A 54,582-nucleotide genomic window follows, 5' to 3' on the forward strand; every position below is an offset into this window, starting at 1 on the left:
GCCCCGCGACGACTCCACGAAGAACCACGGGCGGAACGAGCCCTCGACGGGCGGGCGGAGGAACAGTTGCCCCTCCAAGAGCATCGCTGCCTGCTGGAGGTAGACGGCCTCGTCGTGGTTCGTGGAGTGGTACGGGAAGACGGTGACCGAGAGCGCGTACGCCGCGACTGCGGCGACGACCGCCAGCGCCGCGGACGCGAAGTACGGGCTGGCGCGGACGCGAGCGACGAGTCGGCGCGTGCGCGCTCGGTTCATCCCTGCTTGGGGTACCACGCCAGCGAGTGGTCGGCGACGAGGTCTACGGTGACTGGTTCGCCCACGGTCATGTCCTCTGCGTGGTTGTGCAGGCAGCGCACGACGTCGCCGTTGTCCAGTTCGACGTGGTAGATGAACGACGGGCCGGTGTACTGGCGACGGACGATGGTACCGTTGGCGTTGGCCTCGTTGTCGGGGACGGCGCGGAGGTCGTCCGGCCGCACGAGCACGTCCACCATCGCGCCCGCGTAGCCGTCCGCCAGCCCCTTCAACAGGGTGCGGTCGTAGCTCCCGATGGACGTGTCCACGGTGTCGCTGCCGACGCGCGCGGAGAGGAACCCCGCCTGCCCGAGGAACGACGCGACGAACCGCGACTCGGGGTGCTCGAACACCGCCTCGGGGTCGCCGACCTGTTCGAGGCGGCCGTCGTTGAGCACGGCGACGCGGTCCGAGATGGAGAGCGCTTCCTCCTGGTCGTGCGTGACGGAGACGGCGGTGACGCCGGCCTCCTTGAGGATGCGCCGGACCTCCTCGCGCATCTCCACGCGCAGGCGGACGTCCAGATTCGAGAACGGCTCGTCCAGCAGGAGGATGTCGGGCTCGGGCGCGAGGCTGCGCGCGAGCGCCACGCGCTGCTGCTGGCCGCCCGAGAGCTGGTCGGGCGAGCGGTCGCCCATCCCCGGCATGTCCACGAGGTCGAGGAGTTCGTCGACGCGCTCGTCGGCGGCGTCGCCGTCGCGGTCGGTGAGCCCGAACGCGACGTTCTCCCGCACTGAGAGGTGCGGGAACAGCGCGAAGTCCTGGAAGACGATGCCGACGCCGCGGGACTGGGCTTCCACGAACGTCGACGGCCCGGCGACCTCCTCGTCCGCCAGCGAGATGACGCCGTCGCTGGGGCGTTCGAGGCCCGCGAGCATGCGTAGCGTCGTCGTCTTCCCGCAGCCCGACGGCCCCAGCAGCGTGAGGAGTTCGCCGTCGCGGACAGACAACGAGAGGTCCGTGACTGCGGTTTCGGAGCCGTACTCCTTGGTCACGCCGTCGAGTTCGAGGACCGCGTCGGCGGCGTCGGTCGGTCCGTCTCTGTCGGGTTCGACCGCCGCGTCCGTCGTGAGTTCGCTGTCAGCCATTGTATCGTTCCTGAGCGAGGATGACGACCATCGAGAGCGCGGACACGCCCACGAGCACGAGCGCGGGAATCGCGGCCGCGCCGTACGAGCCGGCCCCTCTGACGAGCCAGATGTACGAGACGAGGGTTTCAAAGCCTATCGGACTCAGCATCAGCGTCGCCGGCAGCTCCTTCATCGTCGTGAGGAAGACCAGCGCCGCGCCGGCGGCGACGCCGGGCGCGATGAGCGGCAGCGTCACGTTCCGGAACGCGCCCGTCGGCGACCGGCCGAGCGTGCGCGCGGCCTCCGTGAGCTTCGGGTCCACCTGGAGGACCGACGACCGCACGGTGCCGACCGCCTGCGGGAGGAAGCGCACGACGTACGCGAACACGAGCAGCGGCACGGTCTTGTACAGCGACTGGGCGAACTCCGTGGAGAGGTACAGCAGCGCGAGCGCGACGACGACGCCGGGAATCGCGTAGCCGACGTACGTCAGGCGGTCGGTGAGCGTGGAGAACAGCGACGTCGAGCGCGCGGCGTACCCGGCGACGGGCAGCGCCAGCAGGGACGCGGCGAGCGCGGCGGCGGCCGCGACCCTCAGGGAGTTCCACGCGACCACGGGTTCGAACTCGAAGACCGCTTGGCCGGCCTGCTCGAACCACCACGCGAGCACGCCAAGCGGCACGCCCAGCGCGAGGGTGGCGACGCTCGCGCAGAACGCCAGCGCCGGCCACTTCCACGCGCCGAGCGTGATTTGGCCGGGCTGGCGGGAGCCCCGGGAGACGTAGGAGGCGTCGCCCTCGCCGATGCGGGCTTCGAGCGCGAGGACGACCGCGACCACCGCCAGCAGCTGCATCGAGAGCAGCGCGGGGTAGCCCTCGGGGACGCCGAGGCTGCGCTGGGCGACGTAAATCTGCTGGGTGAACACCTCGTAGCGCATGATGGAGGGCGTCCCGAAGTCCGAGAGCGCGTACAGCGCGGCCAGCAGCGCGCCCGCCGTCACCCCGGGCAGAATCTGGGGGACGGTGACGCGCTTGAACGCCTCCCAGCGGGAGTGGTTGAGCGTGCGCGCGGCTTCGACGAGCGTGCCGTCGAACGACAGCAGCGCGGCCCGCGTCGTGAGGAAGACGTACGGGTACGTGAACAGAATCAACACGAGCGCGGTGCCGTGGAGGCCGTAGATGGCGGGGATGCGTTCGACGCCCAGCGGCGCGAGCGCGTCCGCGAGGTCGCCCTGCGGGCCGAACGCGGAGACGAACGTGAACGCGCCGATGTAGCTGGGGACGACCAGCGGGAGCGCGGCGACGACCGTCCAGAAGCGCCGCCCGGGGAGGTCCGTCTGGACGGTGAGCACGGCCAGCGGCACGCCGACGAGCACGCAGCCCAGCGTCACCCAGAACACGAGCACGAGGCTGTTGACGAGCACGTCGAGGCTGCCGGTCTCCGTGAGGAGGCCGACGAGGTGGCCGAACCCGTAGTTCGACGCGCGCACGAGCAGGCCGAGAAGCGGCAGCGAGACGAACGCCGCGACGGCGCCCGCCAGCACGGCGAGCGAGAGCCCCGGCTCGTCGTCGCCGCCGACGGCGGTTCGGAGGCGTGCGAGGCGCTCGCGGGCTGCCATCTACGAGAGGATGCCGACGTCTTCGAGGAGTTCGATGGTGGGCTGGACGTCCGACAGCGACTGGAGGTCGATGTCCGGCGGCGACAGCTCGTCGATGGTCGGGAGCGGGCCGACCGGCTCGACGCCTTCTATCATCGGGAACGCGAACCCGCGGGTGGCGAGGAACTCCTGTGCTTCCGCGGAGAGCAGGTGGCGGACGAACAGCTCCGCGAGGTCGGGGTCGCCGGCGCCGTCGAGGACGCTGGCGCCCGCGGTGTTGACGAGCGCGCCGGCGTCGTTCTCGGTGAACGCGAGGTCGAGGGGGGCGTCGGGGTCGCTCGCGAACACGAGGATGGGGTAGTAGTGGTTCGTGAGGCCGAGGCCGACCTCCCCGTTCGTGATGCCCTGCGAGACGGTGGCGTACTCGCTGTCGTAGCGCGCGGGGTTCTGGTCGAGCATGTTGTTCAGCCACTCGCGCGTGCCGTCGTCGCCGCGGAGCTGGCGCATCGCGGTGACGAACCCGTGGAACGCGCCGTACGTGGGCGCCCAGCCGAGCGAGCCGGTGAACTGGTCGTCGGTCGCAATCCCGTCAACGCTGGTGGGAATCTCGGAGGCGCTGAACTGGTTGGTGTTGTAGGGGACCGCGCGCGAGCGGCCGGCGACGCCCGCCCACTGGTCGGTGACGAAGCGGTCGTCGGCGACCATCGAGGTGGCGTCGCTGGAGAGGTCGAGGGTGGCGTCGTTGTCCGCGACGTACGCCAGCGAGCCGGCGTCGACCGACCAGAAGACGTCCGCCTGCGTGGTGCCGCTCTCGTGCTCGTCGACGATGACGTTCGCGAGCTGGGAGGACGGCTGGGTCTGCGCGGACGCCTCGAAGTCGTCGTAGTACTGGTTGAGGAGGTCGATGAGCGTGGTGTAGCGGCCGCCCTCGCCGCCGCCGAGGTAGATGGAGAGTTCGCCCTCGAGGTCGGGGAGGTCTTCGATGGACGTGCCGCCGGGCGCGGGCCGGTCGGAGACGATTTCGCCGGAGCCGCGGAAGTCCGCGAGCGTCGGTCGGTCGTCGCTGCTGCTCCCGTCTCCGCCGAGAATGCTCGTACAGCCGGCGAGTGCGGTCGTGGAGGCTGCGCCTGCCGCCGCGAGGAACCGGCGGCGCGTCTTGTCGCGTGGCTCTCTCATGTCTCGAATTAGGTTGGCCTAAAACTCTTATAATTACCGATTCCGTTACCCGAGTCGCGGTCAGTCGTCGGCGACCGCGGCCGCGCGCTGCTCGGCCAGCTCCGCACAGCAGTCCACCCAGTCCAGCAGGTACTCCCCGCACTCCGCGAGGAACGCGCCGTTGTTGTACTCCTCGTAGTCGCCCTCTACGAGGCGCTCGCCGACTGCACGGGCGACTGCCTCGTAGGAGTCCTCGTCGGGCTCGACAGCCGCGACCTCCTTCCAGAAGTGCTCGTTGAGTTCGAGGCCCGCGACCTCGTTGGCGAGGTCGTCGAACGTCGAGCGCGGCGCCTTGTTGTGCTCGCACAGCGGCGCGCCGTTGTAGATTTCGCCACCCACCACGTCGGCCGCGCGCTTCAGGAGGACGCCGCTCCAGATGTCGTCGAAGCGCCCGACCTCCCACGCGTTGTCGTCCATCGGGAACTGGTAGAACGCGGGCACGACCTCGCGGCGGAACGCGAGGTTCATCGAGCACACCGTGAGGTAGTTGTCTTCGGCGGCCACGAAGTCGCGGTCGAAGTCCTCGAAGCCCGTGCGCGTCTGGGCCTGTCCCTGCAGGTCGCCGTCCATCAGGATGCGCACCGCGTCGAGGTCCGGGACGTTCGTCCAGAGGCCCTGCGAGGCGACCACGTGGTCGGTTTCCGTGGTGTCCGTCTCGACGTCCTCGTCCATCGCGGCGTAGGGGTATCCCCGCGGGTAGAGGTCCGAGTCGGACTGGTAGAGGACGTTCACCCACTGCTCGTCCGAGGACACTTCCTCGACTTCCCCCTCGTGGGCGAGGTTGTCGAGGTGCGTGCCGAAGAAGTCCCACTCGTCGTGAGGGAGCGTGTCGTCGTCGATGAACACGCCGTACTCGAAGTCGTTCGCCCACAGGTACAGCAGGCCGAACGACGTCTGGGCGTGGCTGGCGGCCGGAATCAGGTGGCTGTACTCCTCTAAGCCCTGCTCGTCGAACCACGCGTCGCGGTCGTCGCCGTCGAAGACGGCGCCGGCGACGCCCTCCTCGTCGAGCATCTCGCGCATTCCGTCGGTGTCACAGAAGTCCTCGGTGACGAGGACGACGAACAGGCGGTCCAGGTCGAAGCCGTGGTCGCGAGCGTTCTGGAAGTACGCGCGCATGCACTCGTACTCTCGAATCGTGGGCACGACCACGCAGACGTCTCGTGTCATCCGTTGCACGGCCTTATTTAGGCCACCCTAAAGTGTGTGTCGATGTTTAGGTCGTCCTAATCCGTCAGGTGAGGCCGGCGACCGACTGCTGGAGGCGCACCGTCGGCGGCACCAGCAGGCCGCCCAACAGCACGAGGAACACGTAGAAGACGCCGTCGGCGACCGCGGCCGGCGCCACCAGCGCCAGCGCGTCGGCGACCGCGGCCGGCGCCACCAGCGCCAGCGCGTCGGCGACCGCGACGCCGGTCGCGCACACCAACACCAGCAGGAGGTGGCGGCGCAGCGTGTCGAGCACCGTGCCGTGGGCCAGCGTCTCCAGTCGCTCGCTGAACGCCACGCCGTACGCCGCGAACCCCACCGCGCCCGCGGCCTTCACGCCCGCCGCGACCGCCGGCTGGTCGATGAGCATCACGACCAGCCACTCGGCGGCGATGACGGCGACGAACCCGAACTCCAGCCGGCGCACCCGGTCGAGCGAGACGGCGCGCTCGTCGGGCGACGGCGCGAGCGCGCTGTTGAAGTACACCTCCCGGAGCGCGAACGTCAGGAACGCGATGGCGACCAAAAGCGAGACGTCCGCGAACGCGCGCACCACGCTGGCGTCCCGAACGGTCAACACGAGCCCGAGCGCGCCGAACGCCGCGAACGCCAGCCCGAGATAGGTGAGGTAGCCCCAGAAGTCGTCGTACCCCTCCAGCCGGTCGAACGCGTAGTTCTGGACCGCGTAGTACGTGAACGCCAGCCCGGCGACGACGACGATGCCGTAGCCCGCGAACGCGACCGCCGACAGCGTCTCCGCGGCGGTCATCGGCTCACCCCGTCGAGGTCGGCGGCGAAGTCGTCGAGCGCGCGCTGGAAGTCCAGCACGGTCGCGAACCGCGCGCGCTTCTCCGGCGCCAGCGCCCGCGCGAACAGGTCGTCGGCGCTCGCCGGGAGCGCGGGGTTGCGCTCGGACGCCGGAATCCGGTCGTCGCCGCTGCCCGGCGGCTCACCGGTCAGCAGGAAGTACGTCAGCGCGCCCAGCCCGTAGACGTCAGTCGCCTGGTCGAAGCGGCCGTACGTCTCCGGGTCGCGGTGCTCGGGCGCCGCGAACGCCCCCGGAATCGGCGGCGTGCGGCGCGCGCTCGCGGCGTGCGCGAACCCCCAGTCGCCGAGCAGCGGCGCGTCCCACGTCCGCGGCCCCGTCGCCACGAACCGCACCGCGCCCGGGTGGAGGCCGCCGTGGACGACGCCCCGCGAGTGCGCGTGACTGACCGCGCGCGTGAGGGCGCTGGCGTTCCAGACGGCCTCCGCGAGCGTCGGCGGCGCGCCGCGGCCGTCGAGCGCGTCGCCGTCGTCGTACCGGGTCGCCAGCCAGCGCACACCGTGCCCGAGCACGGCGACCACGTGGTCGTGGTCGTCCACGCCCGCCCACTGCTCGACCGCCTCGGCGAACGCCGACGCGACCGCGCTCTCGTCGGCGCGCAGCCGCCGCACCGTCGCCAGCCCGTGTTCGAGCACGTCCTCGTCGACGTCCGCGCGGTAGTCCGTCGTGAGCACGCCCTCGCGGAGTTTCAGGTTCGGCGACACGTCTTCCTCTTCGAGTGTCACGTCCGGCGGGTCCGGTATCTCATCGGGCTGACCGGCCTCCGGTCGCTCGTCCCCTCGGTCGTCCTCGTGGACGGGCGCGTTCTGCCCGAACGAGACGTGAATCGGCCGCGAGCGGTCGTCGTCGCCGCCCGTCTCGACCACGGAGACGCCCTCCGGGAACAGGTCCGCGTACGCCGGGTGCGCGCGCACGACCACCGGGTAGCCGGCGTCCTCCGCGCGCTCCGCGACCGCCGCCGTCACCTCCTCGACAGCCTCCTCGGCGTACCGCCGGACGAGCGCGTTCTCCGAGCGCGTGAGCCGCGCAATCGCCGACAGGCCCGCCGAGGCCCGCGCGGGATAGGCCTTCGTGACGCCCGCGACCGCGACCACGCCGTTCTGCTGGACGAGCGGGTCGTCGGCCGCCGTCAGCGACACCAGCTCCGAGAACTGCACGGAGAGAGCGTCCGGCTGGCACTCGGCGAGCTCCGCGAGCACCCACGTCGCGCCCCGCCGCACCCACACGTCGTCGTCCCCGGCGGCGTCGCGGACGTCGTCGAGGACGGCGCGAACCGCCGTCGGCTCGGTGGTGGCGGCCTCCACGAGCCGCCACGCGGCGCCCGCGCGCTCGTCAGCGTCGTCGCTGTGGAGGCGCTCGGCGAGCGCGTCGACGCCGTCGGCGTCCACGGACTGCCGGAGCGACGCGATTCGCTCCTCGTCGACCGAGTCGTCGGTGTGGCGTTCCATGCGCCTGATAACGACTCGTTTTCGCCGGCGCTCGCATTGAACCTTCGGCTTTCCCCGGTGGTTTTGCCGCCCCGGGGCGTCTCGGTCGGTATGGTGGACATCCGGAACCGGCCCGCGCTCGCGGACTCGCCCGCCCGCGAGGCGGCGCTGGCGTGCGTCGAGGCCGGCATCGACGCCGCGCGTCCCGCTCGCGTCGTCGCCGACGAAGTCGCAGTCGAGGGCGACGCGCTCCGGGTCGCGGACGCGACGTACGACCTCGCTGACTTCGAGCGCGTCGTCGTCTCAGGCGGCGGGAACGCGGCGGCGCACGTCGCTCGCGCGCTCGCCGACGCGCTGGGGAGCCGGCTCGACGGCGGTGTCGTCGTCACTGACGACCCTGTGGACGTGCCGGGCGTCGAGGTGCTCCCCAGCGACCACCCAGTCCCCTCCGAGCGCGGCGTCGAATCGACGCGCCGACTGCTGGACGCCGCCCGCGGCTACGACGCGGACACGCTCGTTCTCGCGGTGATTACCGGCGGCGGAAGCGCCGTGCTACCCGCGCCCGCCGACGACCTCTCCCTGTCCGACCTGCAGGCGACGACGGAGGCGCTGTTGCGCTCGGGCGCGCCGATTGGCGACGTGAACGCCGTCCGCAAGCACTGCTCGGCGCTGAAGGGCGGGCAGTTAGCGCGAGCGCTCGTGCCGGCGACCGTCGCGACGCTCGTGTTCAGCGACGTCGTCGGCAACGACCTCGACGTCGTCGCCAGCGGCCCGACGGTACCCGACACCTCGACGTACGGCGACGCGCTCGCGGTCCTCGACGACTACGACGTTGAGGTGCCCGCCGCAGTCCGCGACCGGCTCGAACGCGGCGCGCGCGGCGACCACCCCGAGACACCCGGCGAGGGCGACCCCGCCTTCGAGAACGTCGAAACGCACGTGCTCGCGGACGGCTCGACGGCGCTGGACGCGGCCCGGGAGGCCGCCCGAGAGCGCGGCTACGAACCCCTGTTCCTGTCGTCGTGCATCGAGGGCGAAGCCCGCGAGGTCGGCGGCGTTCACGCCGCGGTCGCGACCGAAGCCGCGAACGCGGGCGACCCCGTCGAACCGCCCGCAGTGGTCCTCTCCGGCGGCGAACTCACGGTGACGGTCACGGGCGACGGCGAGGGCGGCCCGAATCAGGAGTGTGCGCTCGCGGCCGCCCACCGCCTCCCGGACGGTTCGGCGTTCGCGTGCGTAGACACTGACGGTATCGACGGCGCCAGCGAGCACGCCGGCGCACTCGTCGACAGCGAGACGGTCGCCGACCCTGCCGACGCCCGCGCGGCGCTCCGCGAGAACGACGCCGGCGGCTACCTCGCCGGCCGAGACGCGCTGCTGCGGACCGGACCGACGGGAACGAACGTCAACGACCTGCGGGTGCTGGTCGTGCCGGAGTGACCTACTGGTCGGCCAGCCACGACAGCGCGTCGTCCTCGCTGGCGAAAATGCGGTACTCGAAGCCGGGGTCGATGGCGTTCAACTGCTCCTCGATGCGCTCGTTGTCCATCTTCGCGATGGCGGAGTCGGCGTAGACGCCGGCGCCCGCGCGGATGCCGTTCTCGATGAGGTTCGGCACCCACGTCTCCGCGAGCCACCGCTTGTCCTCGTCGTCGTGTGCGGCAATCGCTTCGGCGTTCACGACGTACCGCTCGGCGCCGCGTTCGAGCGCGACGTCGGCCCACTCGCGGGCGATGTCGCGGAGGTTCTCCCCGGAGACGTGCGCCTCGTAGGTGAAGACCGGGATGCCGTGTTCGTCGTCGACCGCTACGGTGTGTTCGTCGGTCTGCTGTAACGTTTGCATCGACACTCAGAGACGCGAAAATCGGTCACTTGAAAGTTGGCCTGCAGTTATCGCTCGCGATACCGTCGCCGCCTACAGCCAGCGGGAGAACACGGACTCGTCGGTGTCACGGTGAACGGTCAGGACGGGGCCGGACTCGCCGTCCCGCTCGACGTCGTCGGTCGTCGAACCGAACAGGAACCGCCGGAGCCGCCCTTTCTCGGGCGCGCCGAGCACCGTCACGTCGTGGTAGCCGGCGTGTTCGATGATTTCCTCGGCGGGCCCGGCGGCCTCGACGACGTGGTGGTCGACTTCGACGTCGTCGCCCAGTCGGTGTTCGTAGGCGTCCAACAGCGCGTCCGCGTCCCCGCGCTCCGCCTCGCCGGCGTCCTCGCCGACGACGTGGAACAGCTCTATCCAGCAGCCGGCGGCGCGCGCAATCGCCTCCGCGATGCGGGTCGCCAGCCCCGAGTGCGGGCCCTTCGCCACCGGCACGAGAATGCTGGACGGCGACTCGAAGGCGTCCATGCGCGTCCCGACGACGTTGTGACAGCCCGCGGCGACGGTCTGCTCGTCGCGGCCCCGCGAGAAGAACCCGCGCTCCTCGCGGTCGACGACGGTCGCCGTTATCGAGTGCGAGTCCACGAACGAGTCCAAGACTCCGCTGGAGTACTCGGTCTCGAACTGCGTCACCGGCACCGAGAACTCCTCGCGCAGCTCCAGCTCCAGTTCCGCCTCGTGGCGCAGCTCGTCGGCGTCGGCGGACGCCTCGCCGTCGGTGGCGTGGAGGATGTACAGTTCGCCGTCGCTCCCGAACGTGATGCTCGCGCCGAGGCGACTGGTCTCCGCGCGGTTCGCCGCCTCGCAGAACGGGACGAGCACGCGCTGCTCCTCGGACGGCCAGTCGACGCCGTCGTGGTCGAGGACCTGCGGCCACGGCCGGTCGTCGGAGTTGATGCTCATTGCCCGCCCGTTCGACCGAGAGCGTAATAAAGTGTCCCGTCCGCGCCCTCAACTCTACATACATTCGTCCAGTTGAAAGTGACTTAATGATATAGAAATTCAGAATTATCGACTAGCTGTGAACGTATATATTGTATTAACGCGATTTAGTTTCAGAGAGAGAAGAAACATATGTCCGGGCGTGGAACGGGGAGACGATGGACGACAGCTCTCTCGAACCCCGCGAGGACGCGGGTCGGTTCCAGTACCTCTTCGAGCACGTGCAGGACGCCGTCGTGGAGTTCGAACTGCGCGACGAGGAGCCAATCGTCGCGACGGTCAACGACGCCTTCTGCGAGACGTTCGGCGTGGACCGCGGCGAGGTCGTGGGCGCGTCGCTGAACGACCTCATCGTGCCCAGCGACCGGATGACCGAGAGCGACCGCTTCGACCAGCGCACCGCCGCGGGCAAGTCCAACTACGCCATCGTGGACCGCCACACCGAGGACGGCCTCAAGACGCTGCTGTACCGCGGCATCCCCTACGACGGCGGCGACCGCGGGTTCGCGCTGTACACCGACCTCACGGACGAGATTCGTCAGGAGCGCGAACTCGCCGTGCTCAACCGCGTGCTCCGGTACAACCTCTCGGAGGAGGTGGACGCGCTGCTGGACGCCACCGAGGACCTCGCTGCGTCCGCCGAGGACCCCGAGGTGGGCGACGCCGCGCGGGAGATTCGGGAGCACGCGCTCGCGCTGGAGCGCACCAGCGAGGAGGCGCGGGACGTCGAGCGCGTGCTAGACGCCGACCCCGAGTTGGAGCCGACCGACCTCGGAGACGTGGTGGCGTCGGCGCTCGACGACGTGCCGCTGGCGGACTACGCGGACGTGACCGTGGACGTGGCGGCCGCGCCGCCGGTCACCTCGGGCGGCCACCTCGACCGCGCGGTCGCCGCGCTCGTGGACAACGCGATTCGCTACGCGGACGCCCAGACGCCGTCGGTGCGCGTCACCGCGGAACGGGTGGACGGCATGGTCGCGCTGTCCGTGGCCGATGAGGGGCCGGGGCTCCCGGACGACGAACGCCGGCTCCTCACCGGGGACGTCGAGCCGACGCCGCTGGACCACGGCAGCGGGCTCGGCCTCTGGCTGGTGCGGTGGATAACCACGGCGTACGACGGCGCGGTCACGTACGAGGAGCGCGACGACGGCGGCGCAGTCACCCTCGAACTCCGCGCCGCGCCCGACCACTGACCGGCGCCGAGCGCGCGGCGGTCCCAACGTGAAAGCGTAAAGACCCCGCTCCGAGACGGACACGACATGGACCGCGTAGCAATCATCGGTGCGTCGATGACGACGTTCGGCGACCGCGACGCGTGGGTGCGGGAGTTGCTGGCGGAGGCCAGCGACGCCGCCCTGCGGGACGCGGGCGTCGAGGGCGACGACCTCGACCACCTCTACGTCTCGAACATGGCCAGCGGCGAGTTCGAGGGACAGACCGGCGTCCCGAACGCGCTCGCCCACGACCTCGGTGCGCTCGGCGCGTACACCCAGCGCGTCGACCAGACGAGCGCCTCGGGGGGCGCGGGCATCTACGCCGCGTGGCAGTCGGTCGCCTCCGGTGCCAGCGAGATGACGCTGCTCGTCGGCGGCGAGAAGATGACCCACAAGACGACGGGCGAGGCGACCGACGTCATCGCCAGCCTCACGCACCCCGTGGAGTACAAGCACGGCGTCACGCTCCCGAGTTTCGCGGGCCTCACCGCGCGCAAGTACCTCGACGAGTACGACGCGCCCCGCGAGAGCCTCGGGAAGGTCGCCGTGAAGAACCACCGCAACGGCGTGGACAACCCCCACGCGCAGTTCCGCAAGGAAGTCGACTTAGAGACGGTCCTCGACAGTCCAATCGTTGCGGACCCGCTCCGGCTGTACGACTTCTGCCCGATTACGGACGGGAGCGCCGCGCTCCTGTTCTGCCCGGAGTCGGTCGCCGAGGAGTACGCCGACGACTACGTCGTCGTCTCCGGCATCGGCGGCGCGACCGACACCCACGTCGTCCACGAGCGCGACGACCCGACGACGATGCAGGGGGTCGTCGAGTCCTCGGAAATCGCCTACGAGATGGCCGACCGCGGCCCCGAGGACGTGGACTTCGCGGAGCTCCACGACATGTTCACGATTCTGGAGTTCCTCCAGAGCGAGGACCTCGGCTTCTTCGAGAAGGGCGAGGGCTGGAAGGCCGTCGAGGAGGGCGTCACCGAACGCGACGGCGACCTCCCCATCAACACCTCGGGGGGACTCAAGTCGAAGGGCCACCCGCTCGGCGCGAGCGGCGTCGCACAGGCGTACGAACTGTACGTGCAGTTGCTCGGCGAGGCGGGCGACCGACAGGTCGAGGGAGACGTCGGTCTCGCCTGCAACGTCGGCGGGTTCGGCAACTGCGTGACCACCACCATCCTCGAACAGCCATGAGCTTCGACGCACACCGCTGCCCGAACGGCCACGTCACGTACCCCGGGCACACGCGCTGCCCGGAGTGCGGTGAGGAACAGACCGAGACCATCGACCTCGCCGAGCGCACCGGCACCGTCGTCACGTGGACGACCTCCACGGCGACGCCCCCGGGCGTCCGCGAGCCCAACCACCTCGCAATCGTCGAGTTCGAGGTCGACGGCGAGAGCGTGCGCGCGCTCGGCCAACTCACGACCGCCGACGGCGTCGAAATCGGTACGGCTGTCGAGCCGGTCTACGAGGACGAGCTGCGCGACCCCGAGGCGGGCATCCGCGAGCCCGCGAGCCACGAGTGGGACGGCTACCGGTTCGAACCGGCTTAGCTCCCGCCGGGCGTCAGGTCACTGACGGTGGACCCGAGCTTCTCGATGCCGCCGTCGAGGAACGACCGCACCGACCCCAGTATCTCGCTCACGAAGTCCGGCACGGGCGCCGGGAGGTCCGTCGGCGGCCCGGCCTGCGCGACGTTCGCGAGGTCGATGCCGAGCGCCGTGACCGCGTCGAGTAGTTCCATCATTGCACTCGTTCCAGAGGACGCCACGCATAAGGAGGGTGCAGTCGCTGTCGCCTGTCTCCCTCGATTTCGGCCCAATTAGCGCCGATTAACGGCGAGCTACGGCGAGACTCCCTCGCGCTCGTGCCGGAGCCCGCAAAATGCAGTGGCGCGCGGTTAGAACGCGCGGTGGTACTGGACCGGGACGTCCACAGCGTCCTCGCGGCCGAGTTCCTGCGCGGCGTGCAGCGGGAAGTAGGGGTCGCGGAGGAACTCCCGGCCGACGATGGCGACGTCCGCGCGGTCGTTGCGGATGACGGCGTCGGCCTGCTCGGCGGAGGTGATGCCGCCGACGGTGCCGACCTTCACGTCGGTGTCGCGGTTCTCCCGAATCTGCTCGGCGAACCGGAGCTGGTAGTTCGGGCCGACCCACTCGATGTCCTGAGCGGGGTCGATGCCGCCGGAGGAGACGTCGATGAGGTCCGCGCCGACCTCGTAGAGGTCGTCGGCGAGCCGGGCGGACTGCTCGACGTCCCAGGAGTCGCGGTCGTCGAGCCAGTCGGTCGCGGAGATGCGCACGAAGACGGCGTTGTCCTCGCCCATCTCCTCGCGGACGGCCTCCGTGACCTCGCGGACGATGCGGGTGCGGTTCTCGAAGCTCCCGCCGTACTCGTCGTCGCGGTCGTTCGTCACGGGGGAGAGGAACTCGTGAAGGAGGTAGCCGTGGGCGGCGTGGACTTCCGCGATTTCGAAGCCGGCCTCGCGGGAGCGCCGAGCGGCCTCGCGGAACGACTCGATGACCTCGTCGATGCCCTCGGAGTCGAGGGCTTCGGTCGCGGGCGGCTCCTGCTCGTAGGGCCACGGCTCGTCGGAGGGGCCGACGACCGTCCAGCCGCCGTCCTCGGGGTGGACGGGCTCGCTGCCCTCCCACGGCCGGGACTTGGAAGCCTTCCGGCCGGCGTGCGCGAGCTGGATGCCGGGCGTCGCGCCCTGCTGTTTCACGAAGTCCACGACCGGCTCGATGGCGTCCCGGTGCTCGTCGCTCCAGATACCGAGGTCCTCGGGCGTGATGCGGCCGCGGGGCTCGACGGCGGTGGCTTCGGTCATCACGATGCCGGCCCCGCCGACGGCGCGCGACCCGAGGTGGACGCGGTGCCAGTCGGTCGCGAGGCCGTCGCGGTCCTCGACGGAGTACTGGCACATCGGGGACACGACGAACCGGTTCCGGGCGGTCACGTCTCGCAGTTCCAGCGGCGAGAACACGTCGTCTGTCATCGCGGGAACGTAGCGTCGCCGGGGGTTTATCCGCGGTGGACGAGGGGGTGCTTGCCGGCTTCGCGCGACCGCGGATTTTATCGCCGGCAGAACACCCAAAATATTTATCGGTTCAGTCGGCGTCCGTACACGTACAATGTCAGACGGTTCCACGGCGCGTGGGTGGGTCGACGATCCGGCCACCTTCGCGGCGGCCCTCGACGACCTCAAGTCCACGGGGTGTCTCCTCCTCGTCCTCGAAGCCGGCGGCAGCGACGCGGGCGGCGACGGCTGTCGGCGGCTCCTCGGCGACGACGGCGGGGAGCGAAAGCGCCTGCTCGTTCGCAGCGAGAACGAGACGCAGACGACCAGCTCCGCGCCGAGCCGCGACGACCCCGACGAGCGCACCGTCGTCTATCGGTCGCCCGCTCGCGACCCGGCCGCCGCGTCCCCGCCGGAGCCGTCGCTGCCCGCGACGACGACTGCCCCCGACGCGGACGCGCTCGGCGACGCCGTCGAGGAGCAAGCCGACGCGCTCGCGCCGCTGGGCGGCTACGAGCCCGGCCAGCTCCGGGTCTGCATGGACGCGCTCGGCACGCTCCTGGAGGACGACGACCTCCTCAGCGTGCTCGAGTTCACGAAGACGCTCGGCGCGGTCGCCCGCGAGCGCGACGGCATCGCGCACGTCCACGTCGGCCAGCACGTCCCCGGCATCGCGGTCGAGGGACTGCTCGGGCAGTTCGACGCCGTCGTCGAAGTCACCGGCGACGACGACCCGCGGCAGCGCTGGCACCTCCCCGACGAGTCGCTGTCCACGCGCTGGCTGGAACTCTAAGCCTCGTCGTCTCCGTCCAGTTCCATTCCCTCGGATTCCGGCGAGTAGTACTCGTCGTCTTCCTCTCCGTCGTCGTCCTCACTGGCGACCTCGATTTCGGCTTCGACCTCGATGGAGACGCCCGGGGCGTCCAACTCGGCTTCGAACGCCTCCTCGTCGCCGGCCTCGACTTCCAGTTCGGTCGAATCGACCTCGACTTCGACTTCCGTGTCGACGTACGTATCAGACATACTCGCAGCCACACCGCGACGACTGGTAAACGGTGCGGCCGGTTGCGCCGCTCGTGGCCGTGAAAATACGGCGGGAAAAGGCGCCGTTAGAACGTCTCGTAGTGGAGGACTTCCTCGACGTCGCGGCGCGGCAGGCGCTCGGGCTCGTCGCCGCCGCTCGGGCCGACCGCGATGAGGACGACCGGAATCGCGTCCTCGGGGAGGTCCACGAACTCGGCGGCGGCCTCGAAGTCGAAGCCGGTCATCGGCGTCGCGGTGAGGTCGCGGGCGTGCGCGGACAGCAGGATGTTCTCCGCCGCGAGGGAGGCGTTGCGAATCGCGTAGTCGCGACCCGCGCGCTCGGACTCGTAGCCGGCGACGGTCTGCTCTTTCATCGCGTCGCCGGTCTCGGCGTCGACGCGGCCGGCCTCGACCCACTCGTCGAAGACGCGGTCGGCGGTCTTCGGCGTGGTGTGGCCGGCGACGAGAATCGCGGTGCCGGCCTCCGCGATGTGCTCTTGGCCGTTGGCAATCTCGACGAGTTCGTCGAGGCGGTCGTCGTCGCGGACGGCGACGAACTCCCACGGCTGGAGGTTGAACGACGAGGGCGCGAGCGTCGCGTCCTCGACGATGGCTTCCAGCGTCTCCTCGTCGATGTCCTCACTGGCGTCGAAGTTGTGTCCCGAGCGGCGGCTTCGCAGGACCTCGATGGCGGCGTCCGTTCGCGACTGCTGGCTGGCTTCTGACATACAGTTACGGTACGTTACCCCCACGTAGGGGGTTGGCGGTCCCAGCGCGTTCCGCCGATTGGCGTGCGTGAGCGACCGGCACGCCGGCCGCGACCATCGACATCACTATCCCGCTCGGTTGACTATCCGTTCACCGATGGCGGACGCTCACCCGTTCAGCGGCGAGCCGGCGACCACGCGGGAGGCGATAATGCAGGCGACGTTCCACGCGCTCCGCGAGCACGGCTACGCGGGGCTGACGATTCAGCGCATCGGCGACCACTTCGAGAAGAGCAAGTCGCTCTTGTACCACCACTACGACAGCAAGGACGAGCTCCTGCTGGACTTCCTGGAGTTCATGCTCGCGGAGTTCGAGCAGGCCGCGCCCGACGACGACCTGCCGCCCCGAGAGCACCTCGACGCGATTCTCGACCACGCGCTCGCCGCGAAGCTCCCCGACGACCAGCGGGAGTTCACGGAGGCGATGGTGGAGCTGCGCGCGCAGGCGGCTCACGACGACCGCTACCGCGACCACTTCACGCGCAGCGACGAGACGTTCCGCGAGGAGGTCGCGAGCATCGTCCGCGACGGGGTCAACGCGGGCGTGTTCCGCGACGTCGACCCCGACGACGTGGCATCGTTCCTGTTGACGCTCGTCAACGGCGCGATGAACCAGCGAGTGACCGCCGAGGAGACGCAGACGGGGGACGTCCGCGAGGAAGTCGAGGCCTACGTCCAGTCGCGGCTGCTCGCCGACGAGTAGCGCGTTCGCAAGCGGCGCGCAGAACGGCACCCCGAGCGGCGCCGGTCGGCCCGAGAGTTTTCCGCGTCCCGGCTGAAGGTGACGGCGATGAGTTTCGACCCGGAGCGCGTCACGACAGTCACGTTCGACTCGTACAGCACGCTCGTGGACGTGGACGCCGCCGAGCGCGCGCTCGCCGACCGCGTCGCCGACCCCGAACCAGTCTCCCGGCTGTGGCGCTCGCGGTCGCTCGCGTACACGTTCGTCGCCAACCAAGTCGACGCCTACCAGCCGTTCTACGAGATGAACCGCGACGCCCTCCAGTACGCCTTAGACGCGTACGGCGCCGACGTCACCACCGCGGAGCGCGACGAGATTCTCGCGGTCTACCACGAACTCGACGTCTTCGACGACGTGCGTAGCGGCCTCGAAGCGCTGACCGAGGCGGGCTACGACTGCTACGTCGTCTCGAACGGCAACCCCGAGATGCTGGATTCGATGGTCGAACACGCCGCCATCGGCGACCTCATCGAGGACACGGTGAGCGCCGACGAGGTGGAGACGTTCAAGCCCGCCGCCGAACTGTACCGCCACGCCGCCGCCCGGACCGGGACGCCTATCGACGAAATCGTCCACGTCACGGCGGGCTGGTTCGACGTGCTCGGCGCGAGCCACGCGGGGATGCAGGCCGCGTGGGTGGACCGGAAGGACTCGCCGTGGGAGCCGTTCGCGGGCGACCCCGACCTCACGATTTCGGACTTCCACGACCTCGTGGCGGCGCTGTCGGCCTGACCGGCCGGCGCGTGGTATCCGCCTCAACCCCGAGTTATTTGTCCCCACACGACACACTCCGGGACGATTAGATGACGACCGACGAGACGAGCGCCGAGCCGCAGGTGGTCGGCGACGCGCTCGACCGAATCCAGTCCGCCGCGACCGTCCTCGGCGTCCCCGCGGAGACGACCGAGACCGCGGTCGCGGTGTTCCGACGGCACCGCGACCAGCGCGCCGCCCACGCCCACAACGTCGCGACGACCGCCGCGGCGTGCCTCTACGTCGCGTGCAAGGTCGAGCGCGTCCCGCGCACCGTCGACGAGTTCGTGGACGCGACCGAAGCCGATCGCACGCAGCTCCTGCGGCGCGCGAAGGCCGTGACCAGCGAACTCGGCATCGACCTCTCGGGGTTCGCGGACGCCTCCCAGTACGTCGACCGGTACGCCGACGAACTCGCGCTCCCCGAGGGCGTCGCGGACCGCGCCCGCGAAATCGTCGACCACTGCGAGGACGCCGGCATCGCGGGCGGGAAGTCCCCGAGCGGGTGGGCGGCGGCCGCCATCTACAACGCCTGCGTCGAGGCCGACATGGACGTCCGACAGGACACGCTCACGGAGCTGGCGGACGTCACGCACGTCACCATCCGGAACCGCTACAAGGAACAGCGCGAGGTGCTGCGCGAGCGGAACCCGCCGCCCGCGACCGCGGCGGCCGCCATCGACTGGTACCGCGAGTACCTGCCCGCCTCGGAGTACGTCGCTGACACCGCCCGGGAGTTGCTCGCGACGGCGGCCGACTACCACCCGGTGGACGACGAGGCGGCCGCGTGGGCCGCCGCCTCGCTGCGCGTCGCCGGGGAGCGCGCGGGCGCCCCCATCGGCATGAAGGCGCTGAAGACGCCCGCCGGCTGTTCTTCCTCGGACATCCACGAGCGCGCCAGCGACCTCGAATCGCTGTAGCCGGCTACTCGTCGCCGAAAACGCCGACGAACTCGCGTTGCTCCGCCAGTATCTCCGGGTCGAGGTCCGCGACGAGCGCACGCTCGTCGCGGTTGAGTGCGGCGCTGACGGCGCCGTCCGGCCGCACGACCGCGGACTTGCCGGCGTAGTCGACGCCGCGGGCGTCCGGGAGGTCGCGCCGTCCGGTGCGCCCACAGCCCACGACCCAGCGCACGCCGTCGAGAGCGCGGGCGCGCAGGAGGAGCCGCCAGTTCTCGCTGTGCGGACCCGGCCACGCGCCGACGACGAACAGCGCATCGACGCGCTCGCGGGCGAACTCGGCGCTGACGTCCACGAAGTTGAGGTCGTAGCAGGTGACGATGCCGGTCTTCCCGACGGGTGTCTCCACGGAGACCGCTTTGTCGCCGGCCGTGAGCACGTCGGCTTCGCCGCCCCAGAGGTTCCGTTTCCGGTAGAACGTGCGGTCGCCGTCGGGCGTGACGTAGGCGACGGTGTTGTAGTAGTCGTCGCCCGCGTCCTCGACGAAGCCCGCGAGCACGCGCACGTCGTAGTCCGCGGCGGAGGCGGCGAGGCGGTCGAGGGCGTCGCCGTCACGGGCGAGCGCGGCGTCGCGGATTCGCTCGTCGCCGACAAAGCCGGTGAGCGCGTACTCGGGGAACAGCGCGACGTCCACGCGGTCGTCGAGCGCGGCGAGGCGCTCCCCGACGGTGGCGAGGTTGGCGGGCGGGTCGAGGTCCGCGAGGTCGGTCTGACAGGCGGCGACGGTCGGTGTCGGCACGCCGCGGAGTCGGCGCGCAGCGGGCAAAAAGCCGACGGACACCGTTAATACGAATTTGAGTAAAGTCTTTACCCGGGGCGTGCCAACCTCGGTGTATGGAACGAGAGGCCATCCGTCGCCGGGAGCAGCTGTACGTGGGCGGCGAGTGGGTCACAGGGCCGGACACCTTCCCCGTCACCGACCTCGCCGACGGCGGCACGTTCGCCGAAGTCGCGGCGGCCGACGAGGGCGCCGCCGACGACGCGCTCGCCGCCGCCGAGGAAGCGAAGGCGACGCTCCGGGACACCACGATTCCGCAGCGCTGCGAGTGGCTGCAGGCCATCGCGGACGGCCTGCGCGACCGCAAGACCGAACTCGCGGAGGTCATCGTCCGCGAGGCCGGCAAGCCCATCTCCTCGGCGCGCGGCGAGGTCGACTCCGCCGCCGAGCGCTTCGAGCGCGCGAAAGAGGAGATTCGCCACCTCAAGGGCGAGTACCGCGAGGGCACCACGAGCGGCCACGAGGGCTGGGAGGCCATCGTGAAGCACGAGCCGGTCGGCGCGGTGCTGTGTATCACGCCGTACAACTACCCGCTGGCGACGACGGCGCTGCAGGTCGCGCCCGCGCTCGCCGCCGGGAACGCTGTCGTCGTCAAGCCCGCAAGCAAGACGCCGGTCAGCGCCGCCATCCTCGCGGAAATCGTGGACGAGGCCGACCTCCCCGACGGCGCGTTCAACTTCGTCCCCGGGAAGGCCAGCGCCATCGGCGACACGCTCGCCGGCGACGACCGCGTGAACGCCATCGCGATGACCGGCTCGTCGGGCGCCGGCAAGCACGTCGCCTACGAGTCCGGGATGGTGAACCTCCACATGGAACTCGGCGGGAACGCGCCCGCCGTCGTCTTCGAGGACGCTGACCTCGACGAGGCCGCCGCGGCGGCCGCGAAGGGGTCGCTGAAGTACGCCGGCCAGCGGTGTTCGGCCGTCTCGCGCGTGCTCGCTCACGAGTCCGTCCACGACGACCTCGTCGAGCGCATCGACGCCGGGATGGACGACTGGGTGCAGGGCGACCTCTTCGACGAGGACACCGACCTCGGCCCGCTCATCAGCGAGGAACAGGCCGACTGGGTGGAGGAACTGGTCGAGGACGCCGTCGAGCGCGGCGCGACCGTCGTCCGCGGCGGCGACCGCCACGAGCAGGCCGAGGGCGTCCACGTCTTCGAGCCGACGCTGCTCGCGGACGTCCCGCAGGACGCCCGCATCATCGACGAGGAGCAGTTCGGTCCGGTGTGCGCGGTGACGACGTTCGAGGACGACGACGAAGCCCTCGACGTCGCGAACCGCTCGGACCTCGCACTGGACGCGTGCGTGTTCACCAGCGACTACGACCGCGCGATGCGGATGGCCGAGTACATCGACGCGGGCGCGGTCCGCATCAACGGCGCGCCCTCGCACGGCCTCGGCGACATCCCGTTCGGCGGGAACGAGGACTCGGGCATCGGTCGCGAGGGCCTCGATTCGACCATCCACGAGTTCGTCCGCAAGAAGTCGATTATTCTGTAGTCCGGCGGGTCACCGCCGCGACCACCGCTCCCGCGAGCACGAGTCCGCCGGCGACGCCGAACGCGCCGACGTAACTGAGTTCTGTCGCGAGCAGACCGCCGACGACGCTGCCGACCGCAGTGCCGAGACCGCCCAGCGCCGTGTACGCGCCCAGCGCGTCCCCGCGGACCGCGGGCGGCGCGAGCCGCGCGACGATGGTCGTACCGGTGACGGCGACGACCGCCCACGTCAGACCGACCGCGACGAACAGCACGACCAGCCCCGGGAGCGCGAGCGCACCGAGTACGGCCGCGAACGCGACCGCGGGGAAGAGGAGGACGCGCGCGGCGAGCGCGGTTGTCTGGACGGCTTCGGCGCTGCGGACCGCGGCGAGCGCGCCGACGCGCTCGTAGGCGACCGCGGAGGCCGCGCTGGAGACGAGGAACAGCGCGAACACGCTCCCCGAGGAGAGCCCGAGGTCCGTGGCGAGATAGGAGGGGAGCGGGCCGAAGAACACCGCGAACCCCGTGAAGAACAGCGTCGCGGCCGCGAGGTAGCCCGAGAGCCCGGGCGTCAGCCGGGCGGCGAGCGCGCGCGGGTGGAGCCGGCGCAGCGCCCAGAACGACCGCACGCCGGAGAACGGCGCGAGGCGCGCGGCCCGACCCGCGCCGCGCTGGAGGCTCTCGATGGAGACGGTCGCCCGCCCGAAGCGGGCCGTCGAGACGTCCGGCCGGCCGGGGAGCCAGCGCCACGCGAGCGCGGTAGCGAGCGCACACGCGACCGCGGAGGCGTAGAAGAACCACCGCTGGGCGGTGACTGCGGCGACGTACCGGCCGGCGACGGCGGTCCACGCGGCGCCGGCGAGCAGGCCGGCGAGCCAGCCGTAGCCCTGCCACGCGTTCAGCACGCCGATGCGGCGGTCCCACTCCGGGTCGGGGTGGCCGGAGACGACCAGCAGCGCGAGCACGGGCGCGGCCGCGGCGACGGCGAACTGGAGCGCGGCGTTCGCGGCGACGACCGCGGGCAGCGACTCGGCGAGCGGGAGCGCGACGAACGAGACTGCCGAGAGCCCGAGGCTCACGAGGAGGAACGGCCGGTAGCGGCCGGTGCGGGTGGCGAGTCGGCCCCACGCGAGCGCGCCGGGGATGCCGGCGAACGCGGCGGTCGCGGCGACGACGGCGACGACGAACGCGTCCGCGCCGAGCGCGATGGCGTACAGCGGCACGAGCACGGACGACGCGCCGACGGCGGCGTAGCCGACGCTCCACGCGACCAGCCAGCGGTCCCCGATGTCGAACACGCCCGAACCGTCGCGGGGCGGGGACAAATCGCTTACGCGACCAGCAGCGGGAGCATCGCGACGACGCCGACGACCAGCCCGGCGAGCAGTTCGCGGCGGCCGCCGTTCGGGAGGCGGCGGCCGACCTCGCGGGCCTCGGGGAGGAACTCGGTGAGAACGAGGTAGACCATCGCGCCGCCCGCGAACCCGTAGCCGGCGGGCAGGAGGGTGCGCGCGAACTGCACGAACACGAACGCTATCACCGCGCCGATGGGCTGGGGGATGCTCGTGAAGACGGCGACGCCGACGAGCTGCCAGCGGCGCGCGCCGTGCTCGTGGAGCGGAATCGACACCGCCAGCCCCTCCGGGACGTTGTGGATGGAGATGGCGATGGTCATGAACACCGCGAGCAGCGGCACCGAGAACCCCAAGATCGGGTAGCCGCCCTCCAGCCCCATGTCCGCGAAGGAGACGCCGACGGCGACGCCCTCGGGGAACGAGTGGACGGTGAGCACGCCCGCGATGAGCACCAGCTTCTCGAAGTCCGCTTGCGCGATGTCCCGGGGCTCGAACTCGTGGTCGTCGATGAGCCGGCGGGCGGCGACGACCAGCGCGACGCCGACGAGCGCGCCCGCGCCGACCTCCAGCGGCGTGCCGTAGTTGAGGCCCTCGCGGAACAGCCCGAAGCCGGACGCGGAGAGCATGATGCCGGAGGCCAGCCCCCAGAGGCCGACGCGCCAGCGGTCGTCGACGTCGTCCACGAAGAAGAACGGGAGCGCGCCCAGTCCCGTGGCGAGGTCCGTCAGCAGGCCCGCGAAGAAGACGAACGCGAGCGCACCCGTCAGTTCCATGTCCGAGGCTACGAACGTCCGCGGAATAGTCTTTACCGTTCCAGAAAGAAAAATTTGGGAAACCTAAAACCGTCCGAGTGAAGGGGATTCGGTTTCACCCACGGCGCATGGACGAGCAAGCCCGCGTTGCCGCGTTCCTCGACGACAACGACATGCGCGCCCCGCCCGCCAACCGCGTGCTCGACCTCGCCAGCGAGGTCGGCGAACTCGCGAAGAACGTCAACGAGTCCACCGACTACGGCGCCGGCGCGGGCGCCGACGTGGAACGCGACGAACTCGGCGACGCCCTGTTCTGCCTGCTCGCGCTCGCCGACGAACTCGACTACGACGCCGGCGCCGCCCTCGACGAGGCGCTGGCGAAGTACGAGGACCGGCTCGCCGAGTCGGGCTCTGCGGGCTCGGGCGAGTAGGGTTCTCGTCTGGCGGGAGCCGCGGACGCTTTTATCCCCCTGCCAGCCGTCGGTTCACACGAAGATGGAAGACGACGCAAGCGGGCTGTTCGCGCCCGACCGTGTCGCCGTCGTCGGTGCGACCGACAGGGAGGGAGCCGTCGGTCGCGCCATCGTGACGAACCTCGCTGACTTCGACGGGGACGTCGTCGCCGTCAACCCCGGCCGCGAGGAAGTGCTGGGCTACGACTGCTATCCGGACCTCCAGACCGCGCCCGACGCCGACCTCGCGGTCGTCGTCGTCCCGCCGTCGGTGGTGGTCGACGCCGTCCGCGACGCGGGCGAAGCGGGCGTCCGGAACGTCGTGGTCATCACGGCAGGGTTCAGCGAGACCGGCAGCGAGGGCGCCGACCGCGAGCGCGAGCTCGCGGCGGTCGCCGACGACTACGACCTCAACCTCGTCGGGCCGAACAGCCTCGGCGTGCTCTCCACGCCGTCGGGACTGAACGCGACGTTCGGCCCGTCGAACGCGCTCCCCGGCTCGCTGTCGTTCATGAGTCAGTCGGGCGCGTTCATCACGGCCGTGCTGGACTGGGCGAACGACCAGGGAATCGGCTTCAAGGACGTCGTCAGCCTCGGGAACAAGGCCGTCATGGACGAGACGGACTTCCTCCGGCAGTGGCACGACGACCCCGAGACGAACGTCGTGCTCGGCTACCTCGAAGGCATCGAGGACGGCCGCGAGTTCATCGACACCGCCCGCGAGGTCACCGAGGACACGCCCGCGGTCGTCGTGAAGTCCGGCCGCACGGAGGCCGGCGCGCAGGCCGCATCCTCCCACACGGGCACCATCGCGGGCAGCGAGGCCGCCTACGAGGCGGGCTTCGAGCAGGCGGGCGTCGTCCGCGCGGAGAACGTCCAGGAGCTGTTCGACTTCGCGCGCGCCCTCGACGGCCTCCCGCTGCCGGACTCGGAGGAGGTCGCGGTCGTCACGAACGCCGGCGGCCCCGGCGTGATGGCGACGGACGCTGTCGGCGACGCCCGGCTCTCGATGGCGTCGTTCGGCGACGACACCATCGACGCGCTCTCGGAGATGCTGCCCGCGGAGGGGAACGTCTACAACCCCGTGGACGTGCTCGGGGACGCCGGCGTCGAGCGATTCGCCGACGCGCTCGACACCGTCCTCGGCTCCGAGGAGATCGGCTGCGCGGTGGTCGTCGCCGCGCCGACCGCCGTCCTCGACTTCGAGGAGCTCGCGGAGGTGCTCGCGGAGCGGCAGGCCGAACACGGCAAGCCCGTGGTCGCGTGCCTGATGGGCGGCGAGCGCACCGAGCGCGCGGCGGACGCGCTCTCGGCGGCGGGCATCCCGAACTACTTCGACCCGGCGCGGGCGGTGGACAGCCTCGACGCGCTCGCCGTCCAGCGCGCCGTCGAGGCCCGCGAGTACGAGGAGCCCGCCGAGTTCGACGTGGACCGCGAGCGCGCCCGCGAGATTCTGACGGACGCCGCCGATCGGGGCTCCCGCCGGCTCGGCGTCGAGGCGATGGACCTGCTGGACGCCTACGGCATCCCCACGCCGGAGGGCGAAGTCGTGGACGACCCCGCGGACGCAGTCTGGGTCGCCAACGACATCGACGGCGACGTCGTGATGAAAATCGTCAGCCCGGACATCCTCCACAAGTCCGACATCGGCGGCGTGAAGGTCGGCGTCCCCGACGACGAGGTCCGGGACGCCTACGAGGACCTCGTGACGCGCGCGAAGAACTACCAGCCCGACGCCACCATCCTCGGCGTCCAGGTGCAGGAGATGGTGGACACCGACGCGGGCACGGAGACGATTCTCGGCGTGAACCGCGACCCCCAGTTCGGGCCGCTCGTGCTGTTCGGGCTGGGCGGCATCTTCGTCGAAGTGCTTGAGGACACGAGCGTCCGCGTCGCGCCCGTCTCCGGGCGCGAGGCCGACGAGATGATAGACGACCTCGACTCCGCGCCGCTGCTTCGCGGCGCGCGCGGCCGCGAGCCGGCCGACGAGGAAGCGATTACGGACGCCGTCCAGCGGCTCAGCCAGCTGGTCACGGACTTCCCCGCGATACTGGAGTTGGACGTGAACCCGCTGTTGGCGACCGCCGACGGCGTGCAGGCACTGGACGTGCGGCTCACCATCGACCCCGAACAGCTATGAACACGCTACTGGTCACATCGACGGAAGCAGGCACCGGCAAGACCGCGGTCGCGCTCGCACTGGCGCGGCTGGCGACCGAACGCGGCGCGGACGTCGGCTACATGAAGCCCAAGGGCACCCGGCTGGAGAGCAACGTCGGGAAGACGCTGGACGCCGACCCGATGCTCGCCCGGGAGCTGCTCGGGCTCGACGCCGAGATGCACGAACTCGAACCGGTCGTCTACTCGCCGACGTTCGTCGAGGGCGCGATTCGCGGCCGCGAGGACCCCGCGGAACTCCGGTCGCGCGTGCAGGAGGCCTTCGACGGGCTCGCCGAGGACAAGGACCTGATGGTCGTAGAGGGCGCCGACGACCTCGCGACCGGCGGCATCGTCGACCTCACGGACCCCGAGGTCGCGGAGCTACTGGACGCAGAGGTCGTCGTGCTCTCGAAGTACGGCGAACCCAGTGACGTCGACGACGTCCTCGCGGCCGCCGACAACCTCGGCGACCGGTGTACGGGCGTCGTCTTCAACGCCGTACAGGACGCCGTCTACGACGACGTGGAGACCGACGTCGCGCCGTTCCTCGACGGCCGCGACGTGCCCGTGCTCGGCGTGCTCCCGCAAGACGCCGACCTCGCCGGCGTCACGGTTGCGGACCTCGCGACGGAACTCGGCGCGGACGTGCTCACCGAGAACGGCGCGGGGACCGGCGAGCGCGTCGAGCGGTTCCTCGTCGGCGCGATGAGTGGCGAGGCCGCGCTGAGTCACTTCCGGCGCACGAAAGACGCCGCGGTCATCACGGGCGGCGACCGCGCGGACGTCCAGACCGCCGCCCTCGACGCGCCCGGCGTGACGTGTCTCGTGCTCACCGGCGGCCACCGGCCCTCGGGCGCGGTACTCGGGAAAGCAGCCGAGAACGACGTCCCCGTCCTCTCGGTGCAGTCGGACACGCTGACGACCGTCGAGCGCGCCGAAGAACTAGTGCGGGGCGGGCGCGTCCGCGACGAGCGCACCGTCGACCGGATGCAGGAACTGCTCTACGACCACGCGGACGTCGACGCGCTCCTAGACTAGGGCGTCCGGGTCCACCCAGACGACGAAGCGGTCGTCGCGGCGGACGACGCCACGGGTCGTCTCGGAGGCAGCGGAGTCGTCGATTTCGTCGGAATCGACTGACTCGACCTCGTGGACGTCGTCGACCAGCAGCCCCGTGCTCTCGTGCTCGGAGAGGACGACAATGCGGCTGCCGTCCGGCGACCCCTTGATTCCAAGCCGGACGCGCGGGTCCACGACGGTCGTCGTCTCCCCGCGGAGGTCGACGACGCCGACCACGTTCGCGTCGGCGTTCGGAATCGGCGTGACGTCCTCGGTGGCGTCCACGATTTCGTCGACGTGCGCGATGTCGATGCAGTAGCGGTCCTCGCCGAGCGAGAACTCCAGCACGTCCGTCTCCGATGTCATAGCGGCGAATCTGGGGCCGACCGAATTAAGCGTTGGGTCTACGTCGCGATACCTATCAGATGGTTGTCTTCTCCGGCGTCCGTCCGGCGGATTCGGCCGCTGGACTGACGCGCCGACGACGACACTCTTTTTTCCCTCCGAACTCATCATCAGTTCGATGGACCCGGTGGACGTGTTGCGGGTACTCGGCAACAAGTACAACGCCGAGATTCTCGAAGCCACCCACTCCCCGAAGTCGGCCCAAGAGCTCAGCGAGGAGCTCGACATCCCGATTGCGACGAGCTACCGGCGCATCGAGGAGCTCAACGAACACGACCTCCTCAAGCTCGAGGGCAAAGAGCTCTCCGACGAGGGGCGCCGCACCAAGGTCTACCGCCGGCAAGTCGACGAGATATCCGTGAAGTTCGGCGTCGACGAGACCGAAATCGAGACCAAGGAGCGCACCGAAGCGAAGAACGCGCTCGTGGACGTGTGGAGCGACCTCCGCTCCGAGCAGTGACGGTGTGATTCTCCGAGATAATAATCGCGGGGACATCTTTATACGGAGTCTGGGGGACGTGCGTACGAGCCACGCGACCATGCGCCCCATCGAAGCAATCTACCTCGTCTTCAGCGCGACCCTCGCCGCCGCCGGCCTCAGCATGGTGGCGTTCGCGGTTCGCGCGTACCTCGACACCGGCCGACACTCCATGATGCACCTCTCGGCCGGCTTCGCGCTGGTCGTCACCGCCGCCATCGGCACGACCGTCGTGGCGTTCGTCACCGACTTCGAGCACACCCGGACGCTGCTGACGGCGAACTACGTGCTCACGACCGGGGGGTACCTCTTCGTCATGTACAGCATCGTCACGCCCCAGCAGTGACGGCGGCTACGAGAACTTCGACTTCACGCGGTCGTACAGTTTCACGCGGCGCTTCGACGTCTCCTCGTCGGCATCCAGCCCGGCTTCCTCGATGAGGTCTTCGAGCGGAATCTCGTAGACCGGCCCGTCGTCGTCGGGCTCGGCGGCCTCCTCGGTCTTGCCCGTATCGGGGTCCACCCACTCGAAGCCCGACGACTCCGGCTCCGTCGATTCCATGCCGACGCTGTCCGCGAGCTTCGCGGCGAGGCGGTCGTACGCGCGCGCCGCCGGGCTCTCCGGCTTCAACGAGACGACCGGCGTGCCCTTCCGCACCGCGAGCTTCACTGCGTCGTCGTGGGGGACGCTGGCGGTCACCGCGTCGGTCGTCCCGAGCGCCGCCGCGATGCCCTCGACGTCGTCGAAGCCGCCGTCGCCTGTGCGCGTGAACACCGCGCCGACGACCGGCTTGTCGAGTTTCCCGACGAGCTTGCCGGTCTTCGTCGCGTCCGTCAGCGAGTTCAGCTCCGCGGTCGTCACGAGCAACACGCCGTCCGCGACGCTCATCGCCATCGCGATGTCGTAACTCAGCCCCGCGCCCGCGTCCAGCAACACGACGTCGTTGTCCTCGCGGAGGTACTCGACGACCCGGTGGAGGGACTTGGCGTCCGCTCGCGCGAACTGGTCTAAGTCCGTCGAACCGGGGATGAGCGTGAGGCCGTTCGTCTCGTAGGTGGCGTCGGCGGGCGACGCCTCACCGCCGAGCACGTCGTGCAGCGTCACGTCCGGGTCGACGCCGAGCAGGCCGGCGAGATTCGCCATCCCGAGGTCGACGTCCACGACGGCCACGTCGAAGCCGTCGTCGGCGAGCGCCACGCCGAGGTTCGCCGTGGTCGTCGACTTCCCGACGCCACCCTTCCCGCTGGCGACGGCGAACACGTACCCGTCGCCTCCGGCCTCGTTCATCGTGGGAGAGATAGCGGACTACGATACATAAGTGTGGCTCCCCGCTACACCGACAGCAGCGACTCGACGAGCCGAAGCGTCATCGAGCCGATGATTGAGGAGATCCACGTCAACACCACGAAGTGGATGTACGCGTTCACCTTGTGGCCGCCGTCGACGACGCGAATCATCAGCGACGACAACACCGCGTTCACCAGAACGGTCACGACCAGCAGGTACTCGATGAGCTGGATGTCGTACATCGCCGTGTTGATGAGGTCGTCGACCGGCACCGCGGAGTTCGAGAAGTCGAGTCCCAGCCCGGAGATGACGTCGACGATGCCGAGCCCGATGAAGAACGCGAACGTCGCCGCCGCCGTGATGCCGTACAGCACGCCGACCATCGTCGACGCCGCCTGATTGCGGCGCTGGCGGAGCTGCTGGACCTCGCCCATGTTCCCGGAGATGAGGTCACCGAGGTGTTTGGGGTCGCCCCCCATCTGGCGGCCGATGAGGTACATCTCGCTGAACTTCTGAATCAGGTACGAGTGGGCGTCGGCGGTGAAGTACCGCCACGCCTTCTCCGCGTTCAGCCGGAGGTTCAGCCGCTTGTAGAGGTCGTCGATGAGCTCGGTGAGCGCGCCGAAGTTCTTGTTCCGCAGCGTCTCCAGCACGCGCGTGGTCGTCGTCTGCCGGGCCGTCTCGCTGGCGCCCAGCGCGCGGATGAAGTTCGTGAACGCGTCGTCGCGGTCCTTCACGCGCTTCTCCTCGGCGCGCGCGACCAGCCCCGGAATGATGAGCGGGGTCGTCGGCACCGCCGCGTACATCGGGAGCGGTACGCTGTGGGGGTCGATGCGCGTCCACCCGAGGAACACCGCCAGCGTCGCGCCGACCAACAGCACCGACAGCCCGACGCCGAACCCGGTCGCGATGCGGAGCCGCCACTCCGCCCACGTCGTCCGGTTCTCCGGGAAGTACCACAGCGGGTCGCTGGGGACGGCGTTCGCGCGCATCCGGCAGGCGTCGTCGAGGCTCTGGTTCCACGCGTCGATGAGCTGGACGATGCGCCGGGACTCCTCCGCGAGCGGCCCGTACTCGTACTCGTCGCCCATCCGCCGGAACACCTCCACGCGGTCGATGTTCGTCGTCGACAGGATGGTCATGTGCGTGACGAACAGGTGGAAGCGGTTCTCCATGCGCGTGCGGCGCTGGTCGCGCTTGATTTTCGGGTACAGCACCGCCGTCACGAGCCCGAGCGCGCCGAGCATCGGAATCGGGACGGCGACGAACATCGGCAGGTCCACGACGAAGATGGCCGCGATGGACGCCAGCAGGAACACCACCGACGGCACGATGACGACCAGCGCGTACGTGTACGCCGGCATCGACATCTGCCGGTAGGACTCGACCACGGAGTCGACGAGGTCGCCGAACTCGATGTCTTCGAGCGTGCCAGTCGGCTCGGCTTCGACGTCCTCCGCGGCCATACTAGAACCCGCGCGTGATGGTGAACGGTAGGCCCTCGATGCCGTCCCGCTGGAACGACTCGATGGTCTCGTTGAACTCGTGGTACCCCGTCAGGTCCTCCTGGATGATGCGCTCGATGATGTCCGCGCGGAAGTCCAGTTCGTCGTAGATTTCGCGGGTGTCGGCGTACCCCAGGAGGGTCGCAATCTGCTCTTCGAGGACGTAGGAGTTGTTCCGGCCCTGGAAGACGATCTCGTCCTCGACGGGGTCCCAGTAGAACGCCTGCCGGGTGACGACGCCGCCCATCTCCTTGGAGTACCCCTCGATCTCCTGCACGGAGGTGACGCGGCGCAGGACGTCGTCGCCCTGCTTGACGCGGTTCTGGAACAGCGCCACGTCGGCGTTGTCCATGAACGTCTCCGGGACGTTGATGGGTTCGCCCGTGAAGCGCTGAATCATCGAGACGATGTCGCTGGCGTGGAACGTCAGCATCACGGGGTGGCCGGTCTGGGCGGCCTGGAACGCCATCCGACCCTCCTCGCCACGCACCTCACCGACGATGATGTAGTCGGGGCGGGAACGCAGCGCGGCCGCGACGAGGTCGAACATGTCCACGTCCGCGGAGTTCTCGCCCTGCCCCTCGCGGGTGAGCAGCTGCTGCCACGTGTCGTGGGGCGGCAGCACCTCGGCGGTGTCCTCTGCGGTGTAAATCTTGGAGTCCCGAGGGATGAACGACATGATGGCGTTCAGCGTCGTGGTCTTCCCGGACGCCGTCTCCCCGACCACGAAGACGGTCTGCTCGTTCTCCAAGCACAGCCAGAGGTACGCTGCAAGCTCCGGGGACAGCGTCCCCCAGTTCGTAATCTGGCCGACGGACAGCGGCACCTCGTCGCCCTGACGGATGGTCAGCGACGGCCCCTTCAGGGAGACGTCGTCGCTGTAGATGATGTTCACACGGGAGCCGTCCGGGAGCGTCGAGTCCACGATGGGGTCGGAGTCGGACACCGGGTCACCGATGCGCTCGCCCATGTTCCGCAGCCAGCCGTCGAACTCGTCGGGCGTCCCGAAGTCCACGGTCGTCTCCAGCATCCCGAACGTGCCGTGGTCGACGTAACAGTGGCTCGGGCCGATGACGTGGATGTCCTCGTTGTACGGGTCGCGCATCACCGGCTCCAGCGGCCCGAACCCGACGATGTCGCGGTTCAGCTGGTAGCGGATGTTCTCGTAGGTGGACTGCGTGACCGGAATCCGGCCGAACCCGAACGCCTCCTCGAGGGCGTCACGGACCAGCGGCGCCGCCGCGCGGAACTGCCGGGCGGCCTGCTTGGGCGCGGTCGCGACGCGGCGCGCGCCCGCTTTCACCTGCTTGCCGGAGAGGTCGCCGGAGTCCATCGACATCTGGCCGCGCTCGTCGCTGACCATCCGGTCGGCGACCGACGACGCGTCGAAGTTCCGCACCAGCGTCCCGAGGTTCTGCGGGAGCGTGCGCATCCGCTGGAAGACGCCGCCCTCGTCGTCGTCGTTGATGCGGACCGTCTCCTCTAAGAGCTCCTCGATACGGTCGTCGTACTCGGCTTCCTGCTCGGGCGCCGGCTTGTTCACGGACTTCTCCAGGATGCGCTCGCGCACCTGGTCGAAGACCGCCGCCTCCGGACCGGAGAGCTCCGGCTCGATGGTGTAGTACTTCGTGTCCTTCCCGAGGTCGCCGTAGACGTGGCAGTAAATCGGGCCGCCGACGGGGTAGAGGACGTTCGGCTTGTCCGCCTCCCACTCGTCTTCGGGCTCGTCGATGAACTCCGGGAACTCCCCCGTGAACTGCTTGAACCGCTGGAGGTACTCGCGCAGATGGGTGTTCCGACTCGCGGTCTCCCGCAGCTCGTGCCCGATCTGACGGCTCCCGTGGTCTGCCATGGTGGTGTGCTCGTGCTACGCTACGCTCCGACTCTCGATGACTATACCGGTTCCGGACCGCACGGAGTACCCGATGGTGTCACCGACCTGCTCGCCCATCCCGGCGAAGCGCCGCACCGCGATCGAACGGCGGACGTCATTGCCAACCTCCGCCATCTGTAGTTCGAAGTACACGTCCGCGATGGAGCGGAACGGACCGATCGCTTCCTCGTCTACAGTACTGGGGTCCACGGTCAAAACGATGACCTTTCCTTTCGAGACCAAGTCCCTGAAGAAGGAAATGATTTCCAGCGCGGCCTGACGCTCGTCGTTCTGACGGACCAGCGCCTCGAACTTCGGGTCGTTTCGGAGGATGGCGTCGAACGTGTCGATGATGACGACGTCGGCCTCCCACATCTTCTCGGCCTCCATCAGCCGCTTGAGCAGCTGCATCCGGTTGCTCTCGTCTGTGTCCCCCCGCAGCGTGCTGCCGCCGGAGTCGACGTCGGCCTGGAAGAACAGGAGGTTCTCGTTGAGGAGGTGCTCCTCGACGTCGTAGCTCAGCGAGTGCATCTGGTCGATGAACCCGCGTACGGTGAGTTCCGTCGACACCAGCGTCACGGCGTGATCCTCCTCGCAGAGCCCGTACGTGAGGCGCTGGCTCAGCGCGGACTTCCCCGCGCCGTAGTCGCCCTCCACGAGGACAATGCTGCCGCCCGGGATGCCGCCCCCGAGCTCGTTATTCAGTCGGTCGTGTTCGTCTAGTCCGAGCGAGTAGAGGTTTCGCGTGCTCATGATGTTCTGAACTCCAGCAGTTCCTCGTCGCCGTTGACCGTCACGACGATACGGTGGTCGTCCGCGGAGAGATCGCGTTCCAGCGTCACCCGTGCGACATCGCCCGTCTGCCACTGCCCGCCACCGATGACCGTGACGTTCACGTTCGACGGCGAGACGTACCGGCCGTTCACGAGGATGTCGAACGTCCCCGGCCTCGCTGGCAGCGTCTTTGACCCCGTATTCTTCACGAGTAACGTGATGGTGTCGTCGCTGCTGTCGTAGATGGACGACGGCGACCCCGGGTCGCTGATGAGTTCGACGTCCGTCCGAATCTGTTCGCTGACGTCTACGCTCCGGTCACCGAGCGCGCCGCTCAGTCGCTGGACGCCGTTGGTCATCGTTCCCGCGACCGACGCCGCCACGAGGATGCTCGCGATGAAGATGATGAGCGTCGACGAGGAGACGCTCGCCATTCAGGCCACCTCCGCTGTCACCGTGACGCCGCCCGCCGTCACGACCTTCACGCGGGACCCGTTCGTACCCGCGTCGACCGTGATGTTGTACGTCTCCCCGGGCAGCCACAGCGTCGTGTTCGTCTGTCCCTCCACGTCCCAGTCAATGTAGCTGTCCCGCGACTGGAACTCGCCGTCGACGAGGAGGTCGGTCTCCCCGATGGACAGCGACGTAGACCCTTCGTTGGTCACGTTCACGGTCACGTGCTCGCTGCCGGTGGCGTTGTACGTTGCGTTCGTGACGTTCACGGCGGTGTTGCGCTGTTCGAGCATCCGGTCGTCGTAACTGCCGTCGGCGTCCTGGACGCGCTCGTAGCCGTTGTACGCCGCCGAGTAGAGGATGCCGACGCTGACGAACGCGGCAATGAACAGGATTGCCGCGGACCCACTAACGCTGAATCCCATTCCTGTGGAGGTCGTCGAAGCGGTCGACGATGGCGCGCTCGATGTTCTCGCTCGCCAGCTCGTCGATGTAGTCGAGACTCTGTAAGTGGTCGTCCATCGTGAGGTCCGTCGTCCCGAACTCCTCGCGGTAGAGGTAGTCCGAATCAGTGAGCCCCTCGAGGTAGTCGAAGAGGTGTTCCCGGACCGGCTCGCCGATCCAGCCGATGCGCTCGTAGTAGTTCAGCGTGCGCACCGTGTTCTTCGGCCCGAACTCCGAGAGCAGGTAGTCGAGCCACTCCAGCGCGACGACGTCCGCGAGGTAGCCCGTCGGCGGCTCCGAGAGATGCGGCTCGTCGCCGTTCGACGCGAACCCGAGGCCGGGTGCGGCCGGCGCCGCGCCGGCGGCTTCGTCGACGCCCGACTCCTCGGGCTCATCCTCGAACTCGAAGCCGTCCTCCGACTCGTCGTCCGTCGCGTCTGCTGGCTCGTCCGCGGGTTCGTCGTCGGCTTCGAGGTCGGAGTCGTCGAACCCGAGTTCCGAGTCCTCGGTCTCGACGGTCGCGGTCTCGTCTGCGTCCGCCTCCACGTCCGCCGGCGGCTCCTCGCCCTCCTCGGCCCAGTCGGCGTCGCCGGACTCGTACTCCTCTTTCAGCTCGGCGAAGGAAGTGCCGTCGCCGCCGACCTCTTCGTCGCCGTCGTCCTCGCCGAACTCGTCCATCCCGTCGTCTTCCTCCTTGAACTCCCCGAACTCGTCCATCTCGTCGTCGCCCTCGTCGTCGAACTCCTCGTCGAACCCGCCGACGTCGTCGTCGAGGTCCTCCATCTCGTCGTCCATTCCCTCATCCATCTCCTCGCCCTCCTCGAAGGCGTCGTCCTCGAAGAAGTCGTCGGCGTCGGCGTCCGTGATGTCCGCGTCGAGGTCGTCGTCTGCGGCGTCGTCGCCGCCGCCCTCGTCGTCGTCGAACAGGCCGAAGCTCTCGCCACCCCCACCGCCCATCGCGTCGGCGTTGACGTCGTCGACGAACGGGTTGACCCCGCGAGTCACCATCTCGTAGATCTCCAGGAGCTTGCGGACGTTCTCCTCGACGTCCTCGACGCTCTCGCTGATCTGTTCGTTCTCGCTGCGGACGGTGTTGGCCTTCGACGCGACGTTCGACACTTCGGTTTCGAGCTCCTCGATGCGGTGTTCGAGCTCGTTGACGGACGCGTCCTGGGCGCCCGCACCACCGCCCCCGCCGCCATCCATGTCGTCGAACGAACCGAACTCGTCATCGAAGTCGTCGTCGAACTCCTCGTCATCGCCGCCGAACTCGTCGCCGCCGCCGGAGTCCCCCGACCCCTCCTCGTCGTCGTCGAGCCAACTGGCCATCCCGACGGCCAGTGCCCCGAGCTGGACGAAGACGAGCGCAGCCGGGGTGAGGTGGATAAACTTCATTCGGAGTGATACAGGTGCTCCGGACGTAATTAATGTTCTCCCCCAGTTCTCAAAACGAACAATTGGTATCGCGGCGCCTGAGTCAGGCTACGACGGGGCGAGCGGAGTCGAGAGCGCGCGAGCGGACTGTACGAACGCTGAAAGGAGAGCCTACTGACCGACTACTCCATCGAGGAGAGCCGCGCGATGAACACGAGACTGAGCACGTGGTCGGTCATCTCGAAGTCCGAGTGCGCCTCCTCGTCGGCCGGCCCCGCGAACCCGCGGACGTGGTCGCGCAGCTCCTCCGCGGCGTTCTCACCGACCCACCCGATGGACTCGTAGTAGTCGATGGCGTCAAGCGAGCGCTTCACGCCGCCGCGCTCCAGCAGGAACTCCAGCCACTCGAACAGCGTGATTTCGGCGGCGTACTTCCCGGGCATCGTCTCCAGGTACGGCCGCTGGAGATTCTCCTCGCTCGCGCTCGAGTGCATGAACAGCAGCTGCTTGAGCTGGCTCGACCGGATCGCCTCGTCGGCGGTCTGCTCGTGCTCGGTGAGCCGCTCTTTGAGCTCGCGGATGTTCTGGCCGTCGCTCTGTCGGGCCGCACTGCGCAACTCCTCGGGGTCGTACTCTCGTGGGTTCAGGGTCATCGTTGGGTCTCCTCGGTGAGCTGCTCGTCGCTCGACGTCAACTGGTCGACGGTGTCGTCGAGGTCGCGCACGGCCTCGGACTGCTCGTCGGTCGCCTCGACGATGCGTTGGGACGCGTCCGCAGCCTGTTCGGCCTGGCTTTGGACTTCCTCGATGGTAACAATGACGTCCTCGACGGTGTTAGCTTGTTCGTCGTTCGCGCGCGCGACCTCCGTAATTCCCGTGGCCGCCTCGTCGACCGCGTCCGCAATCTCTTCGAGCGCGGTCAGCGCGTCGTCGATTTCGTCGCCCGCGCGGTAAATCTGCTCGTGGGACTCCTCGACGGCTAGCACCGTCTCGTTGGCCTGCTGCTGGACGTCGTCGATGCTGCCCGCGATACGCTCGGTGTGCTCGCGAGTCTCGTTGGCAAGCTGCTTGACCTCGTCGGCGACGACCTCGAACCCGCTGCCGGCCTCGCCGGCGCGCGCGGCCTCGATGTTCGCGTTCAACGCCAGCAGGTTCGTCTGGTCGGCGACCTCCGCGATGACGTCGACGACGTCCTCGATCTCATCCATCTTCTCCTCGAGCTCGGAGACGCTGTCCACGAGGTCGTCGCTGATTTCGATGACCTCGTCGGTCGCCTGACTCGCGCCCTCGCTGGCGTCCAGCCCGTTCTCCGCGGCAGTCTGGGCCTGCTCGGCGGCCGCCGCCACCTGGTCGGAGCTGGCCGCGACCTCCTGCATGCTCGCGGAGAAGTTCTGCATCTCGCTGGCGGCGTCCGACAGCATCTCGTTTTGCTCGTCGACCGTCTCCGCGATCTCGTTGGCGTCCTCGGTCGCGCGTCGAATCGACGTCGCCAGCTCCTGCGTCCGCCCGTCGACCTGTCCGACGAGGCGTTCGAACTCGTCGGCCATCCCGTTCAGGTCGTCGACGACGCCGAGCAGGCGCTCGTCGATGACGCCGTCGCGCTCGAAGGACGCGCGCTGCTCCAGGTGGCCCGCTGACAGCGCGTCGATGGTCGAACTGAGTTCCGCAACGAGGTCCTCGACGGCTTCCGTGCGACGGACGTCCTCGGTGCGGTCTTCGACTGTCTCGACGACGGCAACCAGTTCACCGTCGTCGAATATCGGCGTCGCTGTGAACCGGATTTCGCGCTCCTTGCCGTCCGCGGTCACCATCGTACTGGAGTCCACGTAGCCGCCGTCGGTGGCGTCGGCGGGGTCGACGCCGAACTCGCGGTCCGCGGTCTCGGGCGCTTCGATGACCTTGTCGGCGAGCGTCTGCACGCGACGCCCGTCAGGGTAGAACCCCTCGCTGGCGTTGCTCATGCCGATGGCCTCCTCGGCGGGACACTGCGTGAGCTCCGCGAGCGCGTCGTTCCACGCGACGACCTCCCCCTCGGCGTCCAGCATGAACACCGGCACGCCGACGCCGTCAAGCAGCTCGTCGTCCTCGACGTTCAGTTCGTCTCCGCTCTCGCCGCCGAACGCCTCGACGCCCGCCGCGGCGTCCTCCACGACGGCGTCCAGTCCCATCCGCAACTCGGCTTCCGCGCGATCGAGGGACTGCTCGTCGAGTCCCTCATCGCGGAGCCGGTCGAACACCGAACGCACGACGCCGTCGACGGCGGCCTCGTGTGCGGCGACGAACTCCGCGGCGTCGACGCCCGCCGCCTCGTAGGCGGGGACGTACGTCGCGGCCTCCGGGCCGGTCTCGTCGAGCAGCCCCCCGAGGTGGTCGTGGGCTTCGTCGGGGAGCCCCGGGTCGAGGCGAGCCCCCTCGACCTCGTAGCCGTCCCGCACCGCCGCCGCGTGCCTGTCCTGATCGCCGAAGGAGAACTGGCCAGTGTCGGTGCCGCCGTCCGTCGCCGGCTGCTCCGACCCCCGGCCGAGTAGTTTTCGAAGCGTACCCAGCATTCGTGGCCCAAGACGGGCCAAGTAGCTATAAAAGGTTTCCCCCACGGTTACCAATTCGTATAATCGCGCCCGCTACGCGTGCGTGAAAACAATTGTGCGTTCTGGCTCCCGAACGATGCAGACGTCGACGGACGGACCGGGCGACAGCTGGCACGTCCGCCGAGTGGTCTCCAAGGCCTCCGTGAACGCGTCCCCGCAGACCGGACACGCCACGTCACCCCGGTTCTCAAAGATGCGTTCGTCGCCGGCGTCCCGCAACAGTTTCAGGCGGTGCCTGACCGCCTCGAAGTCGAGCCCATCGCTCATGTGTGCGAACACGACTTCCGGGCGTTTAGCTGTTAGCGGACTGCTACTGCGTTTTTCACGGCTGATAACCGGGGGCGTACCTTTTAGTATAGGTCCGGATTCGTTGAGGGTGAGCCCCAGCAGTCCCGCTCGGGAACGGGGCAGACAACAACAATGTTCGAATTCATCAACGACGAGGAAGCCCGCGGTCAGGTGGGGATCGGGACGCTCATCGTGTTCATCGCGATGGTCCTAGTCGCCGCGATCGCTGCCGGCGTCCTCATCAACACCGCTGGTGTCCTCCAGACCCAAGCCGAGGACACCGGCCAAGACAGTACCGATCAGGTCGCGAACAATATCAACGTCATCGGCGCAGTCGGCGAAGTAAACGACGCCGATGCCGATAACGTCGACGTTACCGAGACGAGTATCTACGAGATCCGCACGACGGTCCAGAAGTCGCCGGGTGCCGGTGACATTGACCTCTCGGGACTGAGCATCCAGTACGTCGGCCCGAATGGATTCGGGAACCTCGTCCACATTAGCGAGAAGAACGACACTGCTGAAAACGGAAACGTCTCCAACGTCTACTTCGTGCAGGCTATCACCGCTGAAACCGAAGAAGACACGGTGATGACCTCCGAGAGCGACCGCTACGAGATTGTCATCCCGACCGGAACCTACTGGAACAACAGCACTGACAGTGGCGTGAGCGAGATTCAGACTAGTTACAAGGGTGAAAAGGTCACCACAGCAACATATGGGGCCGGCGCGGACATCGAGGAGAACCTCTCTAACATGGACGTCGACAACACGGACCTCGATCTCCTCCAAGAGAGTGACCGCGTCGAGCTGACCGTCACGACTGACTCGGGTTCGCAGCGCTACGTGAACCTCCGCGTCCCGTCCTCGCTCGTCGGTGACGAGGGTGGCACGGTCACGCTGTAATCCAGAATAATGTTTGAATTCATCAACGACGAGGAAGCCCGCGGTCAGGTGGGGATCGGGACGCTCATCGTGTTCATCGCGATGGTCCTAGTCGCCGCAATCGCCGCCGGCGTCCTCATCAACACCGCAGGTGTCCTCCAAACGCAGGCCGAGGATACCGGCCAAGACAGTACCGACCAGGTCGCAAACAACGTCAACATCATCGGCGCAGTCGGTGATGTTGCGAACGCGAGTGCAACTGATACTGCGATCGTCAACGCTAGCAACAATATCTCCGACTTCAACACAGAACTTAGTGACTCGGAGGTCCACACGCTCCGCTTGACCGTCCAGAAGTCGCCCGGCGCCGGTGACATCGATCTTTCCGGCCTGAGCATCCAGTACGTCGGCGGGGATTCCTTCGCGAACCTGATCCACCACACTCAAGCGAAAGCGCCCGCGATTAACGCATCCAATAGCTTAACTGATGGTCCGTGGGTGAAGGGCGAAGGCACGTCTGCGTACTTCGTGCAAGCGATTACGGCTGACACAGAGACGGACACTGTGATGACCAGCGAGAGCGACCGCTACGAAATCGTCATTCCGCTCCAGCAGGCCTACAACTCGAGTGCTGTCACCGATACTGGTACCACTGAAGCGGGCCAGCATATCGGCAGCGTCGAACCGATTAATAACTCGGACTCGAATTACCAGGGCTACGACAACAGTGACCTTGGCCTCCTCGAGGAGAGCGCAAACGTCGAACTAACGATTACGACGGAATCCGGTTCGCAGCGGTACGCGAACCTCCAGGTTCCGGACTCCCTCATCGGTGAGGGTGGCAGCTCGGTGCAACTCTAATCCAGAATAATGTTTGAATTCATCAACGACGAAGACGCCCGCGGTCAGGTGGGGATCGGGACGCTCATCGTGTTCATCGCGATGGTCCTAGTCGCCGCGATCGCCGCCGGCGTCCTCATCAACACCGCTGGTGTCCTCCAAACGCAGGCCGAGGACACCGGCCAAGACAGTACCGACCAGGTCGCAAACAACATCAACGTCATCGGCGCAGTCGGCGATATCGCGAACACGTCGGGAACAACGCAGATCGTCGCCAATACGACTGATCAGTCGACTGTTCAGAACTTCACGGACTTCAATAATACGACCGACACGCCGAAGGCCCACACTATCCGCCTGGCTGTTCAGAAGTCACCGGGAGCCAGCGACATTGACCTCTCGGGTCTGAGCATTCAGTACGTCGGCGGGGATTCCTTCGCGAACCTTGTCCACGCAAGTGAGGCTGAGGCACCAATTACCGTAGACAATTCTGGAAGCCCGGACCAAATCAAAGCAGACGGGAACGGTGAACCCGGTTACTTCGTCGGGAAGATTACTGCAGAAAGTGACGACACGGTGATGACCTCCGAAAGCGATCGCTATGAACTCATCATCCCGCTTCAGCAGGCCTACAATGATACTGGGGTCGGCCAGCCCGTTACTGCTGCCCTCAATTCCAGTGGAACGTACGACAACAGCCAGCTCGGGCTCCTCAGTGAGAGCGCAAACGTCGAACTAACGATTACGACGGAATCCGGTTCGCAGCGGTACGCAAACCTGCAGGTGCCTGACTCGCTCGTCGGTGACGAAGGCAGCACGGTTCAGCTGTAATAGGTTTCGGTCGACTTTCCGTTCCACTTTTTGCGCGCGTCAGTAACAGTCGAACAGCGACAGCAGAACCAGTTCCAAGCGAACGCCGCTACTCGGAGGTGTTCGTCGGGTCCGCAGTCGTAGAGTTGCTCGCACTCTCGTTTTCGAGCGCTTCGTCCGTGTAGGAGCTGCCGAATACGGTGTTCAGCGTCTCGTTGCCGTCCCACTCGCCGCTGTTGTACTTCTCGACCCACTCGCGGCGCACGAGGTAGCCGTCGGGCTGTTCGGCGGGCTCGCTGGGGTTCTCGATGTGAGCGTGGACGACGTCGGCTTCGTCGCCGCTTTGTGCGACGTACTCGGCGTACATGCGCACCATCTGTCCGACCTCTCGGACGTGCTGGCGTTGCGGGGGCACGTCTTCTACTTCGTCGGCGCGGGTCCGATACGAGACCCGGACCGCCGCCTCGTCGCGCTGGTAGACGAACTCGGTGACATCGAGGCGGGCGTTCTCCGCACCGCTGTTCTCGAGGATGTAATGGAGTTCCGCCAGCGACGCCGTGCCGTCCTCGTTCGGTTCCTCCGGTTCGACGGTCCGCGTCTGCTGGTCGCCGTCGTTCGAGCCGCCGAGCACGGCGTAGCCGACGCCGAGTACCGAGCCGAGACCGATGCCGGCGGCACCGACGACTATCGTCCGCCGGGACAGGCCGAGCGTCGAGTCGTCCCCGCCGTCGCTCCCGGGGGAGTCGTTCGGCGCCGAACCGTCGTCTTCACTCATGCGCCCGGGTAGGCGACTGCGGGTATATGTTCCTTGGGACCGCACTTCGTCGACCGGTCGGCGGTGACCGCGTGAGCCAGCGAACCAGACCGCGCTGGCGCCCACCAACACCGACTTATACGTTCTTGCCGTACCGGTGTGGTAGTGCCATCGCTGTACGGGCTCGAACGCTCTGGGGACGTCGAGAAGCTCGTCGAACTGCTGCGGGAGAGCGAGAAGGAGACAGTTCGGCGCCGCGCAGCCGAGATTCTCGGGAACCTCGACGAGCCGGAGTCGGAGGGGCTGGACGCGCTCGTGGAGGCGATGAGCGACGAGGACCCTACGGTCCGCGCGGCGGCCATCGACGCGCTCACGCAACAGGAGGCCGTGGAGGCCCTGATGGAGGGACTGGGGCAGTCCGTCCCGGAGTCGGGGGCGACGTGGGCGCAGGCGGAGGCGTTCGTGGAGAGCCTGGACGCCGACACCGTGGAGCTGCGGATGGCGTCGGCGAACGTGCTGGGGTTGCTCGGCGTCGAGGACGCGGCGAAGCCGCTCGCTCGGCGACTGCAGGCCGAACCCCACCCGGAGGTGCGCGCGCGGATTGCGCGCGCGCTCGGCCGCATCGAGGACCCGTCGGTCGCGGGCGTCCTCGTCGACCATCTGGAGGGACAGCCGCTGGGCGTGCGCCGGGAGGCCGCGGAGGCGCTCGGCCGGCTGAACGGCCCGACCGCCCTCCAAGGATTGTTGTCGGTCGTGGACGACGACAGCGAGGAGATGCGGCGGACCGCGGTGAGTTCGCTGGGGCAGTTCGAGAACGCCAAGCCCGTGGACGCGCTGGTCGAGCGGCTCGGCGACGAGAGCGACCTCGTGCGCCGGGCGGCGGTGTTCTCGCTCATCGAGATTCTGTCGAACGTGCCGCCGGACCGCAGTCACGAACTCCGCGAGACCATCGTCGACCGGATGGCCGCGCGCAGCGACGCCTCCATCGTGGCGTCGCTCGTGGAAATCATCGAGGAGGGCACCCAGATTCACCAGCGCCGGAACGCGGTGTGGATGCTCGGCCGCGTCGCGGGCGACAAGTCCACGAAGATGGACGCCGTCGAAGCGCTGCGGGACGTGCTCGGGGAGGACGACGACCTCATCTCGCAGTTCGCGGCGACGGGGCTGGCGGAAATCGGCGGGCGGATGGTCGAGACCGCGCTGCTGGAGGTCATCGAGACCGATGAGTACGGCGAGGACGCGGTCGCGATGGCGGCGTTCGCGCTCGGGAAGGTCGGCGGCGAGCGCTCGCGCAAGCGACTGGAGAAGCTCGTCGACGAGACGGAGAACGCGGAGGTGCGGCGGCGCGCGTTCTCCGCGATTTCGAAGCTCGGCGGCCACTCGTGACGAACGGGTGACGCGACCGACCCTCTCACGTGTCCCGATTTCAAATCCGAGAATCGCACGCAAAACGTTATATGCGCCAGCGGAATAAGTTCCGCAAGTAATGAGTACGGACGCGTCGGGCCGGCACGCAAACGACGGGGTTGGGACGCCCGCACGTCCGCACGGGGAGGCGGAATGAGCGAGTCCGAGTACAAGATTGCGGACGGCGCGGGGAAGTTCCTGCAGGCAGTCAAGGACGGCCGTCGAATGAAGGACGCGGAGTGGACGAACGGCCGCATCCTCCTGTCGAACAAGCGCGTCGTCCTCGCGGGAAACGACGGGAAGCGCAGCCTCCCGCTGTCGGAGGTGTCGGGGCTCAGCGGCCGCCACGACGTCAACCAGACGGTCGCGCAGGTCAGCGACTACGTGAGCATCCGGATGAGCTCCGAGAGCGTCGTGCTGGTCTCGATGGGGGAGAACACCGAACAGTTCGAGACCAAGCTCTACGGCGCGCTGCTCGACCAGACGGAGCTGCTCGTGAAACACCCCGCGGTGAAAGGCGGGGTCGTGCAGGACGAGTCCTTCGAGCGCGCGCGCATCAAGGTCGACGAGGACCAGTTGAGCGTCGCGATGCAGAGCGGGTCGTTCGTCTCCGTGGACTTAGACGACGTCGGCTCCGCGGAAGCTGCCTCGCTGGACGTGCAGGGCGAGAAGAGCCCCGTGCTGAAAGTCGAACACACCGTCGAGGACACGAGCGTGCAGACGTACTTCTCCAGCGACTCGCACACCTGCTCGATTCTGGAGTCGCTGCTGACGAAGGAAGCCGAGAAGAGCCAGGGCGCCGTCGACCTCTCGGAGACCGAGAAGCGCGTGCTGATGGCGCTGTACTCGGGGGTGTCGTCGTTCGAGATTCCGGACTTCCTCGGGATGGACGTCGACGAGGTCGAGTCCATCTTCGAGCGGCTCATCGAGGTGGACGTTCTCGAAGAGGTGCGCAAGCGCCGCGAGGTCACGATGAAGACGCGCGGCCGCAACATCGCCAGCGAAGCCATCAACGAGGAGTAGCGGCCAGTTCTGTGGCGAGTCGAGTGAGCGAGCCGGAGCGCCCGCTCACATGTTGACGTCTTCGATGTGCTCGCTGACGGCGGCCCGTCCCATTGACGTGAGGTGGACGCCGTCGTCGTCGCGGACGAGGTCCTTGTCGATGAGGTCGTTGAGGAACATCGTGAGCCGGCTGGCGTCGACGCCGAGGACGGTCGCGAGGTTGGCGTCCGGGCCGCTGGAGTAGATGGCGACCAGCGCCTCGATTTCCTCGCTGGTGAGTTCGACGTCCGCCAGCTCCTGCTTGAGGTGGGTGTACCGCAGGCGGATGAACCGCCCGAGGAGGTTCATCTTCCGCCCGGAGTCCAGCGCGAGTTCGGTCGTCACGGCGCCGGTCGTCCCCATGTGGCGCACGGAGAGCAGCGGGCGCGTGGTTCCGCCGAGTTCGCGCTCGACGCGCTCGAAGTGCGTGACCGTGGAGGCGTCGATTTCCGCGTCGGCGGCCCCGCGGAACTCGACGGTGCCGGGGGAGACGGACAGTTTCGCCGACTCGAAGGGCTGGTCGGTGACGCGGCCGCCGCGGCGCGCGGGGTGTTTGACGTGGACCTTCGAGCCGTTCAGCAGGCCCTTGAACACGAGGATGACGAACCGCTCGACGGTGTCGCCGGCGCCCTCGATGACGGCGACGTGGCGCTCGCCGTCGCGCTCGTAGGCGACGGTGACGGTGTCGTCGAAGAACTCCGCGAGGTCGCCCGGGGCGGCGTCGTGCTGGACGTCGAAGACGCCCTTGAGGGGGATGGTGGTGCGGTCGCTGTCCGTGGCGAGCACGATGCGGCGCTTGCTCATCACGACGCGCCCGCGCACGGGTTCGGCGTGCGTGGCCGTGTCGGGGATGAACGACGTGACGAAGTCCGCGATGGCTGATTCCGACATGACCCCCTCGTAGTTACCAGTAGTTGGTCAGTCAGGTAGAATAAGCGTTACTCCTCGCCGGAGTCACGCCTCGGGGAGCCGCCGGTAGATGCGGATGCGGGGGTCGGCGGCCTCGAAGCGCTCCTTGACGCCGCTGGGGAGCGTCTCCGTCTGCCCGAGCACGAGGTGGCCGCCCGGGCGCAGCGACGCGCTGACGGTGTCGAGGATGGGGCGCTTGTACTGCTTGTCGATGTAGATGCAGACGTTCCGGCAGCACACCAAGTCGAAGCCCGACTTGGGGTCGTCGGTGATGAGGTCGTGGCGCTCGAAGGTCACGAGGTCCTTGACGTGGTCGGCGACGACGAACCCCTCGTCGCCGCGCTGCTCGACGTACGCCATCGGGTCGTCGAGGAAGCCGAGCTGCTCGCGGATGTCCGCGGTGCGCGTGCTCTGGTAGAAGCCCTGCCGCGCGCGGTCGAGGGCGTCCTCGTCGATGTCGGTGGCGAGGATGTCCACGTCCCGCGGCGGGAGGCCGGCGTCGAGCGCGAGCATCGCCAGCGAGTACGGCTCGCGGCCGTCCGCGCACGCCGCCGACCAGATGGAGACCGACGACTGGTCGTCGCCGGTCTCTACGAGGACGTCTTCGAGCGCGGCCCACACTTTCCGGTCGCGGAAGAACTGCGTGACGTTGACGCTGAGGGTGTCCAGCAGCTCCGCGCGCTCGTCTGGGTCCTCGCGGAGCACGTCCAAGTATTCGGCGTAGGTGTCGGCGTCCCGGCGGCGCATCCGCGCGGAGACGCGGCGGTCGAGGTAGGCGTCGTCGTAGTAGCTGGTCGCGAACGTCGTCTCGCGCTCCACGAACGCCAGGAGGTCTTCGAAGTCTGTCAAATCACGTCCACCCCGTCCACGCGGTCTATCCGTACGTCACCGCTCGCCGGGGAAAAGGTCACCGACCGGCCCGTGCTGCCGCCGGTCTCGCTGGCGAGCAGGGGCACGCCGGCGTCGTCGAGCGCGCGCTCTGCGGCCTCGACGTTCCGGTCGCCGATGGCTTCGCCGACGGAGATGTCGAGCATCGCGGAGCCGCCGACCAGTTTCGCGGCGACGTTCTCGGGGTCGGCGCCGCGGCGGTACATCGCCGCGAGCATCTCGTCGAGCCCGGAGTCGACGTACTTCGCGGGGGTCTCCGCGGGCGACGGCGCGGCGGGCAACATCGCGTGCAGCAGCCCGCCGACCGACGCGTCCTCGTCGTACACCGCGACCGCGACGCAGGACCCGAGGCCGCTGGTGACGAGGCTGTCCTCGCCGTCGGTCACGCGCCAGTCGGCGACGCTCACGCGGGCCTTCCGCGGCTCGCTGCTCACGTCCCGTCACCCCCGTACTCCGGCGGGAAGTCGGGGTCGGCGTCGCCGGCGGAGAGCGTGCCCGCGATTTCCGCGACCGTGTCGGCGTCCTCCGGACTGGGGAACGCGCAGACGCGACACGTGAGGTCGTCGCTGAGCGCGACCGTGGCGTCCACGACGGCGACGGTGTCGGCGTGACGGCCGTAGGCCGCGGCCACCGTGTCCAGCACCGCGCGCCCGTCGTCGTGGACGTGCGACGGCGTGGAGACGTCGATGGTGGTGTCGAGGGCGTTCGCCCAGCCGTCGAGGACGCCGCTCGCCGTGACGTTCCCGAGTTCGGCGATTGCGCTCTCCGCGAGGTCGGCGTCCGGGTCCTCGCTGGGGACGAGCGCGTCCGCGACGGCGCCGGCCTCACTCTCGTCGAACAGCACCGCCAGCACCGTGCTCACGGGGCCGTCGGTCTCGAAGACCGCACCCTCGTAGGCGGCGTCGTCGAGCAGCGACGGCACGTCCTCGACGGGCACGAAGTCGAAGTGCGACTCCACGGCGTCGGGGTCGATGCCGGTCATCGCGGCGAGGTGGTCGGCGACCGCGTCCGCGCTCTGCGCGGTCAACTGCGCGTACGCGGCGAGCGCGTCCGGCGAGAGCGAGTCGTCGGCCGCGAGGTAATCGACGAACTCCTCGGGCGCGGGCAGCACCGCGAACCGGCAGACGCCGTCGACGCCCGCGAGGCCGATGCGGCTCTCGAAGACGAACGCGGCGCCGTCGGCGACCGCCACGTCACCGACGAGCGACTCGTCGTCGGCGGGCTCGGGCGGCTGGATGTCGATTGTGTCGTCGGCTTCCTCTGCCCAGCCGTCCACGAACCCGCTGGTGAGGATGTTCGCGACCTCGGGGAGCGCGCCGCCGCCCATCCCGGTCTCCTCGGCGACCCGGGCGGCGAACGGCTCGTCGAAGGAGACGAGCGCGCGGCCCGCGAGCGCGCCGTCGAACGGCACCGCGATGCGGGTCGCCGCGTCCCCGAGGAACGCCGACAGGCCGTCGGCGTCCACGAGCGTCGTCCGCGAGAGCTCGCAGTGCGCGGGGACGCCGGTCAGCGTCTCCAGCGCGTCGGCGGCGCGCCGGCCGCCCTCCGCGCCCGTGTGGCTGAACGACGCCAGCGAGTCGAGGTCGACGCGCATCAGATGCTGTTTATCATCGAGACGAACTCCTCGATGTCCGGGAACGAGTAAATCTTGGCCTCGATGTCCGCGTCGGGCGCCGACAGCGTGGCGTCAAACACCATCGCGATCTCGTGCTCGCCGGGGTCCACGCAGTGCGCGACGATGTCGTCGCCGGAGGCCCGGAAGAGGTTCGGCGTGGAGATGTCGATGGTGCGCCCGAGCACGTTCGCCCAGCCGTCGATGAACCCGCTGGTCATGATGTTGCCGACCTCCTGAATCGCGGAGCGCTCCATGTCGCTATACGCGCCGCCGTCGCTGTCGATGCCGCCCATCATCGTGGAGGCCACGCGGCGCGCGCTCGCGTCGTCGAACAGCACGAGCACGGAGCCGTAGGGCTTCTCGGTCAGCGGGACGTTGACGCCGACCTGCTTCTGGTTGCCGAGGTGGGCGCCGAGGTCCTCGACGTCGAGGACGTTGATCTTCGTGATCTCCATCTCCGTCTCGACGCCCGTGAGCTGGCTGAGGTTGTCCGCGACCGTCGAGGCGCCCTCGCGGGCGAGTTCGTTCACCGTCTGTAACCGCCGGATGTCTATCATCGTGCTCATGGTTAGAGAGTCGAGACGTCGAGGATGGTCACCACGTCGCCCTCGCCGAGGACCGCGGCGCCCGACAGGCCCGGAATCCCGGAGAGGATGCCCTCGAAGGGCTTGACGACGACCTCCTCTTGGCCGCGGACGTCGTCGCAGTGGACCGCGACCTGCCGTTCGGTGTCGCGGATGCGGACGAGCATCCCGTCGTCGTCGCGGGTGTCGCCGGGGACGTTCAGCGCGTCGCCGAGCCGCACGAGCGGGTAGACCGTCTCGTCGTAGGTGATGACTTCCTCGCCGTCGACGGTCTTCACCTGCTTCATCCGCGATATCTCGTCGACGGTCTTGATGGGGATGCCGTACTCTTCGCCGCCGCTCTCCACGAACAGCACCTTCACGATGGCGACCGTCACCGGGAGCGTCATCGTGAACGTCGTCCCCTCGCCGGGGACGCTGGAGACGGAGACGGAGCCGTCCAGCCGCGAGACCGTGTCGCGGACGACGTCCATCCCGACGCCGCGCCCGGAGACGTCGGTCACCTCGTCGTTCGTGGAGAACCCGGGGTGGAAGACGAGGTCCTCGACCTCCGCGTCGGTGAGCTCGTCGGCCTCCTCCCGGCTCATGATGTCCTTCTCGACGGCCTTCTCGCGGACGCGCTCGCGGTCGATGCCGCCGCCGTCGTCGCGCACTTGGATGATGACCTGGTCGCGGTTGCGCTCCGCGGACAGCGTCACCGTCCCCTCGGGGTCCTTGCCGTTGGCTTCCCGCACCTCCGGCGGCTCGATGCCGTGGTCGACGGCGTTGCGCAGCAGGTGCATCAGCGGGTCGCTGATCTCCGTGAGGATGGTGCGGTCGAGTTCCACGTCGTCGCCCTCCACGACGAACTCGATGTCCTTGTCCTGCTCGCGGGCGAGGTCGCGGACCAGCCGCGGGAACTTCCCGACGATCTTCTTCATCGGGACCAGCCGCATGTCCATCACGGTGTCCTGGAGGCTCCCGGAGATCTTGTCCAGCTCGTCGAGCTCGTCGTCGACCTGCCGGTCGCTGCCCTCCATGCCGCGCCGGAGCTTGATGCGCGTGGTCACGAGCTGTTCGACGAGCCCGTGGAGTTCGTCGAGCTGGTCGACGTCCACGCGCACGGACTGAATCTCGGTGTCCGTGGACGCCATCGCGGAGTCGCCGTCGTCGTCCGCTTCGCTGCCGTCGTCCGCTTCGCTGCCGTCGTCTGCGCTGGCTGCGCCTGCGGCTTCCTCGTCGCTCTCCGCGGGCTCCGGCTCGGCGCCGGCGTCGTCGGCGTCGCCGCTCTCCTCGGCCGCGGCGGCGTCGTCAGTGAGCTCCGTGACCGTGGCGTCGTCGAGTTTCGGGAACGAGTGGACGGTCGCGGCGACGTCGGCGACGTCGCTGGCGACCACGAGGTCGAAGCCGTCGTCGTAGTCGCCGTCGTTGATGGCGTCCGGGCTCGGCTCGGTGCCGAGGAGGTCGAACTCCTCTTGAGCGGCCTCCAGCACGAACATCCCGTCGACGCCCTTCATCTGGGAGTCGCCCATGTCCACGTGGACGTGGAAGACCCGCCGGTCGACGTCCGCGACCGTCTCCCGGTCAACGATTGCGAACGGGTCGGCGCCGGGCGCCGACGCGGCGTCCTCGGTGGCGTCCTCTGTCGCTTCGGCGGGTTCGTCGCCCGCCTCGTCGAGGACCGCGCGGACGGACTCGACGGTGTCCGAGACGTCCCGTTCGACTTCGCCGTTGGCCTCGATCTCGTCCAGACACGCCTCGATCTCGTCGACGCCCTCGAAGATGCGGTCCATCCGGTCGCCGGTCACGTCGAGGTCGCCCTGCCGCATCGCGTCCAGCAAGTCCTCGACGGCGTGAGCGAGTTCGCTGGCGTCCTCGAAGCCCATCGCGCCGAAGTTCCCCTTCAGCGTGTGGGCGGTCCGGAAGATGGCGTCCATCGCCTCCTCGTTGCCGGGGTCGGACTCCAGTTCCAGCAGCGCGTTGTTCAGATTCGTTACGTGTTCTTCGCCCTCGCGCACGAACGCTTCCAAGTAATCGTCCATTCAGGTACTCCTCCGTATCGAGTCGGTGATTGCTTCGGTGAGTCGGTCCGCCGGCAGCACCTCGTCCACGCAGCCGGTCTCGATGGCGCGCTCCGGGATGCCGAACACCGCGCTGGTCGCTTCGTCCTGTGCGAACGTCGCGCCGCCGGCGTCCTTGACCGCGCGGACGCCGTCGGCGCCGTCCGTGCCCATGCCGGTGAGTACGACGGCGACGAGCGGGTCCGTGATGTGTTCGGCCGCGGACTCCATCGTCACGTCGATGGCGGGCCGGACGCTGTGGCGGCGCTCGCTCTGGTCGAGGCGCACCCGCAGCCGGCCGTTCGAGTACCCCGACACCTGCATGTGGTAGTCGCCGCGCGCGACCAAGCCCTCGCCGCCGCTGATGCGGTCGCCGTCCGCGGCCTCCTTGACGTCGTACTCGCTGGTCTGGTCGAGCCGGTTGGCGAACCGCGACGTGAACTGGTCGGGCATGTGCTGGACTATCAGCACCCGGAAGTTCGCCTCCCGGGGGAGCGCGCTCAGAATCGACTCCACGACGTTCGGGCCGCCCGTGGACGCCCCGATGAGCAGCGTCGGGTTCTCGACGTACTCGGCGTCGGTCGCCGGCGTACTGGTCGTCGGCGCCGACTGCTGGACGTCGTGGCCCGCGGTCGGGTCCGCCGCGGCGACGTCCTCGACGGCGGCGACCAGCTCCTCGCTGTGGCCCGACAGCTCCGTCGAGATGGTGCCGCCGGGCTTCGCGAACGTGTCCACGGCGCCCTTCTCCATCGCTTCGAGGGTCGCGTCGGCGTCCTCGGTGGTCAGCGCGGACAGCATCAGAATCGGCGTCGGGTGGCGGTCCGTGATGGCCTCCACGGCCTCGATGCCGTTCATCTCCGGCATCTCCACGTCCATCGTCACCACGTCCGGGTCGAGCTCCTCGACCTTCTTGACGGCCTGCTTGCCGTTGGCCGCGGTGTCGACGACGTCGACGCCGCCGTTCTCCAAGATGTCGCTGATGACCGTCCGCATGAAGTGCGAGTCGTCGACCACCAGCGCCTTCGTCATGCCGCTAAGACGTCGGAGATGGCGTCCATGACGCTGGGTTTCTGGAATGGCTTCGTGATGTAGCCGTCCGCGCCGGCCTTGACGGCCTTCTTCATCTTCTCCTCCTGCCCGATGCTCGTGCACATGATGATGTGGGCGCTCGGGTCGTGGTTCTTGATTTCGGAGGTGGCCTCGATGCCGTCGCGAATCGGCATCACGATGTCCATCATCACGAGGTCGGGGTCGTACTCCTTGTACATCTCGACGGCCTCGACCCCGTTCTCGGCCTCGTCCGCGATTTCGAACTCCTCTTCGAGAATCTCGCGGAGCAAGTTCCGCATAAACTCCGAGTCGTCCACCAGTAGGACCTGCTTCGCCATGCTTCCCTCGTTTGGGGAAGGGGCTAATAAACCCTCCTCACCGATTATCAGTGCTGATTGTCCGCGTTTTCGGTGTCCGCGACAGCGTCGATCAACCGGTCGATATCCAGCCACAACACCAGGTCGACTTCAGCGTCCTCGATGTCCTCGTCCTCGTCCAACTCCTCGGCCAGTTTCCGGATGACGCCTTTCACGAGATCGCGCTCGACGGCCGCGGTGCCGATACGAGTCAGGTCGTCGCCCGTATCCACCTGCAGTTCGGGGTAGTCCGAGACCTCCGTCACTTCCGCGACCCGTAGCCCGATCTTCTGTTTGTCGTCGGCGCGGTCCAACACGAGAATATTATCGGACGCGAGGTCGCCCTCGATCGCGAGAAACTCCCGCGGGTCGACGATCGCCGTGGTCTCCCCACGGAGATCCATCACGCCCTCGACGGCGTCCGGGGCGCGCGGCACGCGGGTCACCTGCTTGGACTCGACGATGCTGTCGACGGCGTCGATGTCGATCGCACACACCTCGTTGCCGAGTTCGAACTCGACGACGTGCGCGGCCGTGTCCGTTTGTCGCTCGCCACCCTCTAAATTCATCATGGCTGTGAGAACAGGCGACCACCGATAAAACCCTTTCGTGGCGGTTATCAGCGCAGAAAAATGGACGCCTACCGGCGCTTCGGGAAAACGAGTCCGTCGTTGTCCGAGACGGTCTCCACGAGCTCCCGGATCGAATCGTCGGGGCCGAGATCGTTGGCGTTCAGGTAGTCGATCAGTCGCGACGTCGGATAGCGCGCCTGGACGCTGGACTCGGAGAGGAGGATGCCGAGCGCCTCGTCGACCGGCGTCCCCGCTGCGACCTGCTGGGCGTACCAGACGAGCAGGCCGTCGAACGCCGCGCCGATGTCGTCGGTCGCGAGCTGCTGGTGGTTGACGGAGTCGCCGGACTTGGCGGCGATGCGGTAGGCGTACTCGCTGTCGTGCTCGTCGAGCTCGTCGACGAGCCACCGCTTCACGTCCCTGCCCGTGAGTTCACGGTCCTCATCCGGGTCGTCCACCGGTTGCTGCTCGGATGCCTGTTCGGATCCCTGTTCGGCGTCGTCCGCGTCAGCCTGCGCGGGTTCACGCGCAGCATCGCTGTCACTCGTGTCGGCACCGCTGCTGTCGCTACCGTCGTCCGTCTCCGGAGCGTCTGGAGGGCCGTCGGGGCCGATGACGTACCGGTCCTCCCCGATCGACGCCACCTCCTCCCGGGCCTCGATGTCGAGCTCGTCCGGAGAGAGGACGGTTTCGTCGGCGTCCGAGTCGCCGGCTGGGGCCATACCGTAGGGTTAGCCGCGGACACGCTAAAGAGCTTTCGTGGGTGTTCGCCGCCACGCTCCCGTTGCGGCCGGCCGCGCGCCGGCCAACAGGTGTCGGCCGCCCATTTTTCGCAGCCCGGGTCGAACACGCAGCCATGTCCTGGTACGCCGTCGAGTCGCTGGACGAGGCGCTCGACGAGACGACGTCGCTGCTGGTGCCGTTCGACGCCGGCATTTGGGCGCGCCTCGCGGTCATCGCGCTGTTCGCCGGACTGACCCCACCACAGACGCCGACCGTCTCCATCGACGTGCCGCCACAGGCCATCGTCGAGTATGGAGACGCCGTCACGCGACCGGCGTTCGTCGCCGCGGCGCTCTCCGTGCTCGCGATCGCGGTCGTCGTCGTATTCGCGCTCGCCCTCATCGGGTCAGTCATGGAGTTCGTACTCGTGGACGCGCTCCGGTCGCGGAACGTCCGCCTTCTGGGGCCGTTCCGACGACGGCTCGGCCCGGGGCTGCGGCTGTTCGGCTTCCGCCTCCTCATCATAGCCGTCATGCTGCTCGCGGTCGCCGGCGTCGTCGTCCCCCTGGCACTTGTCGCGGCAACCGACGCTGTCCTCTGGTTGCTCGCGCTCGTCGTCACCGTCCCGCTGTTGCTCGTCGTTGGCGCAAGTACGGCGCTCATCGCGGAGTTCACCACCGCGTTCGTCGTCCCGCTGGTGGCCGAACACGGCGGCGGCATCCTCGACGGGTGGCGGCGCTTCTGGCCGACGCTGCGTGCGGACTGGCGCGAGTTCGGCGTGTACGTCCTCGTGAAACTCGTCCTCCTGGTCGGCGCCGGCGTCGTGTTCAGTCTCGTCGGTGCGATCGTCGCAATCCCCGTCGGCCTCGCGGTGTTCGGTGCGGCGCTTACGCCGGTCGCGCTCGTTGCCGTCGCGGTCGCGGCGCTGGTCGGGTTCATCGTACTCGCGGCCGTTAGCGTCCCCCTTGTGACTGGCCTACGCTACCACTCGCTGTGCACGCTCGCGGCCTCGGAGGCGGCGTTCACGCTCCGGTGAGCGCCGCCAGCAACTCGATCGCGAGCTGTTTGTCCAGCGGGTCGTTAGCGTTCCCGCACTGCGGGGACTGCACGCACGCCGGACAGCCCTCCGCGCAGGCGCAGGCTTCCAGCATCGCGAGCGTGCGCTCGGCGAGCTCCGAAACGGAGTCGAAGCCCGCGCGCACCAGCCCAACACCCCCGGGATAGCCATCATAAATAAAAATCGTCGGCCGGCCCGTGTGTGGGTGGACGGGCGTCGAGAGCCCGCCGATGTCGCCGCGGTCGCAGAGCAGCTCCGTGGGGAACATCGAGATCATCGCGTGCTCGGCGGCGTGAATCGCGCCCGGCAGGTCGCCCGCCGCACGCAACTCGGCTTCGATGTCGGCTGGCACCGTGTAGTAGAGCGCGCGCGTCTCCAGGGTCTGCTCGGGGAGGTCGAGGCTCACGGTCGCCTCCGACTCGCCGCGCTTGGCGTTGCGCCGCTCGTAGCCCGTCACTTGTTCGGTGAGCGTGACGTCCGCGAACCGGACGGCCACGTCGTCGCGGGCGAACGGCGCGCGCTCCTCGCGGTCCTCGCGGACTTGCATGTCCTTGTCCGTGAGGACGCGCGTGTAGTGGTCGGCGTACGTCGGCTGGAGA

59 protein-coding genes (2 of these 59 only partly in view) are annotated in these 54,582 nt (G+C 68.5%); 20 read left to right on the plus strand and 39 right to left on the minus strand.

Going from position 1 to position 54,582, the window contains the following annotated elements; genetic code table 11:
- The 7 genes from ABSL23_RS10460 to ABSL23_RS10490 all read right to left on the minus strand — a co-directional run.
- Positions 1–255 carry the 5' portion of a glycosyltransferase family 39 protein gene (locus ABSL23_RS10460; protein WP_353635377.1) on the minus strand. The gene continues 1,788 nt to the left of window position 1, outside the view, so the window shows 255 of its 2,043 coding nt (coding positions 1–255); its start codon is at positions 253–255; the stop codon falls past the left edge of the window.
- Positions 252–1,382 carry an ABC transporter ATP-binding protein gene (locus tag ABSL23_RS10465; RefSeq protein WP_059056540.1) on the minus strand — a complete coding sequence of 377 codons (1,131 nt, stop codon included), beginning with the start codon at positions 1,380–1,382 and terminating at the stop codon, positions 252–254. The genes ABSL23_RS10460 and ABSL23_RS10465 overlap by 4 nt, the downstream gene beginning before the upstream one ends.
- Positions 1,375–2,982, minus strand: coding sequence for an iron ABC transporter permease (locus ABSL23_RS10470; RefSeq protein ID WP_059056541.1), 1,608 nt, complete (start codon positions 2,980–2,982; stop codon positions 1,375–1,377). The genes ABSL23_RS10465 and ABSL23_RS10470 overlap by 8 nt, the downstream gene beginning before the upstream one ends.
- Entirely contained in the window at positions 2,983–4,137 is a 1,155-nt protein-coding gene (locus ABSL23_RS10475; RefSeq protein WP_353633693.1) for an extracellular solute-binding protein, read from the minus strand.
- A 60-nt stretch (positions 4,138–4,197) separates the two neighbouring features.
- A complete protein-coding gene (locus ABSL23_RS10480; RefSeq protein WP_353633694.1) occupies positions 4,198–5,346 on the minus strand; it encodes an alpha-1 4-glucan-protein synthase in 1,149 nt (382 codons plus the stop codon).
- Positions 5,347–5,410: 64 nt separating this feature from the next.
- Positions 5,411–6,154 carry a hypothetical protein gene (locus tag ABSL23_RS10485; protein ID WP_353633695.1) on the minus strand — a complete coding sequence of 248 codons (744 nt, stop codon included), beginning with the start codon at positions 6,152–6,154 and terminating at the stop codon, positions 5,411–5,413.
- Positions 6,151–7,659 carry a protein kinase gene (locus ABSL23_RS10490; protein ID WP_353633696.1) on the minus strand — a complete coding sequence of 503 codons (1,509 nt, stop codon included), beginning with the start codon at positions 7,657–7,659 and terminating at the stop codon, positions 6,151–6,153. The genes ABSL23_RS10485 and ABSL23_RS10490 overlap by 4 nt, the downstream gene beginning before the upstream one ends.
- Before the next feature lie 90 nt (positions 7,660–7,749).
- Here ABSL23_RS10490 and ABSL23_RS10495 point away from each other — a divergent pair, with 90 nt between their 5' ends.
- The gene (locus ABSL23_RS10495; RefSeq protein ID WP_353633697.1) at positions 7,750–9,078 is read left to right on the plus strand and encodes a DUF4147 domain-containing protein; all 1,329 of its coding nucleotides are present in this window, start codon (positions 7,750–7,752) and stop codon (positions 9,076–9,078) included.
- Position 9,079: 1 nt separating this feature from the next.
- Here the strand turns inward: ABSL23_RS10495 and ABSL23_RS10500 are convergent, their stop codons facing one another.
- Together ABSL23_RS10500 and ABSL23_RS10505 are read right to left on the minus strand one after the other, a co-directional pair.
- A complete protein-coding gene (locus ABSL23_RS10500) occupies positions 9,080–9,481 on the minus strand; it encodes a hypothetical protein (RefSeq protein ID WP_353633698.1) in 402 nt (133 codons plus the stop codon).
- Positions 9,482–9,553: 72 nt separating this feature from the next.
- Entirely contained in the window at positions 9,554–10,423 is an 870-nt protein-coding gene (locus ABSL23_RS10505) for a universal stress protein (protein ID WP_353633699.1), read from the minus strand.
- Positions 10,424–10,620: 197 nt separating this feature from the next.
- On the opposite strand from ABSL23_RS10505, the gene ABSL23_RS10510 reads away from it, so the two are divergent.
- The 3 genes from ABSL23_RS10510 (at position 10,621) to ABSL23_RS10520 (ending at position 13,235) form a co-directional block, all read left to right on the plus strand.
- Positions 10,621–11,655: a PAS domain-containing sensor histidine kinase gene (locus ABSL23_RS10510; protein WP_353633700.1), complete on the plus strand. Its 1,035-nt coding sequence runs from the start codon at positions 10,621–10,623 to the stop codon at positions 11,653–11,655.
- Positions 11,656–11,721: 66 nt separating this feature from the next.
- Positions 11,722–12,873 (plus strand): thiolase family protein, encoded by a 1,152-nt coding sequence (locus ABSL23_RS10515; RefSeq protein ID WP_353633701.1) that lies wholly within the window; start codon positions 11,722–11,724, stop codon positions 12,871–12,873.
- Positions 12,870–13,235 (plus strand): OB-fold domain-containing protein, encoded by a 366-nt coding sequence (locus ABSL23_RS10520; protein WP_353633702.1) that lies wholly within the window; start codon positions 12,870–12,872, stop codon positions 13,233–13,235. Before ABSL23_RS10515 ends, ABSL23_RS10520 begins: the two co-directional genes overlap by 4 nt.
- On the opposite strand, the gene ABSL23_RS10525 is transcribed toward ABSL23_RS10520, so the two are convergent.
- Both ABSL23_RS10525 and ABSL23_RS10530 read right to left on the minus strand, forming a co-directional pair.
- On the minus strand, positions 13,232–13,429 hold the full coding sequence (locus ABSL23_RS10525) for a hypothetical protein (protein WP_353635403.1): 198 nt from the start codon (positions 13,427–13,429) through the stop codon (positions 13,232–13,234). The two genes, ABSL23_RS10520 and ABSL23_RS10525, sit on opposite strands and share 4 nt — an antisense overlap.
- A gap of 153 nt (positions 13,430–13,582) precedes the next feature.
- Positions 13,583–14,680 carry an NADH:flavin oxidoreductase/NADH oxidase gene (locus ABSL23_RS10530; RefSeq protein ID WP_353633703.1) on the minus strand — a complete coding sequence of 366 codons (1,098 nt, stop codon included), beginning with the start codon at positions 14,678–14,680 and terminating at the stop codon, positions 13,583–13,585.
- A gap of 136 nt (positions 14,681–14,816) precedes the next feature.
- Here ABSL23_RS10530 and ABSL23_RS10535 point away from each other — a divergent pair, with 136 nt between their 5' ends.
- Positions 14,817–15,494 carry a hypothetical protein gene (locus tag ABSL23_RS10535; protein ID WP_353633704.1) on the plus strand — a complete coding sequence of 226 codons (678 nt, stop codon included), beginning with the start codon at positions 14,817–14,819 and terminating at the stop codon, positions 15,492–15,494.
- Here the strand turns inward: ABSL23_RS10535 and ABSL23_RS10540 are convergent.
- Both ABSL23_RS10540 and ABSL23_RS10545 read right to left on the minus strand, forming a co-directional pair.
- The gene (locus ABSL23_RS10540; RefSeq protein WP_353633705.1) at positions 15,491–15,724 is read right to left on the minus strand and encodes a hypothetical protein; all 234 of its coding nucleotides are present in this window, start codon (positions 15,722–15,724) and stop codon (positions 15,491–15,493) included. The two genes, ABSL23_RS10535 and ABSL23_RS10540, sit on opposite strands and share 4 nt — an antisense overlap.
- A gap of 86 nt (positions 15,725–15,810) precedes the next feature.
- A complete protein-coding gene (locus ABSL23_RS10545) occupies positions 15,811–16,452 on the minus strand; it encodes a nitroreductase family protein (RefSeq protein WP_353633706.1) in 642 nt (213 codons plus the stop codon).
- Positions 16,453–16,588: 136 nt separating this feature from the next.
- Between ABSL23_RS10545 and ABSL23_RS10550 the strand changes: the two genes are divergently transcribed.
- The 3 genes from ABSL23_RS10550 to ABSL23_RS10560 all read left to right on the plus strand — a co-directional run bounded on the left by ABSL23_RS10550 (position 16,589) and on the right by ABSL23_RS10560 (position 18,906).
- Positions 16,589–17,194 carry a TetR/AcrR family transcriptional regulator gene (locus ABSL23_RS10550; RefSeq protein WP_353633707.1) on the plus strand — a complete coding sequence of 202 codons (606 nt, stop codon included), beginning with the start codon at positions 16,589–16,591 and terminating at the stop codon, positions 17,192–17,194.
- 87 nt (positions 17,195–17,281) lie between these two features.
- The gene (locus ABSL23_RS10555) at positions 17,282–17,965 is read left to right on the plus strand and encodes a haloacid dehalogenase type II (protein ID WP_353633708.1); all 684 of its coding nucleotides are present in this window, start codon (positions 17,282–17,284) and stop codon (positions 17,963–17,965) included.
- A 71-nt stretch (positions 17,966–18,036) separates the two neighbouring features.
- On the plus strand, positions 18,037–18,906 hold the full coding sequence (locus ABSL23_RS10560; protein ID WP_353633709.1) for a transcription initiation factor IIB family protein: 870 nt from the start codon (positions 18,037–18,039) through the stop codon (positions 18,904–18,906).
- A gap of 4 nt (positions 18,907–18,910) precedes the next feature.
- Here the strand turns inward: ABSL23_RS10560 and ABSL23_RS10565 are convergent, their stop codons facing one another.
- Entirely contained in the window at positions 18,911–19,684 is a 774-nt protein-coding gene (locus ABSL23_RS10565; protein WP_353633710.1) for a carbon-nitrogen hydrolase family protein, read from the minus strand.
- Positions 19,685–19,779: 95 nt separating this feature from the next.
- Between ABSL23_RS10565 and ABSL23_RS10570 the strand changes: the two genes are divergently transcribed.
- A complete protein-coding gene (locus tag ABSL23_RS10570; RefSeq protein WP_059056561.1) occupies positions 19,780–21,225 on the plus strand; it encodes an aldehyde dehydrogenase family protein in 1,446 nt (481 codons plus the stop codon).
- On the opposite strand, the gene ABSL23_RS10575 is transcribed toward ABSL23_RS10570, so the two are convergent.
- Both ABSL23_RS10575 and ABSL23_RS10580 read right to left on the minus strand, forming a co-directional pair.
- Positions 21,215–22,504: an MFS transporter gene (locus ABSL23_RS10575; protein WP_059056562.1), complete on the minus strand. Its 1,290-nt coding sequence runs from the start codon at positions 22,502–22,504 to the stop codon at positions 21,215–21,217. The genes ABSL23_RS10570 and ABSL23_RS10575 overlap by 11 nt on opposite strands.
- Positions 22,505–22,536: 32 nt before the next feature.
- Entirely contained in the window at positions 22,537–23,334 is a 798-nt protein-coding gene (locus tag ABSL23_RS10580; RefSeq protein ID WP_353633711.1) for a ZIP family metal transporter, read from the minus strand.
- 107 nt (positions 23,335–23,441) lie between these two features.
- On the opposite strand from ABSL23_RS10580, the gene ABSL23_RS10585 reads away from it, so the two are divergent.
- The 3 genes from ABSL23_RS10585 (at position 23,442) to ABSL23_RS10595 (ending at position 26,963) form a co-directional block, all read left to right on the plus strand.
- Complete coding sequence (locus ABSL23_RS10585; RefSeq protein WP_353633712.1) at positions 23,442–23,744, plus strand: MazG-like family protein; 303 nt, start codon at positions 23,442–23,444, stop codon at positions 23,742–23,744.
- A gap of 64 nt (positions 23,745–23,808) precedes the next feature.
- Positions 23,809–25,905 (plus strand): acetate--CoA ligase family protein, encoded by a 2,097-nt coding sequence (locus ABSL23_RS10590; RefSeq protein WP_353633713.1) that lies wholly within the window; start codon positions 23,809–23,811, stop codon positions 25,903–25,905.
- A complete protein-coding gene (locus ABSL23_RS10595) occupies positions 25,902–26,963 on the plus strand; it encodes a phosphotransacetylase family protein (RefSeq protein ID WP_353633714.1) in 1,062 nt (353 codons plus the stop codon). The genes ABSL23_RS10590 and ABSL23_RS10595 overlap by 4 nt, the downstream gene beginning before the upstream one ends.
- Here ABSL23_RS10595 and ABSL23_RS10600 read toward each other — a convergent pair.
- Entirely contained in the window at positions 26,955–27,350 is a 396-nt protein-coding gene (locus ABSL23_RS10600) for a chemotaxis protein CheW (RefSeq protein ID WP_353633715.1), read from the minus strand. The two genes, ABSL23_RS10595 and ABSL23_RS10600, sit on opposite strands and share 9 nt — an antisense overlap.
- Before the next feature lie 157 nt (positions 27,351–27,507).
- Between ABSL23_RS10600 and ABSL23_RS10605 the strand changes: the two genes are divergently transcribed.
- Entirely contained in the window at positions 27,508–27,849 is a 342-nt protein-coding gene (locus ABSL23_RS10605; protein WP_059056568.1) for a helix-turn-helix domain-containing protein, read from the plus strand.
- Positions 27,850–27,928: 79 nt separating this feature from the next.
- Positions 27,929–28,213 carry a hypothetical protein gene (locus ABSL23_RS10610; RefSeq protein ID WP_059058210.1) on the plus strand — a complete coding sequence of 95 codons (285 nt, stop codon included), beginning with the start codon at positions 27,929–27,931 and terminating at the stop codon, positions 28,211–28,213.
- A 6-nt stretch (positions 28,214–28,219) separates the two neighbouring features.
- On the opposite strand, the gene ABSL23_RS10615 is transcribed toward ABSL23_RS10610, so the two are convergent.
- The 10 genes from ABSL23_RS10615 to ABSL23_RS10660 form a co-directional block, all read right to left on the minus strand.
- Positions 28,220–29,155, minus strand: coding sequence for a MinD/ParA family protein (locus ABSL23_RS10615; protein WP_353633716.1), 936 nt, complete (start codon positions 29,153–29,155; stop codon positions 28,220–28,222).
- Positions 29,156–29,199: 44 nt separating this feature from the next.
- Entirely contained in the window at positions 29,200–30,621 is a 1,422-nt protein-coding gene (locus ABSL23_RS10620; protein ID WP_353633717.1) for a hypothetical protein, read from the minus strand.
- A 1-nt stretch (position 30,622) separates the two neighbouring features.
- On the minus strand, positions 30,623–32,512 hold the full coding sequence (locus tag ABSL23_RS10625; RefSeq protein WP_353633718.1) for a type II/IV secretion system ATPase subunit: 1,890 nt from the start codon (positions 32,510–32,512) through the stop codon (positions 30,623–30,625).
- Positions 32,513–32,527: 15 nt separating this feature from the next.
- Entirely contained in the window at positions 32,528–33,286 is a 759-nt protein-coding gene (locus ABSL23_RS10630; protein ID WP_059056572.1) for an ATPase domain-containing protein, read from the minus strand.
- Positions 33,283–33,741 (minus strand): flagellar protein G, encoded by a 459-nt coding sequence (locus ABSL23_RS10635; RefSeq protein ID WP_059056573.1) that lies wholly within the window; start codon positions 33,739–33,741, stop codon positions 33,283–33,285. The genes ABSL23_RS10630 and ABSL23_RS10635 overlap by 4 nt, the downstream gene beginning before the upstream one ends.
- Positions 33,742–34,185, minus strand: coding sequence for a fla cluster protein FlaF (locus tag ABSL23_RS10640; protein WP_059056574.1), 444 nt, complete (start codon positions 34,183–34,185; stop codon positions 33,742–33,744).
- Positions 34,169–35,599 (minus strand): FlaD/FlaE family flagellar protein, encoded by a 1,431-nt coding sequence (locus tag ABSL23_RS10645; RefSeq protein ID WP_353633719.1) that lies wholly within the window; start codon positions 35,597–35,599, stop codon positions 34,169–34,171. Before ABSL23_RS10645 ends, ABSL23_RS10640 begins: the two co-directional genes overlap by 17 nt.
- A gap of 161 nt (positions 35,600–35,760) precedes the next feature.
- Positions 35,761–36,231 carry a FlaD/FlaE family flagellar protein gene (locus ABSL23_RS10650; RefSeq protein WP_059056576.1) on the minus strand — a complete coding sequence of 157 codons (471 nt, stop codon included), beginning with the start codon at positions 36,229–36,231 and terminating at the stop codon, positions 35,761–35,763.
- Positions 36,228–38,126, minus strand: a complete 1,899-nt coding sequence (locus ABSL23_RS10655) for a methyl-accepting chemotaxis protein (protein ID WP_353633720.1) — start codon at positions 38,124–38,126, stop codon at positions 36,228–36,230. The genes ABSL23_RS10650 and ABSL23_RS10655 overlap by 4 nt, the downstream gene beginning before the upstream one ends.
- A gap of 72 nt (positions 38,127–38,198) precedes the next feature.
- The gene (locus tag ABSL23_RS10660; RefSeq protein ID WP_353633721.1) at positions 38,199–38,432 is read right to left on the minus strand and encodes a flagella cluster protein; all 234 of its coding nucleotides are present in this window, start codon (positions 38,430–38,432) and stop codon (positions 38,199–38,201) included.
- 153 nt (positions 38,433–38,585) lie between these two features.
- Between ABSL23_RS10660 and ABSL23_RS10665 the strand changes: the two genes are divergently transcribed.
- The 3 genes from ABSL23_RS10665 to ABSL23_RS10675 are packed head-to-tail and all read left to right on the plus strand — an operon-like array spanning position 38,586 to position 41,009.
- Entirely contained in the window at positions 38,586–39,359 is a 774-nt protein-coding gene (locus ABSL23_RS10665; protein ID WP_353633722.1) for an archaellin/type IV pilin N-terminal domain-containing protein, read from the plus strand.
- Between the two features lie 9 nt (positions 39,360–39,368).
- Positions 39,369–40,199, plus strand: coding sequence for an archaellin/type IV pilin N-terminal domain-containing protein (locus ABSL23_RS10670; RefSeq protein WP_353633723.1), 831 nt, complete (start codon positions 39,369–39,371; stop codon positions 40,197–40,199).
- 9 nt (positions 40,200–40,208) lie between these two features.
- Entirely contained in the window at positions 40,209–41,009 is an 801-nt protein-coding gene (locus ABSL23_RS10675; RefSeq protein WP_353633724.1) for an archaellin/type IV pilin N-terminal domain-containing protein, read from the plus strand.
- 88 nt (positions 41,010–41,097) lie between these two features.
- Here the strand turns inward: ABSL23_RS10675 and ABSL23_RS10680 are convergent, their stop codons facing one another.
- Positions 41,098–41,763 (minus strand): hypothetical protein, encoded by a 666-nt coding sequence (locus ABSL23_RS10680; protein WP_353633725.1) that lies wholly within the window; start codon positions 41,761–41,763, stop codon positions 41,098–41,100.
- 144 nt (positions 41,764–41,907) lie between these two features.
- Between ABSL23_RS10680 and ABSL23_RS10685 the strand changes: the two genes are divergently transcribed.
- Complete coding sequence (locus ABSL23_RS10685; RefSeq protein ID WP_353633726.1) at positions 41,908–43,128, plus strand: HEAT repeat domain-containing protein; 1,221 nt, start codon at positions 41,908–41,910, stop codon at positions 43,126–43,128.
- Between the two features lie 174 nt (positions 43,129–43,302).
- Positions 43,303–44,172: a chemotaxis protein CheF1 gene (gene cheF1 / locus ABSL23_RS10690; RefSeq protein WP_353633727.1), complete on the plus strand. Its 870-nt coding sequence runs from the start codon at positions 43,303–43,305 to the stop codon at positions 44,170–44,172.
- A 45-nt stretch (positions 44,173–44,217) separates the two neighbouring features.
- On the opposite strand, the gene ABSL23_RS10695 is transcribed toward cheF1, so the two are convergent.
- The 10 genes from ABSL23_RS10695 to ABSL23_RS10740 all read right to left on the minus strand — a co-directional run bounded on the left by ABSL23_RS10695 (position 44,218) and on the right by ABSL23_RS10740 (position 52,925).
- Entirely contained in the window at positions 44,218–45,081 is an 864-nt protein-coding gene (locus ABSL23_RS10695; RefSeq protein WP_353633728.1) for a CheF family chemotaxis protein, read from the minus strand.
- 63 nt (positions 45,082–45,144) lie between these two features.
- On the minus strand, positions 45,145–45,948 hold the full coding sequence (locus ABSL23_RS10700) for a protein-glutamate O-methyltransferase CheR (protein WP_353633729.1): 804 nt from the start codon (positions 45,946–45,948) through the stop codon (positions 45,145–45,147).
- Positions 45,945–46,421, minus strand: coding sequence for a chemotaxis protein CheD (locus ABSL23_RS10705; RefSeq protein WP_353633730.1), 477 nt, complete (start codon positions 46,419–46,421; stop codon positions 45,945–45,947). The genes ABSL23_RS10700 and ABSL23_RS10705 overlap by 4 nt, the downstream gene beginning before the upstream one ends.
- Entirely contained in the window at positions 46,418–47,581 is a 1,164-nt protein-coding gene (locus tag ABSL23_RS10710) for a chemotaxis protein CheC (protein WP_353633731.1), read from the minus strand. The genes ABSL23_RS10705 and ABSL23_RS10710 overlap by 4 nt, the downstream gene beginning before the upstream one ends.
- The gene (locus ABSL23_RS10715; RefSeq protein WP_059056589.1) at positions 47,581–48,168 is read right to left on the minus strand and encodes a chemotaxis protein CheC; all 588 of its coding nucleotides are present in this window, start codon (positions 48,166–48,168) and stop codon (positions 47,581–47,583) included. Before ABSL23_RS10715 ends, ABSL23_RS10710 begins: the two co-directional genes overlap by 1 nt.
- Before the next feature lie 2 nt (positions 48,169–48,170).
- Positions 48,171–50,207 (minus strand): chemotaxis protein CheA, encoded by a 2,037-nt coding sequence (cheA, locus tag ABSL23_RS10720; protein ID WP_353633732.1) that lies wholly within the window; start codon positions 50,205–50,207, stop codon positions 48,171–48,173.
- On the minus strand, positions 50,208–51,254 hold the full coding sequence (gene cheB, locus ABSL23_RS10725; RefSeq protein ID WP_353633733.1) for a protein-glutamate methylesterase CheB: 1,047 nt from the start codon (positions 51,252–51,254) through the stop codon (positions 50,208–50,210).
- Positions 51,251–51,613 carry a chemotaxis protein CheY gene (gene cheY / locus ABSL23_RS10730; protein WP_059056592.1) on the minus strand — a complete coding sequence of 121 codons (363 nt, stop codon included), beginning with the start codon at positions 51,611–51,613 and terminating at the stop codon, positions 51,251–51,253. The genes cheB and cheY overlap by 4 nt, the downstream gene beginning before the upstream one ends.
- A gap of 47 nt (positions 51,614–51,660) precedes the next feature.
- The gene (locus ABSL23_RS10735) at positions 51,661–52,203 is read right to left on the minus strand and encodes a chemotaxis protein CheW (RefSeq protein ID WP_353633734.1); all 543 of its coding nucleotides are present in this window, start codon (positions 52,201–52,203) and stop codon (positions 51,661–51,663) included.
- 68 nt (positions 52,204–52,271) lie between these two features.
- A complete protein-coding gene (locus ABSL23_RS10740; protein WP_353633735.1) occupies positions 52,272–52,925 on the minus strand; it encodes a hypothetical protein in 654 nt (217 codons plus the stop codon).
- 134 nt (positions 52,926–53,059) lie between these two features.
- Between ABSL23_RS10740 and ABSL23_RS10745 the strand changes: the two genes are divergently transcribed.
- Positions 53,060–53,962: a hypothetical protein gene (locus tag ABSL23_RS10745; RefSeq protein WP_353633736.1), complete on the plus strand. Its 903-nt coding sequence runs from the start codon at positions 53,060–53,062 to the stop codon at positions 53,960–53,962.
- On the opposite strand, the gene ABSL23_RS10750 is transcribed toward ABSL23_RS10745, so the two are convergent.
- Positions 53,949–54,582, minus strand: partial view of a DEAD/DEAH box helicase gene (locus ABSL23_RS10750; protein WP_353633737.1) — the end only. The gene runs 1,667 nt beyond the window's last position; 634 of the gene's 2,301 nt are visible here — the last part of the coding sequence; its start codon lies beyond the right edge, outside the window; the stop codon is at positions 53,949–53,951. The genes ABSL23_RS10745 and ABSL23_RS10750 overlap by 14 nt on opposite strands.

It is taken from the genome of Halobacterium sp. NMX12-1, assembly GCF_040435975.1.
Classification (GTDB): domain Archaea; phylum Halobacteriota; class Halobacteria; order Halobacteriales; family Halobacteriaceae; genus Halobacterium; species Halobacterium hubeiense.

Coding starts and splice junctions, on each gene's coding strand:
- ABSL23_RS10500 (WP_353633698.1), bottom strand. CDS start 9,481: ATGCAAACGTTACAGCAGACCGACGAACACACCGTAGCGGTCGACGAC.
- ABSL23_RS10540 (WP_353633705.1), bottom strand. CDS start 15,724: ATGTCTGATACGTACGTCGACACGGAAGTCGAAGTCGAGGTCGATTCG.
- cheA (WP_353633732.1), bottom strand. CDS start 50,207: ATGGACGATTACTTGGAAGCGTTCGTGCGCGAGGGCGAAGAACACGTA.
- ABSL23_RS10485 (WP_353633695.1), bottom strand. CDS start 6,154: ATGACCGCCGCGGAGACGCTGTCGGCGGTCGCGTTCGCGGGCTACGGC.
- ABSL23_RS10550 (WP_353633707.1), top strand. CDS start 16,589: ATGGCGGACGCTCACCCGTTCAGCGGCGAGCCGGCGACCACGCGGGAG.
- cheB (WP_353633733.1), bottom strand. CDS start 51,254: ATGACGAAGGCGCTGGTGGTCGACGACTCGCACTTCATGCGGACGGTC.
- ABSL23_RS10680 (WP_353633725.1), bottom strand. CDS start 41,763: ATGAGTGAAGACGACGGTTCGGCGCCGAACGACTCCCCCGGGAGCGAC.
- ABSL23_RS10515 (WP_353633701.1), top strand. CDS start 11,722: ATGGACCGCGTAGCAATCATCGGTGCGTCGATGACGACGTTCGGCGAC.
- ABSL23_RS10620 (WP_353633717.1), bottom strand. CDS start 30,621: ATGGCCGCGGAGGACGTCGAAGCCGAGCCGACTGGCACGCTCGAAGAC.
- ABSL23_RS10625 (WP_353633718.1), bottom strand. CDS start 32,512: ATGGCAGACCACGGGAGCCGTCAGATCGGGCACGAGCTGCGGGAGACC.
- ABSL23_RS10490 (WP_353633696.1), bottom strand. CDS start 7,659: ATGGAACGCCACACCGACGACTCGGTCGACGAGGAGCGAATCGCGTCG.
- ABSL23_RS10605 (WP_059056568.1), top strand. CDS start 27,508: ATGGACCCGGTGGACGTGTTGCGGGTACTCGGCAACAAGTACAACGCC.
- ABSL23_RS10695 (WP_353633728.1), bottom strand. CDS start 45,081: ATGTCGGAATCAGCCATCGCGGACTTCGTCACGTCGTTCATCCCCGAC.
- ABSL23_RS10610 (WP_059058210.1), top strand. CDS start 27,929: ATGCGCCCCATCGAAGCAATCTACCTCGTCTTCAGCGCGACCCTCGCC.
- ABSL23_RS10570 (WP_059056561.1), top strand. CDS start 19,780: ATGGAACGAGAGGCCATCCGTCGCCGGGAGCAGCTGTACGTGGGCGGC.
- ABSL23_RS10740 (WP_353633735.1), bottom strand. CDS start 52,925: ATGGCCCCAGCCGGCGACTCGGACGCCGACGAAACCGTCCTCTCTCCG.
- ABSL23_RS10630 (WP_059056572.1), bottom strand. CDS start 33,286: ATGAGCACGCGAAACCTCTACTCGCTCGGACTAGACGAACACGACCGA.
- ABSL23_RS10560 (WP_353633709.1), top strand. CDS start 18,037: ATGACGACCGACGAGACGAGCGCCGAGCCGCAGGTGGTCGGCGACGCG.
- ABSL23_RS10495 (WP_353633697.1), top strand. CDS start 7,750: ATGGTGGACATCCGGAACCGGCCCGCGCTCGCGGACTCGCCCGCCCGC.
- ABSL23_RS10615 (WP_353633716.1), bottom strand. CDS start 29,155: ATGAACGAGGCCGGAGGCGACGGGTACGTGTTCGCCGTCGCCAGCGGG.
- ABSL23_RS10715 (WP_059056589.1), bottom strand. CDS start 48,168: ATGAGCACGATGATAGACATCCGGCGGTTACAGACGGTGAACGAACTC.
- ABSL23_RS10665 (WP_353633722.1), top strand. CDS start 38,586: ATGTTCGAATTCATCAACGACGAGGAAGCCCGCGGTCAGGTGGGGATC.
- ABSL23_RS10650 (WP_059056576.1), bottom strand. CDS start 36,231: ATGACCCTGAACCCACGAGAGTACGACCCCGAGGAGTTGCGCAGTGCG.
- cheF1 (WP_353633727.1), top strand. CDS start 43,303: ATGAGCGAGTCCGAGTACAAGATTGCGGACGGCGCGGGGAAGTTCCTG.
- ABSL23_RS10530 (WP_353633703.1), bottom strand. CDS start 14,680: ATGACAGACGACGTGTTCTCGCCGCTGGAACTGCGAGACGTGACCGCC.
- ABSL23_RS10640 (WP_059056574.1), bottom strand. CDS start 34,185: ATGGGATTCAGCGTTAGTGGGTCCGCGGCAATCCTGTTCATTGCCGCG.
- ABSL23_RS10590 (WP_353633713.1), top strand. CDS start 23,809: ATGGAAGACGACGCAAGCGGGCTGTTCGCGCCCGACCGTGTCGCCGTC.
- ABSL23_RS10595 (WP_353633714.1), top strand. CDS start 25,902: ATGAACACGCTACTGGTCACATCGACGGAAGCAGGCACCGGCAAGACC.
- ABSL23_RS10555 (WP_353633708.1), top strand. CDS start 17,282: ATGAGTTTCGACCCGGAGCGCGTCACGACAGTCACGTTCGACTCGTAC.
- ABSL23_RS10475 (WP_353633693.1), bottom strand. CDS start 4,137: ATGAGAGAGCCACGCGACAAGACGCGCCGCCGGTTCCTCGCGGCGGCA.
- ABSL23_RS10745 (WP_353633736.1), top strand. CDS start 53,060: ATGTCCTGGTACGCCGTCGAGTCGCTGGACGAGGCGCTCGACGAGACG.
- ABSL23_RS10480 (WP_353633694.1), bottom strand. CDS start 5,346: ATGACACGAGACGTCTGCGTGGTCGTGCCCACGATTCGAGAGTACGAG.
- ABSL23_RS10710 (WP_353633731.1), bottom strand. CDS start 47,581: ATGCGCGTCGACCTCGACTCGCTGGCGTCGTTCAGCCACACGGGCGCG.
- ABSL23_RS10585 (WP_353633712.1), top strand. CDS start 23,442: ATGGACGAGCAAGCCCGCGTTGCCGCGTTCCTCGACGACAACGACATG.
- ABSL23_RS10655 (WP_353633720.1), bottom strand. CDS start 38,126: ATGCTGGGTACGCTTCGAAAACTACTCGGCCGGGGGTCGGAGCAGCCG.
- ABSL23_RS10675 (WP_353633724.1), top strand. CDS start 40,209: ATGTTTGAATTCATCAACGACGAAGACGCCCGCGGTCAGGTGGGGATC.
- ABSL23_RS10660 (WP_353633721.1), bottom strand. CDS start 38,432: ATGAGCGATGGGCTCGACTTCGAGGCGGTCAGGCACCGCCTGAAACTG.
- ABSL23_RS10670 (WP_353633723.1), top strand. CDS start 39,369: ATGTTTGAATTCATCAACGACGAGGAAGCCCGCGGTCAGGTGGGGATC.
- ABSL23_RS10735 (WP_353633734.1), bottom strand. CDS start 52,203: ATGATGAATTTAGAGGGTGGCGAGCGACAAACGGACACGGCCGCGCAC.
- ABSL23_RS10505 (WP_353633699.1), bottom strand. CDS start 10,423: ATGAGCATCAACTCCGACGACCGGCCGTGGCCGCAGGTCCTCGACCAC.
- ABSL23_RS10600 (WP_353633715.1), bottom strand. CDS start 27,350: ATGACATCGGAGACGGACGTGCTGGAGTTCTCGCTCGGCGAGGACCGC.
- ABSL23_RS10545 (WP_353633706.1), bottom strand. CDS start 16,452: ATGTCAGAAGCCAGCCAGCAGTCGCGAACGGACGCCGCCATCGAGGTC.
- ABSL23_RS10580 (WP_353633711.1), bottom strand. CDS start 23,334: ATGGAACTGACGGGTGCGCTCGCGTTCGTCTTCTTCGCGGGCCTGCTG.
- ABSL23_RS10635 (WP_059056573.1), bottom strand. CDS start 33,741: ATGGCGAGCGTCTCCTCGTCGACGCTCATCATCTTCATCGCGAGCATC.
- ABSL23_RS10645 (WP_353633719.1), bottom strand. CDS start 35,599: ATGAAGTTTATCCACCTCACCCCGGCTGCGCTCGTCTTCGTCCAGCTC.
- ABSL23_RS10470 (WP_059056541.1), bottom strand. CDS start 2,982: ATGGCAGCCCGCGAGCGCCTCGCACGCCTCCGAACCGCCGTCGGCGGC.
- cheY (WP_059056592.1), bottom strand. CDS start 51,613: ATGGCGAAGCAGGTCCTACTGGTGGACGACTCGGAGTTTATGCGGAAC.
- ABSL23_RS10520 (WP_353633702.1), top strand. CDS start 12,870: ATGAGCTTCGACGCACACCGCTGCCCGAACGGCCACGTCACGTACCCC.
- ABSL23_RS10535 (WP_353633704.1), top strand. CDS start 14,817: ATGTCAGACGGTTCCACGGCGCGTGGGTGGGTCGACGATCCGGCCACC.
- ABSL23_RS10525 (WP_353635403.1), bottom strand. CDS start 13,429: ATGATGGAACTACTCGACGCGGTCACGGCGCTCGGCATCGACCTCGCG.
- ABSL23_RS10510 (WP_353633700.1), top strand. CDS start 10,621: ATGGACGACAGCTCTCTCGAACCCCGCGAGGACGCGGGTCGGTTCCAG.
- ABSL23_RS10465 (WP_059056540.1), bottom strand. CDS start 1,382: ATGGCTGACAGCGAACTCACGACGGACGCGGCGGTCGAACCCGACAGA.